Genomic DNA, 56294 nt, shown 5'->3' with positions numbered 1-56294 from the left:
ACACCCAGCAGGGCAACTGGCAGCAGCACCCGCGCGACGCCTGGCCCCCGCAGCATCAGCCGCACCGGCAGCAGCACCAGGGCCAGTACGACCAGGGGCAGTACGAGCAGCACCAGCAACAGCAGTACGAGCAGCAGTACGAGAGGCCACAGCCCTCCTACGACACGTACGAGGCGCAGCAGGGCCGTTCCCAGCAGCACGCCCCGCAGCAGCACCAGGCCCAGCACCAGCAGCCTCAGCACCAGCACCAGCACCAGCACCAGCAGCGCCAGGTGCCGCCGCAGGGCCAGCCGCCCGCGCCCCGCTACGACGGCCCCTCCCAGCTCCCCGCGCCCAGCGGAGCGCCCGGCCCCCTCGCCGCGCAGCCCGCGCCCGCGACGGGTCCCGGCGAGCCCACCGCGCGGCTGAACCCGAAGTACCTCTTCGACACCTTCGTCATCGGCGCCTCCAACCGCTTCGCGCACGCCGCGGCCGTCGCCGTCGCCGAGGCACCGGCCAAGGCGTACAACCCGCTGTTCATCTACGGCGAGTCGGGGCTCGGCAAGACGCACCTGCTGCACGCCATCGGGCACTACGCGCGCAGCCTCTACCCGGGGACGCGGGTGCGTTACGTCAGCTCGGAGGAGTTCACCAACGAGTTCATCAACTCCATCCGCGACGGCAAGGCGGACACCTTCCGCAAGCGCTACCGCGACATGGACATCCTGCTCGTCGACGACGTCCAGTTCCTGGCGGACAAGGAGTCGACGCAGGAGGAGTTCTTCCACACCTTCAACACGCTCCACAACGCGAACAAGCAGATCGTGCTCTCCAGCGACCGGCCGCCCAAGGCGCTCGTGACGCTGGAGGACCGGCTGCGGAACCGGTTCGAGTGGGGCCTCATCACCGACGTCCAGCCGCCGGAGCTGGAGACGCGCATCGCGATCCTCCGTAAGAAGGCGGTGCAGGAACAGCTCAACGCGCCGCCCGAGGTACTGGAGTTCATCGCCTCGCGCATCTCGCGCAACATCCGCGAGCTGGAGGGCGCGCTCATCCGCGTCACGGCCTTCGCGTCGCTGAACCGGCAGCCGGTCGATCTCGGTCTGACGGAGATCGTGCTCAAGGACCTGATCCCCGGCGGCGAGGACGCCACCCCGGAGATCACGGCCACCGACATCATGGCGGCCACGGCCGACTACTTCGGGCTGACGGTGGACGATCTGTGCGGCTCCTCGCGCAGCCGCGTCCTGGTGACCGCGCGGCAGATCGCCATGTATCTGTGCCGCGAGCTGACGGACCTCTCGCTGCCGAAGATCGGCGGCCAGTTCGGCGGCCGGGACCACACGACGGTGATGCACGCGGACCGCAAGATCCGCGCCCTCATGGCCGAGCGCCGCTCCATCTACAACCAGGTCACCGAGCTGACGAACCGCATCAAGAACGGCTGACCTGACCGGACATCACGTCGCTGCCCCCGGGCTGCCCCGCTCGGGCAGCCCGGGGGCAGCGGTCCCGGGGGCGCAGGTCAGTGGTGACGCTTCGCGGGCGCCGCCGGGTCCCTGTACCGGGGAGCGCCGACGCCGTACGCGGGCCGCTCGTGGCTGCCTTGCCCGTGACCTCCGGACCTCCCCTGGCCTCCGGCGCCGTGCCCGGGCCGCGGCAGGCCCGGCGGGGCGTAGGCGCCCGCCCCGCGCCCACGCTGCCCCGAACCCGTGGTGAGACTCGGCAGAGCCTCCCGCTGCCGCCTGAGCCTGTCCGACTCATGGGCTCCGGGCGCGTTCGGCAGCATCCGCGCGACGTCCCTCGGGTTCGCGGGCGGATGCTGGAGCCGGGGGTAGGGGGCGCGGGCCGATGGCGTGGCCTCCCGGTGCCCTCCGGGCATGAACGACATCGCCTGCGCGATATCGAACCTGTCGTCGCGCGCTCCCGGCCGCGAGCCGGAATCCTCTCGCTCTCGCCCTCGCCCGAGCAGCCCCTCGAACTGCCGCCGGACCGCCTCGTCCTGGTCCGCGATTTCCTGAGCGCGTCGCTCCTGTTCCCGGCGGCCGTACGGCACTTCGTGCGCGCGGGCACCGGCCCGCGAGTGCGCCACCAGTGCCACCGACGACGCCTGGGCCAGGGCCGCGCGCTGGTAGCTCTCCGCGTGCGCGGCGTGCTCGGCGGCGGTCACCCATCCCTCGGGCCGCTGTGCCCTGCGCCGGGCCCTTCGCTCTTCCCTGAGCCTTTCCCTTTCATGATCCATACCTGGGTGGGACGCGCTCACGCCGCCGGAAGTTCACGGCCAACGGCTCACGGTGCCTTCGCTGTTCGAATCCACAGGCTCTGGAGCCCGAGGTCCACAGATCCTCGCCGAAACGGGCGTCCACACCCTGGGGAACCCGTAAGTTGTCCCAGCGGCGTCCACAACCGGGCCACTCGGCGGGCTGTTTGCCGAGGTCAGGTGCCTGTGTATTTGTGCGCAACCGTTGTCCACAGGCTGTGGAGCGAAAACCGGGCCGCGAACCGGACTCCGACTTGTCCACCGCCCGCCCACAGGCTGGGGCCTCTTGTCCCCAGCTTCTCCACAGCGCTGTCCACTGTTCGGCAACACAACGCGCCCACTCACTGATCCGAGTGAAAGCGGTCACACTGAGGGCCTGGATTGGGCTGTGGGAAAGGTGGGTAAAACTGTGGGCGCCGCTGTGGGGAAGTCCGGTCCGCCTGTGCATCGGGTGTGGGTAACTTTCCGGCGTCCACAGGACCCCCCGTTCCCTCCACCGCTCCGCCCACAGGGCCGGTGGACAAAATTCCGGGTCTGACCTGCGGAAACGCGGTTATCCACGGTTTCCACAACCCCTACTACTACGACCACAGAGTTAGACAGGGAACTTCGCTTCGAAGTGGGGGCTGTGCACAACTCGGGCCGACGGCTTCCTACCCCGCAGGCAACGACTTGACCCACACCCGCACCGACTGTCAGCGACGTGCGTCAGACTGGTCCCCGGCAACGAGCCGACGACGACAGGCCAGCAGGGCGAGCAGCCAGCAACAGCAGGAGGCGGCTGAAGGTGAAGATCCGGGTAGAGCGCGATGTTCTCGCGGAGGCGGTGGCCTGGGCGGCGAAAAGCCTTCCCGCCCGTCCGCCGGTGCCCGTCCTCGCGGGCCTTCTGCTCAAGGCGGAGGACGGCTCACTGAGCCTCTCCGGCTTCGACTACGAGGTATCGGCCCGCGTCTCGGTGGACGCCGAGGTGGACGAGGAGGGCACGGTTCTCGTGTCCGGGCGGCTGCTGGCGGACATCTGCCGTGCGCTGCCCAACCGGCCGGTGGAGATCTCCACCGACGGTGTGCGGGTGACCGTGGTCTGCGGTTCCTCGCGATTCACACTCCACACACTCCCTGTGGAGGAGTACCCGGCGCTGCCGGAGATGCCCAACGCGACGGGCACGGTCCCCGGCGAGGTCTTCGCCTCGGCCGTCTCGCAGGTGGCCATCGCGGCAGGCCGTGACGACACGCTGCCGGTGCTCACCGGTGTGCGCATCGAGATCGAGGGCGACACGGTCACCCTGGCCTCCACCGACCGCTACCGCTTCGCGGTCCGCGAGTTCCTGTGGAAGCCGGAGACGCCGGACGCGTCCGCGGTCGCGCTGGTCCCGGCGAAGACGCTGCTGGACACGGCGAAGTCCCTCAGCGGCGGCGAGAGCGTCTCGCTGGCGCTGTCCGGGTCCGGCTCCGGCGAGGGCCTGATCGGCTTCGAGGGCGCGGGCCGGAGGACGACGACGCGGCTCCTGGAGGGCGACCTCCCGAAGTACCGCACGCTGTTCCCCACCGAGTTCAACTCGGTCGCGGTGATCGAGACCGCGCCGTTCGTCGAGGCCGTCAAGCGCGTGGCCCTGGTGGCGGAGCGCAACACCCCGGTCCGGCTGAGCTTCGAGCAGGGCGTGCTCACCCTGGAGGCCGGTTCCAGTGACGACGCACAGGCTGTGGAGCGCGTCGACGCCGATCTGGAGGGCGACGACATCTCGATCGCCTTCAACCCCGGCTTCCTCCTGGAGGGCCTCAGCGCGATCGACTCCCCTGTGGCGCAGCTCTCCTTCACGACGTCGACGAAGCCCGCGCTGCTGAGCGGCAAGCCCGCGAAGGACGCGGAGGCGGACGACGCGTACAAGTACCTGATCATGCCGGTGCGGCTGTCGGGCTGAGCCGGGCGTGAGAGGCGGACCACGGCGCTCCGGCTGGGAGCGCGAGGGTCGTCCCTCGCAAGGTCGCAGCATGCCGGTGCGGCTGTCGGGCTGAGCCGGGCGTGAGAGGCCGCTGAGCTGCACCGTAGACGGGCAGGGCCCGCCCCTCAGCAGGGTGGCTGGGCCTCGGATGAGCGGCGGGAGCCCACAGGTGTGCACGCATCTGTGGGCGTAGGCTCGGGCTCAGGTACGAATCGTGAAAGAAGGGGCACTGATGGAGCTCGGTCTCGTCGGTCTCGGCAAGATGGGCGGCAACATGCGCGAGCGCATCCGCCGCGGAGGCCACACGGTCATCGGCTATGACCGGAACCCGGACATTGCCGATGTCCACAGCCTCGGAGAGCTGGTGGACAAGCTCAAGGGGCCGCGTGTGGTCTGGGTCATGGTCCCGGCAGGTGACGCCACCCAGTCCACGGTCGACGAGCTGGCCGAGCTGCTCTCCCCCGGCGACATCGTCGTGGACGGCGGCAACTCGCGCTGGACGGACGACGAGAAGCACGCGAAGGAGCTGGCCGAGAAGGGCATCGGCTTCGTCGACTGCGGCGTCTCCGGCGGCGTCTGGGGCCTGGAGAACGGCTACGCGCTGATGTACGGCGGCGACGCCGAGCACGTCGCCAAGGTCCAGCCGGTCTTCGACGCGCTGAAGCCCGAGGGCGAGTTCGGCTCCGTCCACGCGGGCAAGGTCGGCGCCGGCCACTTCGCGAAGATGGTCCACAACGGCATCGAGTACGCGATGATGCAGGCGTACGCCGAGGGCTGGGAGCTGCTGGAGGCGGCGGACTCGGTCACCGACGTGCGGGAGGTGTTCCGCTCCTGGCAGGAGGGGACCGTCATCCGCTCCTGGCTGCTCGATCTCGCCGTCAACGCGCTCGACGGCGACGAGCACCTCACCCAGCTCCGCGGCTACGCGGCGGACTCCGGCGAGGGCCGCTGGACGGTGGAGGCGGCGATCGACAACGCGGTGCCGCTGCCCGCGATCACCGCGTCGCTCTTCGCGCGCTTCTCCTCGCGGCAGGACGACTCGCCGCAGATGAAGATGATCGCCGCACTGCGCAACCAGTTCGGCGGCCACGCGGTCGAGAACACGAAGTAAGCGCGCAGCACTGGCGCGCGGCACACGCGCACAACGGGGCAGGAGGCCGGAGCGGACCGTGCACGTAACGCATCTTTCGCTGGCCGACTTCCGCTCGTACGCCCGGGCCGAGGTTCCCCTCGACCCGGGCGTCACCGCGTTCGTCGGCCCGAACGGCCAGGGCAAGACCAACCTCGTCGAGGCCGTCGGCTATCTGGCGTCGCTCGGCAGCCACCGGGTGTCCTCGGACGCGCCGCTGGTGCGGATGGGCGCCGAGCGGGCCGTCGTACGGGCGCAGGTGCGGCAGGGCGAGCGGCAGCAGCTGGTCGAGCTGGAGCTGAACCCCGGGCGCGCGAACCGGGCCAGGATCAACCGGTCCTCGCAGGTCAAGCCGCGTGACGTGCTGGGCATCGTGCGCACCGTGCTGTTCGCGCCCGAGGACCTGGCGCTGGTGAAGGGCGATCCGGGGGAACGCCGCAAGTTCCTCGACGAGCTGATCACCGCGCGCTCGCCCCGGATGGCCGGGGTCCGCTCGGACTACGAGCGGGTGCTCAAGCAGCGCAACACCCTGCTGAAGTCGGCCGCGATGGCGCGCCGGCACGGCGGCAAGGGCATGGACCTCTCGACGCTCGACGTGTGGGACCAGCATCTGGCACGCGTCGGCGCCGAGCTGCTGGCGCGGCGCCTGGAGCTGATCGGCACGCTCCAGCCGCTCGCGGACAAGGCGTACGAGCAGCTCGCGCCCGGCGGCGGGCCCGTCGCGCTGGAGTACAAGGGCGCGGTCACGGGCAGCACGCCCGAGGAGCTGTACGGCGGGCTGCTGGAGGCGCTGGCCGAGGCCCGCAAGCAGGAGATCGAGCGCGGCGTGACCCTCGTGGGCCCGCACCGCGACGATCTGGTCCTCAAGCTGGGCCAGCTCCCCGCGAAGGGGTACGCGTCGCACGGCGAGTCCTGGTCGTACGCGCTCTCGCTGCGCCTGGCCTCGTACGACCTGCTCAAGAGCGAGGGCAACGAGCCGGTGCTGGTCCTGGACGACGTGTTCGCCGAGCTGGACGTGAAGCGCAGGGCGCGGCTGGCCGAGCTGGTGGCGCCGGGCGAGCAGGTGCTGGTGACGGCCGCTGTGGAGGAGGACGTGCCCGGCGTGCTGGAGGGGGCCAGGTTCGCGGTGTCGGAGGGCGAGGTCGCGCGCGTATGACGCCCAGGAGCGGAAGCGGCGACGGTGGCCCTGGTGGCGGACCCGGGGAGAATCCTTCCGCCACGGGATCCGGCCCCGGCACCGGGTCCGGGTCCGGCCCAGGCCCCGGTCAGGACGACGCCCCCGGCGGCCCCGAGCAGAAGCCCACCCCCGAGCCGACGGGCGTCGATCTGGCCCGCGTGGCCCTCCGCGCCGCCAAGGAGCAGGCCCGCGAGCGCGGGGCCGCCGCGCAGCAGAAGAAGCAGGTGCGCCGCGGTGCGGGACCGCGCTCCGGAGCCCGCAGGGACGGGCGCGACCCGATGTCGCTGGGCGCGGCCGTGCACCGGCTGATCACCGAGCGCGGCTGGGAGGCCCCGGCCGCGGTGGGCGGCGTGATGGGCCGCTGGCCGCAGCTCGTGGGCGCCGAGGTGGCGCAGCACTGCGAGCCGCAGCGGTACGACGAGGAGGAGCGCGCCCTCACCGTGCGCTGCGACTCGACGGCCTGGGCGACGCAGCTGCGGCTGCTGGCGCCGAGGCTCGTGGCCCGGCTGAACGAGGACCTCGGTCAGGGCACCGTAAAAGTGATCAAGGTACGGGGGCCCGAGGCGCCGCACACGCGCTACGGCCCGTTGCGCGCTCCCGGCAGCAAGGGCCCCGGCGATACGTACGGGTGACGTACGGGTGAGCTGTTGACCTGCGAGGCGAGGGCGGATTTCCGTGACCGCGCTCACCGTAATGGAACGTTGACAGGCCGAAGCTCTGAGCGCCCTTGTGAGCCTCTTAGCCCCCCGGTCCGCATATGGGGAGTCGGCGGACGCCAGTTCAGGGCGGCACATGCGGACTCAGGTACCGGCAAACCCCCATTCACGTTGCCGCCCCCGGTACACTGGAAGCTAACCCGCCTTGTTGCGGAACATGTCGAACGACGCAGCCGCTCCGTCCTGCCCAGGAGACGGCCTGTGCTGTGCCAGAAAGGGCGCTTCGTGGCCGATTCCGGCAACCTCAGCGAGAACGAGAAGAATCTCTCCGATATCGGCGACTCCCCGGCGCCCGTGCCCGTGGCCGAGCCCGAGGCGCCGTCGTACGACGCCAGCGCGATCACGGTCCTGGAGGGCCTTGAGGCGGTGCGCAAGCGGCCCGGCATGTACATCGGGTCGACCGGCGAGCGCGGTCTCCACCACTTGGTGTACGAGGTCGTGGACAACTCCGTCGACGAGGCGCTGGCGGGCCACGCCGACACCATCGACGTGACGCTGCTCGCCGACGGCGGCGTGCGCGTCGTCGACAACGGGCGTGGCATCCCCGTGGGCATCGTGCCCTCGGAGAACAAGCCGGCCGTCGAGGTCGTCATGACGGTGCTGCACGCGGGCGGCAAGTTCGGCGGCGGCGGGTACGCGGTCTCCGGCGGTCTGCACGGCGTGGGCGTCTCCGTCGTCAACGCGCTGTCGCAGAAGGTCGCCGTCGAGGTCAAGACCGACGGCTACCGCTGGACGCAGGACTACAAGCTGGGCGCGCCGACGGCTCCGCTCCAGAAGAACGAGGCCACGGACGAGACCGGGACCACGGTCACGTTCTGGGCCGACGGTGAGATCTTCGAGACCACCGACTACTCCTTCGAGACGCTGGCCCGCCGCTTCCAGGAGATGGCGTTCCTGAACAAGGGACTCACCATCACGCTGACGGACGAGCGTCCGGAGCACGTGGACGAGGAGGGCAAGCAGCTCTCGGTCCGGTACCACTACGAGGGCGGCATCTCCGACTTCGTGAAGTACCTCAACTCGCGCAAGGGCGAGCTGGTCCACCCCACGGTGATCGACTTCGAGGCCGAGGACAAGGAGAGGATGCTCTCCGTCGAGGTCGCGATGCAGTGGAACAGCCAGTACAGCGAGGGGGTGTACTCCTTCGCGAACACGATCCACACGCACGAGGGCGGCACCCACGAGGAAGGCTTCCGCGCGGCGCTGACGGGTCTGATCAACCGCTACGCGCGCGACAAGAAGCTGCTGCGCGAGAAGGACGACAACCTCACGGGCGAGGACATCCGCGAGGGTCTGACGGCGATCATCTCGGTCAAGCTCGGCGAGCCCCAGTTCGAGGGCCAGACGAAGACCAAGCTGGGCAACACCGAGGCGAAGACCTTCGTCCAGAAGATCACCCACGAGTACTTCACGGACTGGCTGGACCGGAACCCCAACGAGGCCGCGGACATCATCCGCAAGGGGATCCAGGCGGCCACGGCGCGGGTCGCCGCCCGTAAGGCGCGGGACCTGACCCGTCGCAAGGGACTGCTGGAGACGGCGTCGCTGCCGGGCAAGCTGAGCGACTGCCAGTCCAACGACCCCGCCAGGTGCGAGATCTTCATCGTCGAGGGTGACTCGGCGGGCGGCTCGGCCAAGTCAGGCCGTGACCCCGAGTACCAGGCGATCCTCCCGATCCGCGGCAAGATCCTGAACGTGGAGAAGGCGCGGATCGACAAGGTCCTCCAGAACACGGAGGTCCAGGCACTGATCTCGGCCTTCGGCACGGGCATCCACGAGGACTTCGACATCAGCAAGCTCCGCTACCAGAAGATCATTCTGATGGCGGACGCCGATGTCGACGGCCAGCACATCAACACCCTGCTGCTGACGCTCCTCTTCCGCTTCATGCGTCCCCTGGTCGAGGCGGGGCACGTGTTCCTGTCGCAGCCGCCGCTCTACAAGGTCAAGTGGGGCCGCGAGGAGCACCAGTACGCCTACTCGGACCGCGAGCGCGACAGCCTGATCGAGCTGGGGCGCGAGCAGGGCAAGCGGATCAGGGACGACTCGATCCAGCGTTTCAAGGGTCTCGGTGAGATGAACGCGGAGGAGCTGCGCATCACCACGATGGACCAGGAGCACCGGGTGCTGAAGCAGGTGACGCTGGACGACGCGGCGGCCGCCGACGACCTGTTCTCCATCCTCATGGGCGAGGACGTGGAGGCGCGGCGCTCGTTCATCCAGCGCAACGCCAAGGACGTCCGCTTCCTCGACATCTGAGCACGTCGGCCCACTCGGACAGGTGCCGCACACACAGAAGGACTTGAGCTAAGCAATGGCCGACGAGACCCCCCCCATTCCCGAGACCCCCGAAGCTCCCGAGGTGCCCGAGGTTCCGGAAGCGCCCGAGGGCGATCCCGCCCCCGTGGAGCTGGAAGGCGCCGCCGCCCGCGTGGAGCCGGTGAGCCTTGAGACCGAGATGCAGCGGTCGTACCTCGACTACGCGATGAGCGTGATCGTCTCGCGTGCGCTGCCCGACATCCGCGACGGCCTGAAGCCGGTGCACCGCCGGGTGCTGTACGCGATGTACGACGGCGGGTACCGCCCCGAGAAGGGCTTCTACAAGTGCGCCCGCGTCGTCGGCGACGTCATGGGCACGTACCACCCGCACGGCGACTCCTCGATCTACGACGCGCTGGTCCGCCTGGCGCAGCACTGGTCGATGCGGATGCCGCTGGTCGACTCCAACGGCAACTTCGGCTCGCCGGGCAACGACCCGGCCGCCGCCATGCGGTACACCGAGTGCAAGATGGCGCCGCTGGCCATGGAGATGCTCCGGGACATCGACGAGGACACCGTCGATTTCCAGGACAACTACGACGGCCGCAACCAGGAGCCGACGGTTCTCCCGGCGCGCTTCCCGAACCTGCTGATCAACGGCAGTGCGGGCATCGCGGTCGGCATGGCCACCAACATCCCCCCGCACAACCTGCGCGAGGTCGCCGCCGGCGCCCAGTGGTACCTGGAGCACCCCGACGCGAGCAGCGAGGAGCTGCTGGAAGCGCTCATCGAGCGCATCAAGGGCCCCGACTTCCCGACGGGCGCGCTGATCGTGGGCCGCCGGGGCATCGAGGAGGCGTACCGCACGGGTCGCGGTTCCATCACCATGCGCGCCGTGGTCGAGGTCGAGGAGATCCAGGGCCGCCAGTGCCTGGTCGTCACCGAGCTGCCGTACCAGGTCAATCCCGACAACCTCGCGCTGAAGATCGCCGAGTTGGTCAAGGACGGCCGGGTCGGCGGCATCGCTGACGTGCGGGACGAGACCTCGTCGCGTACGGGGCAGCGCCTGGTGGTCGTGCTGAAGCGGGACGCGGTCGCCAAGGTCGTCCTGAACAACCTCTACAAGCACACCGACCTCCAGACGAACTTCGGCGCCAACATGCTGGCCCTGGTGGAGGGTGTGCCGCGGACCCTGTCCCTGGACGCGTTCATCCGGCACTGGGTGAACCACCAGATCGACGTCATCGTCCGCCGTACGCAGTACCGGCTGCGCAAGGCCGAGGAGCGGGCGCACATCCTGCGCGGTCTGCTCAAGGCGCTCGACGCGATCGACGAGGTCATCGCGCTGATCCGGCGCAGCGACACGGTGGACGTCGCGCGCGAGGGCCTGATGGGGCTGCTCGCGATCGACGAGATCCAGGCGAACGCGATCCTGGAGATGCAGCTCCGCCGCCTGGCGGCACTGGAGCGGCAGAAGATCACCGCCGAGCACGACGAACTCCAGAAGAAGATCAACGAGTACAACGCGATCCTCGCCTCCCCCGCCCGTCAGCGGGAGATCATCGGCGAGGAGCTGACGGCGCTGGTCGACAAGTTCGGCGACGACCGCCGCACCCAGCTCATCCCCTTCGAAGGCGACATGTCCATCGAGGACCTGATCGCCGAGGAGGACATCGTCGTCACCATCTCGCGTGGCGGCTATGTGAAGCGGACGAAGACCGAGGACTACCGGGCGCAGAAGCGCGGCGGGAAGGGGGTGCGGGGCACGAAGCTGAAGGAGGACGACATCGTCGACCACTTCTTCGTCTCCACCACGCACCACTGGCTGCTGTTCTTCACCAACAAGGGCCGGGTCTACCGCGCGAAGGCGTACGAGCTGCCGGACGCGGGCAGGGACGCGCGCGGCCAGCACGTCGCGAACCTGCTGGCCTTCCAGCCGGACGAGCAGATCGCGCAGATCCTCGCCATCCGCGACTACGAGGCGGTGCCCTATCTGGTGCTCGCCACCAAGTCGGGCCTGGTGAAGAAGACCCCGCTCAAGGACTACGACTCGCCGCGCTCCGGCGGCGTCATCGCGATCAACCTCCGTCAGATGGACGACGGCCGCGACGACGAGCTGATCGGCGCCGAGCTGGTCTCCCCGGAGGACGATCTGCTGCTGGTCAGCAGGAAGGCGCAGTCGATCCGGTTCACCGCGACGGACGATTCGCTGCGCCCGATGGGCCGTGCCACCTCGGGTGTGAAGGGCATGAGCTTCCGCGAGGGGGACGAACTCCTCTCGATGAATGTCGTCCGGGCGGGTACTTTCGTCTTCACCGCCACCGATGGCGGTTATGCGAAGCGCACGAACGTGGACGAGTACCGCGTACAGGGTCGCGGCGGCCTCGGTATCAAGGCCGCCAAGATCGTCGAGGATCGCGGTTCACTGGTCGGCGCGCTGGTGGTGGAGGAGAGCGACGAGATCCTCGCCATCACGCTCAGCGGTGGGGTGATCCGTACGCGGGTCAGCGAGGTCCGGGAGACCGGTCGTGACACCATGGGCGTTCAACTGATCAACCTGGGCAAGAAGGACGCGGTCGTCGGCATCGCACGTAACGCCGAGGCCGGTCGTGAGGCCGAGGAAGTGGAAGCGGCTGTGGAGCCCGGCGAGGAGCCCCCGGCCCCGTCGAACGACGAGGAGTAAGGCGTGAGTGGTGCGCAGCCACAGCCGCGGACGCAGGCCGGTCAATCGTCCGGGAAACGGTCGACCGAGAGCAGGTCGCAGTCGTCGCGGACCAGGACGGAGGCGCAGCCTCAGCCACAGCCCCTGCCGCAACCCCAGCCAGAGTCTCAGCCGCACCATCCGCCGCAGGCGTACCCGGCCCCTCCCTCGGGCGGGTCGGGTGGCTCCGGCGGATCGGGCGGGTCGGGTGGCTCCGGCGGATCGGGCGGTTCGGGTGGGTCCGGCGGTGGCGGCGACACGAAGGGCGGGGTGCGCAGGCCGCGTACGGGCGCCCGTACGGTGCCGCGCACGCGCAAGGCGCGGCTGCGGGTGGCCAAGGCCGACCCGTGGTCGGTGATGAAGGTCAGCTTCCTGCTGTCGATCGCCCTCGGACTGTGCACGATCGTGGCCGTCTCGGTGCTGTGGATGGTGATGGACGCGATGGGCGTCTTCACCACCATCGGCGGCACGGTGAGCGAGGCGACGGGCTCGGGCGACGGAGGCGGCTTTGACCTCGAGTCGTTCCTCTCGCTGCCCCGGGTGCTCCTGTTCACCTCGGTCATCGCGGTGATCGACGTCATCCTGGCAACGGCCCTGGCCACGCTGGGCGCGTTCATCTACAACCTCTCCGCGGGCTTCGTGGGCGGGGTCGAGCTGACGCTGGCCGAGGACGAGTAGTTCGTCTCGGGCCCGCGAGGGGGCGCCCCTCGCGGGCCCTCACGGGGGCCTCCTGCCCCTCCGCTGTCCCCACGGTCGCGGTGCCTCCCGGGCGCCGCGACCGTTCGCGTGCGGGGCCTCGGGGGCGGCTCCGGAGCCGATCCGGGGGCGGTACGCGGCCGGGCCCGGGGCGGGGTCGGGAGGCGCCCAGGGGCGGTCGCGGAACCGATTTGGGAACGCGGGCTGAAGTGCGCTAATCTTTCGGTGCAGCGCGCGGCTATAGCTCAGATGGTTAGAGCGCATCCCTGATAAGGATGAGGCCCCTGGTTCAAGTCCAGGTAGCCGCACCAGCGCAAATAGGTGCTACTCGTTCGAGTAGCACCTATTTGACATCTACGGCTGACATCAGCCGAGCAATTCATCCCCTTCCAGGAGAGCCGCGAGACGGTTCGCGCCTGCACGCTGGTCGTCATCCACAACGTGTGTGTAGATCTCCAGCGTCATGCGGATCTGACTGTGCCGCAGGATGGCCTGGGCCACCTTGGGATGGACCTTGAGGAAGGCCAGCAGAGTCCCGCACGTGTGCCGTGCGAGGCGAACCGTGATCCGCCGGACTCCCACCCGCTTCCCCAGGCGCTCGAAGGTGCGCGAGAAGCCACGCGGCTCGATCAGGCCGCCGTTCCGCTCCGAGAAGATCACGTCTTCACCGGGCTTCTGATGCCACTCCGCGCCCGCGATCCCACGCTCCAGCGCTTGCAGCTCCTTCCGCTCCCAGAGTGCGTCGGCACAGAACTTCGGGAGCGGCAACGCCGCCTGCGACGAATCGGTCTTGAGCGCCTTGAGGATCAGCCCATCCTCTTCGCGTTGCACCTGCTTTGTCGGGGTGAACTGTTCGTTGTCGAAGTCCACGTCTTGCCAGCGCAGGCCCAGAATCTCGCTCCGGCGCAGCCCGAGCACCAGCAGCAGGACGAATGCCGCGTAGAGCCTGTGTGCGCGGGCCGCACGGAGGAACTGGATGGCCTCCCGTGCACTCCACGGCTTACGGTCCTGCTTGGTGACCTTGGGCATGTCCACCAGCTCAGCCACGTTCCGCACCACCAGCTCTTCCCGCCGGGAGCGGTTCAGCGCGTTACGGAGCACGCGCAGTGTCTCTTGCCGGGTCGCTGCCGGGACGCCTGCCCGTTCCATAGCGGCCATGGCTTGCCGGACGTGAGTCGGCGTAAGACGGGTGAGCGACTTCTTGCCCAGGTGGGGAATGAGGTAGAGCCGAACCTTCGACTCGTACTTGGCGTGAGTGTTGAACTCGTTGTTCGGCTTGACGATGTGCTGAATCCAATAGGTGAGGTAGTCACCCACCTTCCACGCCTTCGAGGGCACGGGAACGCCGTTCCGCTCCTGCTGCTGGAGCTTGCTCAACTTCTCGTCGGCTTCGTCCCAGGTCTTGCCGTACACGAACCTGCGGACCCGGTGCCCTTCGGTGTCCGTGACGTACGCGGCTCCCTGATACCGGCCGTCCGAGCGCTGCGTGATGGTGCCTCCACCGTTGGGGCGGCGCTTGGGCATCAGGCTGCTTCCTCCATCTTGTTGCGGATGTACGCGGCGAGGGCGTCGACGGGGACGCGCCGGGCGCGTCCCTCGGTGAAGCTCCGCAGGCGACCGCTGCGGATGAGGTCGTAGACCTTCGGGCGGCTGAGTCGCAGGGCCGCCATCACCTCGGGGACGGTCAGAACCTCGGTGCTCTGGGTGAGCTGCACGGTGGTGCTCCGTTCGATCCGAGGGCGGAGCGGTAAGGGCGGTAAGGGTGGTAAGCCGCGTGAGCTGGGGTTTGGTGGGGGTGATAAGGGGCGCGGTATGGGGTGCGGTAAGTCGTGGGTCCCTGGTGGGTGGGGCTTACCGCCCTGGTTTTCGCGCCCCTTATCGCTCCGTCGTTTCCGCTGGTCAGCGGGCTTATCGGCCTTTGCGCCCTTACCGCTCTCAGCCCGCGTAGCTGAGGACGGTGGTGGGGCGGCCCTTGGTGGGGCGCTGGGTGCGGAGGTAGCCGGGCTGGTCGAGGAGTTCGGCCGCCAGGCGGTCGCGTTCGGCGCGGGTGGTGTTCTTGAACAAGCGCCGGACCTGGTCGGCACTCAGTCCGTCGGGTCCGGCCGCGCGTACGGCGTCGGCGAGCTTGTTGACCTTGGGGTCGCCGGTGACGTTGCCGAGCAGGTGGACGGCGGAGGCGCGGGCGTAGTCCAGGAGCCGCCAGGCGGCGCGCATGTGGTCCTCGGCGATGGTGTCGGTGTGGTCGCACAGGGCGTAGACCATGGCGACCCGCTGGACGTACGGCGCCGCCCTGGCCGTGAACTGGGCGATCACGCCGCCCGCCGAGTCGTCGCTGAGCGCCGGATACACGTGCTCGCAGTACAGCTCCCAGGCGGCAGGGCTGAAGCGGACGTGCTCGACGCGGGCGGCGTCGTCCAGGACGGTGCGCCATCCGGCGGCAAGGTTGGAGACCAACTGGGCCGAGGCGCCACGTGATCCGGGCAGGATCAGATTCCGGTGGCAGAAGACCGGAAGGAACCGGTTGTACGTCCCGCCCGCCATCTCCGAGTCCTGCATCTTGGCCCGGAACTCCTCCGGGGTGATGTGGCCCAGGATCGCGATGTGCGGGTCCGTGGCCTTCAGGGAGTCGCGGACCATGGAGCCGAGCGAGTCCCCGTCCCACGCCTGCCGCAGCACACCCGGCAGGCTGGAACCCTCACGGCGGCCTCGGCTCATGGTGACCGCGTACTCGGACTCGACCACCCACAGCCGCTTGTCGATGCTCGCGGGGGTGGGGTCGTCGCTGTCGTCGTCCTTGACGTACTCGATCAGCCCTTCGCCGGAGTTCAGCCCGCGCGGGGTGTGCTCGGGGCCGAAGAAGTCCGGCAGCGCCTCAGCCAGCACGCGACGCGCGGTCGAGGTCGCCGAGCCCTTCCGCCCTGACGAGGTGGGACCGATCGTCAGGGCCCAGATCAGGGCGGGGTGGCGGTCGTTGCCCACCATGATGTGCGGGCGCCGGCCGATGACCGCCCCGGCCGCCGAGAGCAGGTTGACGAGCACGGCGACGGGGTCCGCCTCGCTGGTGCCGTCGAGCTGGTGCACGGTCTCGCCGAGCCAGCCGCAGAAGACATCCGGGTGCGGGGTGGGGCCCGGCCGGTGCGGGCGACGTACACCCGGGTGCGGGTCGTAGAGCGGGTTCGGCGGTCCCTGCGGCGCGTCGTCCGCCTGGTCCTCGTCCAGCACGTCGCGGGCGGTGAGCTGGGCCACCTGGGCGAGCACGTCAGCGCGGACCTGCTCGGCGTCGGTGTCCGGAGCGGAAGCGGCCTGGACGAGCCGCGTGCCCGCTTCGATCAGACGGCGCCGGTCGGCCTTCTCCCGCACGATCTCGGCGTAATACTCCGCGTGGGCCGCCGTGGGGACGGCGTCCACCAAGCCGTGGAGGTAGCCGGGGCCGCCCACCCGGTTCAGGTCGCCCGCCTGGTCGAGGTGGTGCGTCACGGTGATGGGGTCCACGGCCTGGCCCTGGTCGTGAAGCCGCTGAATGACGCGGTGGATCGTCTCGTGCGCGGGCCGGTAGTGGTCGCTCGCGTCCATCGTCGCGGCTACGTCGTCGATGGCGTCGGGCGAGAGCAGCATGCCGCCCAAGACGGACTGCTCGGCTTCGAGGTCGTGCGGCGGCCCCTCCCCACGGGGCGCCGCGCCCCCATGGAGCGGCAGTACGTTGCCGTACTGCTGCGGCTCTACGGGCTTAGCTGCCATGCTGGAAGCCTCCTGATTCCTGGTTGGGATGGGAGAGCCGGGGCGGCGGCCTGTCCTTGCACGGGTGTGCCGCCGCCCTGGCGCGATCAGTGGTGCTGCTGCTTCGGGCTCTGCTCGGTTCCGGGAAGCTCCGGGAGACCGGTCTCGGTGAGCGTGCGCGGGTCGAAGCCGGGAAGCGACGCCCGAGCCGTCAGGGCCTCGGCGAGCGCTGCGGCGTAGGCCGCGCCCTCCCGCGCCACCTCCACCTGGGCCCGGCCCCGTATCGCCTCCATGCGCTCGGCGTGGACGTGCTCCTCGCGCCGCTCGGCCGTCTGCCGCTCGTACGCGACGGCGGTGCGGCGGTCCGTACGCCAGTGGCGACCGGCCAGGACGTAGGCGAGCACGGTCGCGACGGCCCAGAGCAGCAGGGGCAGCGACAGGCCGTCGCTGTATCCGGCGACTCCGGCGACGGCGAGCGCGCCGGAGGTGGCGAACGCGGCAGCCGCGGTGGTGCTGTCGCCCCCGCGCAAGCCGTGTGAGGCGAACGCTCCGGCAGCGGCTGCCCCGAGGGCCAGCGCTCCCATCAGGACGGCGTTGCCGGTGGAGTGCTCGGCGCCGTTGGCGTTCCAGATCCGGGCGAGGATGAGCACGGTGCTCGTGGCGAGCGCGGGCGCGGCCTTGGGCGCGATGTGGGCGAGCCAGTGCGGGGCTGTGGTCTGTGCGTTCATGGGGTCGCCTCTCAGAGGTCGCGGACGGCGTCGGCGATGGCGGAGGTCAGTTCATTCACGGGCTGCGCGGCGCCGGACGAGGCGAGGTAGAAGCCGAACATCACGGCGACGAACGCGGCCCCGAAGCCGAGGGACTTGAACTTGAGGAGCGCCGCCAGGGCGACGCCGAAGAGCACGACGAGCGAGATCGTCACGGCCACGGCCGGTCTCCTTCGGTGAGGTGGGGCGAGATGAGGCGGGGTGGTCTGGTCTGGTCTGGTCAGCGGGTGCCGTCGCGGTGGAGGCGGGCGGCGAGGTGGTAGAGGTGGCGACCGGTCCGGATGCGGATGCCGTCGCCGTGGCAGCGGCGGCAGTGCTTGCCGCGTCGTGGCTTTCCGGTGCGGCTGTGCCGGAGCTGGAAGCCGAGTCCGGAGCACTTCCGGCAGCGTCCGAAGGGGCTCACGGCGCAGATGGCCGCGTAACAGAGAGTCGCCGCGACGAGTGCGCCGATAGCGAGGAGTGCGGGGGTCATGAAGGGCCTCCCTGGCCGGTTTCAGGGCGTGCTCGGGGAGGGCCGCTAACCGCTAGCGGCCTGATCAGGACGTATACGGGGCGCTAGCGGGGCCGCTAACGTTAGCGAGCTGGGCTGCTAGCGGCAGCGGCCCCGGAGCGTCATGCGGCGTCGCGGTTTCCGTCACGTTCCGCGACGGCGGCGGCTATCTCGGCGCGGACGATGCCGCGCCGGTTCACGACCTTGCCGTTGACGCGTCGGCCGATCTGGACGGTGTCGATGCCGAGCGGCTTCAGGGCCGCGCTGAGCTGTTCGGCCGCCCATCCCTCGTAGACCTCGGGCCGCAGCTCGGCCAGGCGCTCGGCGAGGAGTTCGTTCCACACCTTGGGCTCGGAGGCCGGGACGACGGCGAGCACGTCCCGGAGCAGATCGAACGACGCCGACGCTTCCGCCTCGGGCTCCTCACCGAGCGCGTGCCCGGACAGGGTCCCTTCCTTCTCCCGCAGCGCTCGGGCGCGCAGGGCGATCTTCTCGGCGGCCAGGGCGTCCGCGTACACGCCGCGCACGATGCGGGCGTCCGCACCCTCTCCCACGAAGTAGTGGATGCCCTTGTCGTCCCAGCCGAACATGGTCGCCCGCACGCCCCGCTTGTGGGCTCCGGTGCCGAGCACCATGTCGTTCTCGGTGTGGCCCATGACCTTGAGACAGAAGCGAGTGGAGGCGTTCGCGCTGATGCCGGTCGGCAGCGACTTCGCATCCGGGCGCTGAGTGGCCACCAGCAGCGTCATGCCCGTGGCCGGACCGCGCTTGACCAGGTCGGTACAGATCTCCTCGAACTCCGCCCCGTAGGTGGGGTGCTCGAACCAGACCTGGCACTCGTCCACGCCGATCACGATCGGGTGCAGCCCGAGCGACCGCTTCGACGCGAGAGCGCTGGTCACCTTCGACTCGGGGCACACATCGCGCGGCAGGGCCCGGATCGCCTTAGCGCGGCGTCGGAGTTCGGCGCGCAGCGCCCGCATGTCCTGGATGGCGTACTCGATGTCCTCCTCGTCCTCCCCGGCACGGTGCCGATGCGAGACCTTCTCACCGACGGGGTCGAGGTCGCCCGTGCCCTTCAGGTCGTACGTGTGCAGCTCGGCGCGCGAGTCGAGGGCGGCGATGAGCAGGAGCAGCCGGAGCAGGAAGGTTTTCCCCATGCGAGGGATCGCCCCGATGACGCCCGCGATGTACATCAGCGACAGCTCGACCCACCGCCCGCGCTGGTCGGTGCCGAACGGCACGGGCTTGAACAGGTCGACCGCCCCGGACTTGGCCAGCGGCCACGCGGGCTGCTTGGCCTTCGACATGTCCTGGTCCCCGACCCACAGCACCAGGCGGCCCGTGTGCTCGTCCGGCACGGCCTCGGGCCAGACGCAGCCCAGCGGACGGCGCAGACCGGAGGCGAGACGTTCGCGCCGGTCCATCACATCGGCGACGGTGACGCCGTACGGCAGGTCGCCTTCCGCGCGCCAGCCGGGGCCGTCGCGGGTGATGGGCGCGGTGAACGCGAACCCGTCGCGCCCCTTGGCGACGGCCTGGTTGATCTGCGAGATGGACAGGGCCGCCAGGGCCCGCAGCACGATGTCACTGGTGAGCTTCTGCACCTTGGGGATGTCGACGGCGCGCGACGCGACGGGCGCGTCGGCCTCGGTCCCGGCGACGCCGAGGGCCAGGAGCAGTCCGGTCACCGACACGGCTTGGAGCCAGCCGGGGGCGAGGACGTAGAGGGCGAGCGCCGTGCCAGTGCCGACGAGTGCGGCGAGCACGGTGACGAGGGTGCGCAGCCGTACGCGGCCGTCGCGCTGCCGGGACAGCTTCAGATAGTCGGCCGCGTCCTCGCGCTGGACGGCGGCCAGGCGGACGGGCTCGCCCTCCTTGTCTGCGACCCATCGCATGGTGCCGCCGACGAACCGGGCGGCGCCCCGCGGTGCCTGGAGGGCGAGCTTCGCCGCGTAGGCGGGGGTGCGAAGGGAGTGATAGCCGAGCAGATGGCCGTAGTGCCCGACGACCCACTTCGCGGCCGTCGCCAGCTCGGTACCGGAGCGGAGCCAGGCGGGCACGATCGCGTGCCGCTTCGCCCCGACGACGCGCGCCATGAAGCCGGGGCCGGTCGGGTCCGGGCCATCGACCAGGGGCGCGCCGGAGTCGGGCGACCGGTCGGCCGACTCGGTACGGGCCGACCGGGCCTTGCCGAGGTCGACCACGTTGGCCCCTGAGCCGGTGGCCGAGTCGGCGGTCATGTCCGCTTCCAGCCGGGCGAACAGATCCTTCTCGTTGCCGTTGTCGTCCGCGTGGTTCACTGACGTTCCTTCCGCATGGAGGGGTGAGCGGGGCCCGGCCGTGCTTTGGTCGGCCCAGGCCGGGCCCCGTGTCTCTGGTGGTCGGGTGGTCCGATGGGGGTCGGGGTCGGTCATCACGCCGCGACGGATTCGGCGTCGGCCTCGGCGTCGCTCCGGCTGAACCGCGCTGCCTCCGCACGCTCCGCCCTGAGCGCGTCCCGCAGCGTGCGGGCGTTTGCCTGAGAGGTCCGTACGGTCTTACGGATGGCCTCGGCGGTCAGGGCTTCGGCGCCCCAGTCGGCCGTGGTGGCGCGGGCTTCGCTCAGCAGCTCGTCCGCCGTACGGACGGGCTTCGCCTTGCCGGGCTTACGGGGACGGCGCGCGGGCTTCTCCGGCTTCGGCTCGGGCTCGGGCTTCGGGGGCTCGTCCTGCTCCTGCTCCTGGTCCGCCTCGGCGACGGGGGCGAGTTCGCCGAGCTTGAGCAGCACGCGGGTACGGCGCGGGGTGTGGCGGCGCCAGTGCTTGCCGTACCGCTCGCGCAGCTCGGCCCGGTCCAACTGGCGCTGCCGCTCGCGGGCCAGCGCGTCGCCGTAGGACGTGATCTCCCACAGCGTCATGCGACGCCACAGGGCGAACGTCGAAGGGAAGGCCAGCAGCCAGCGGGAACGGCGGATCTTCTCCATCCGGCGTCCGGTCACGGCCCCGATCCGGACCGCGTAGACGTGCGCGGCGATCTCGGAGAGGACCACCCACAGCAGCGGCATCGTGCCGTGCGCCAGCTTCGCCGAGAGGCTGTGTCCGGCCGCGACGTTCAGACAGCAGGTCACCAGCGTCAGCGCCCACGGCACGAAGCGGACCCAGGCGAGCGGCATGTTCACGCGGATCAGCAGCAGGTTGGCGGCGGTGAAGACCGGGATCGCCACGTCGATACCGATCGGCAGCATCCACGGCGCGCCAAAGCCCCATCGCTCGGCCGCCTCCGCGACGGCGTCGAAGGAAGAGGCGAGCCCGAGCACGCCGACCCCTCCGGCCGCGACAGCGACGGCGCCGAGGAGAACCTTTTCCGGCTTCGTCAGCGGCGGGACCGAGCCGTTGCCCGCGCCGTCCCTCGCGGGCGCTTCGGTGGTGGCCAGCTCGTTCATGCCGCCCCCGTCCGCGAGTCATGACGGTCACGGGTCGCGGACCGCAGCAGCGGCAGCGTGTGGGACAGAGCCTCGGCGTACAGCGCGTCCCACGCCGCGACCTCGTCGCTCTCGCCCTGCTCGCGCAGGTCCTCCAGTACGTCGCGCGCCGCGTCCAGCCGTGCGGCGCGCTCCTCGGCCGTCTCGTCGGCGAGTCCGACGAACAGCTCTCGGTCGATGCTCAGGGGGCGCTCGTCGAAGCCGAGTGCCAGTTCAACGAACTCTGAGGCGTCAGCCGCCTCTTGGCCACCTATGAAGGTGCGCATGCTCACTCCTGCGTCGCACTGGTCGGGATCACCAGGGCGACGGCCTGTCCTTTGCACGGGTGTGCCGCCGTCCTGGTGCGGGTGATCACGGCATGCGGGCAGGCCGCATCACCGTGCGCAATGGTTCAGCCGGTCCGACTGGATCGACTTGTTCGAACCAGTTGCGCAACGACAGTTGAGCAGCACGACGCGAAGATCGTCAAGAGCTTTGGTTCAAGATGTATGAACCAGTTGAGCAAGTGCGGCATGATGGGCGTATGACGAAGCCGCTGTATCGCCAGGTCGCGGACGCGATCCGCGCTGAAATCGCAGGCGGGACGTACCCGCCGGGCACCAAGCTGCCCTCGGAGCGAGCACTGTGCGAGCGGTTCGACGCCGCCCGCAACACGGTCCGCATGGGCCTGAACGTCCTGGTCACCGAGGGGCTGATCTCGCCAGGGCAGGGGCGGGGGTACGAGGTCCGGTCCGAAGAGGTGTTCGTCCTGAACGCCTCGCGGTCGGAGAACCTGACCCTGCCGCAGGAGGGCGACAGCTACACGACGGACGCGAAACGCGCGGGCCGCCACCCGCACCAAGAGTTCCGCGTCGAGATCGTCACCGTGCCGACGGAGGTGGCCGAACGGCTCCGCATCGAGCCCGGCTCGTCCAGCGTGCTGCGCTTCTGCCTGCGCTACCTGGACGGCGTGCCCTGGTCGATCCAGGCGACCTACTACCCGATGTGGCTCGCCGAGGGCACGCGCCTGGCCGAGCCCGGCGACATAGCGGAAGGCACGACCCGCTACCTCGCCGCCCAGGGCATCGAGCAGATCGGCTACTACGACGAGATGTCCACCCGCATGCCCACCCCGGACGAGGCCCGCAACCTCCAGACCGGCGCGGGCACCCCGGTCCTGCTGTGGATGCGCACCGGCTACGACACCGAACGTCCGATCCGCTGCACCATCACCACGCTGCGCGGTGACCTGAACCGGGTGACCTTCGAGAAGGGCGACCTCGTCGCGCGGGGCGAGGACCAGTGATCATCACGCCCGCGACTCCGGACGACCTGTCCAAGCTGCTCGCCTTCCGCCAGGAGGCGGCAGCGTGGCTGCGCGAGCTGGGCTCGGACCAGTGGAGCCGCCCGTACCCGGCCGACAAGCTGTTGGCCACCATCGAGGCCGGCACCGTCTTCATGCTCCGCGACGGCGACGTGACCGCCGGGACCATCACCCTCACGCCCGAGCCGGAAGAAGGGCTCTGGACGGACGACGAACTCACCGAGCCCTCGCTCTACATCAACAAACTGACGGTGGCCCGCACCCACGCGGGCCGCAACCTTGGCGGCCAACTCCTGGACTGGGCAGGCGACCGCGCCTACCGCGCCTCGGCGAAGTGGCTCCGCCTGGACGCCTGGACGACGAACGAAGCGCTCCAGCGGTACTACCTGCGGCAGGGCTTCACCCACGTGCGGACGGTACTGGGAGGAGACGCGGTGAACGGGGGGCCGCGCGTCTCGGGGTGGCTGGCACAGCGGGCGGCGGGGGCGGGTGAGGTGGCGTTCAGGGATGAGACGGGCGCGCCGGAGGCTGTTGCTTAGCGGTGGACATGAGCACCCGCCGACGCGAGGGGACCACTGCGCCTTCTGCCGTCGGACACGTTGCGGCGTTAGCGGTCTACGGGAGACACCTTCCCGAGCACCGGCTATTACATCGAAAGGGTTGAGTTACAGCCCTGTCCAACTTCAAGACCGGCTGCGCTCCGCTCCACCGGGCGGGCTCCCGGCTCCGCCGCCCTTCGCGCTCATGCCTTCGGCCCGCGCTACGGGCGCTACGCCTACACCCGCCAGATGTGGCTGGGCCGGGCAGTGAAGCGGGCGGATCGCACTTAGCAACTCGCCGCCAAAGAAGATGCCTCCGGCGAGGGATCGGCCAGCATCGGGAGCCGGGGACGAATGGTGGGTGGGTCGGTTAGCTGCGCTGCGGACTGCATTCTAAAGTAGACGAAACCGGTATGCACGTCCTCCGCTAGCCGAGACACTAAATAAGGTCCACGGCTAGGTCGCGCAGATTTGAATCATCCTTTGGGCCGCCCCATTTGAGCCACAACAAATGGGAACCCGATTCCGAAAATAGTTGCACTGCTGCCGCCGAAATATCCACATTGGTTACGAGTAGCAGGCGTCCCTTCGAGCGCCTCATGCTCTTCTCCCAGGAAATCACCGACTGTAGTCTCTTGACGGAAAGTGGGGTTTTCTTTGTTGAATACTTCAATACCCCATAGAGTAGAATCTCGTACTCTAGGCTTTTCTTGCGGCGCCGGGCGATATAGAAATCATATTCGCCGTCAAGATCCGCCCTATGGACGTAAGTGGAGCCCTTTGGGTCTAGGCTCTCCAAGATTGATTCGAGGTGAGAATAGAAGCCTCGTTCGTAGCTCATTGCGTGCACCCAATTTCCGACGGCGGGTGCAGGGCCACCAGCACCGGAAGGTGCCTTCAGGGCCCTAACTGGCAGCGTCACGGTAACTTCGTCGACACTCGAACCACTGACGCCAGGGACTTCGACGCGAACCACTGCTTGCGGGCCTCGGCCTGTGTCGTACGTACGTAGAACGGTTCCTCGCAGAACGTCAAGCCCCCATGGCACCTGAACTTCCTGCCCTGGCTCCGGCATACCCATGATCCTCCTCACCAAGGCCTTTGCCCGCCCAGAAAACCGGCTAGGTAATCACCAACTACATCATCCATCGTCGTCGCCAAGGCATCAAGCGAGCGACGCCAACTTTTGATGACTTGTAGTGTGATCGGATACTTGCCCAGACCTTGTAACTTTAGGAACTCATCTTGGTCATCGTGGGCGATTGCGTTTCTCGCTGTATTTAGGGAGTCTAGATCGCTATTCCAGGTTGTGGCCCTGGGGTTTGCTTTCTTGAGGGCTGGCCAAAGTGAGATGCCTAGATAGGAGAAATCGTTTCCTAGGGCTGCGGGTTGGGCGTTTCCCTTGTCTAGCTTTCTAGATCTAGAGAGCCCACTCCGCAATACTACCGAGAGTCCGGGGTCCGTGACTGGGCTGCATAGGATATCGGCAGCCTCATCGTGAAGGTCACGGGAGAAACCTTGAAATTCTCCAGCGAGCCGCAAGGTAATGGCCCAGTTCAGCTGAGTCGTTCGCCACCGCCTCCCCGGCCCCTTCCCGCCCACCGTGGAATGCGCTGCGAAGAGCTCATCTAGTTTCTTCTTCCTCGTTCCGGACCATTCTGCGTAGGCGGCTGATGGCACTGGATCGCCCCCGTGGTTCGATGACTTGCAGAAGAGTACAGCTGCTCGTTGAGGTCTGACGGCCCGTTTGAAGTGTTCCTACCGCGCATTCTGGTGGCGACTCGGTCAACGTGAGCGTCCGCAGAACCCGGCGTCATGCGACGTGGGGCGCAAGCGGTCCACCTGTACAGCAGCGAAGTACAGAACCCCAGCGGTCAGGCTCGGCCGATGACGCCCATTCCGAACCGTTAGGTGGCCTATATGATGCTTGGTGACCAATCTGCGTTGGCTACAGCTCAGAAGGTCTCTAGGCCCGTGTCCCAGCTACAGCAGACCATGCGCGGCCCCTGTTCCGGTGCGTCTCGGTGCTCTGATCCGTCCTCGGTCCTGGTGGCTATCCGAACGCCTCAGCGGGCAGGCGTCCGCCCCGGCCGAACGCGGCCCCCAGCGAGGCCGGGTCGGTGAGCTTGCCTGTGCCGTCTGGGCGTTCCAGCCAGCACATGCCCTGTGCCCCGTGCTCCGGGGAGGGGCAGAGCAGCGGCCAGCCCTTCTCGTGCACGGTCAACTGTGTGAGGTCGGCCAAGTGCTCGTGGGCGTCGGGTGGGACCAGCCACCAGGCGCGCTCCGTCTCCGGGTGGGCGAGGACCGGGCCGAGCAGGCCCGCGCGGGAGAGGGGTTCCATGGCGCGGACGCTGCGCAGCAGGTCTGCTTCGACAGCCGCCCAGTAGGGGCCGGTGGGGATACGGGCGAGTTCGTCCCGAGCCCAGGCGGCGAAGACCGTGTCCGGGGTGGGTGAGCAGTTGGCGAGCCAGTCCGCGCCGCGAATCGTGTCCGTCATGACGCATCCCCACGCCGCCGTACGGCCGCCACCGTGGCGGTCAGCCGTGCCGGGTCCGTCAGCGGCGGCGTCCCGCAGAACCGCGGGGGTACCTCCCAGCGCACCGGATGCGTGGTCGCAGTGGTGCTGCCGGGGAGGCCGATGCGGCTGCCGTCGCCGAGGGGCTGGGTGCCGGGCTCGGTCCAGGTCTCGGCGGTGCCGACCGGGACGAGGACGTACCAGCGGGGTGCGGCGGATCGTGTGGTGACCGCGATCGGCCCGCACGGGGAGGGCCCGGCCTTCAACCGTTCGGTGACGGCAGCGCCGAGGTCGCCGTCGATCGCTACCGCGTCCCACCACACCCCGGCGTCCACACCGGCGAACTCGTCCTCTAAGGGCAGCCAGGCGGGGCGGACCCGCAGCCCCGCTGCCGGGGGCATCTCCACGTCCATGACCAGGACCGTAGGGAGGATGGTTCTCCCCTGTCGCGTCTGGTTCGCGATGGTTCTCGCGTCACCTCGCGTGGTGCACGGTGGTGCTCACGGCAAGGCGAGCGAGGCTCGGGCGCGGGCGATCAGACGGCGGGCGTCGGCGCCGTAGACAGCCGCGTCGGTGAGCCTGTCCCACAGCCTGACGTACAGGGCGATGTCCTCGGCGGTGTCGAGCCACATCTCCGCGTTCCAGGTGTCGGCGACGATCAGCCCGTCATCGATGATCCAGAACCCGTGCTTCGGGGAGAGCTTCAGCCGCCTGCCCAGCGGGATGACGCCGAGCCGGACGGTGTCCAGGCCCACCAGGCCGAGGAGCCTGTCGAGCTGGGCGGCCATGTCGGCGGGCGCGCACCGCTCGACGTACAGGGCCGCTTCCCAGATGACGGCCTCGATGGTGTGGCCGGGCTCGTACAGCACGTCCTGGCGGCGCATCCGCGCCCGTACCCCCGCTTCGATGTCGCGGGGTGTGCCGTGCCGCTCGGACACGTCGGTGAGGACGCAGCGGGCGTATTCGGGGGTCTGGAAGATGCCGGGGATGATGGCGGGCTCGAACAGCCGGATGCGCTCGGCCTCGCGCTCCTGGACGACGTTCAGTTCCTGCACCACGCGGTGCCCTGCCGCGAGCTGCCGACGCCACGAACGGTAGGTCGTCTCCAGCCCCCGCAGACGGCCCTTCAGCTCTCCCAGCGCATCAGGCGCACCGGTCTGGCGCGCCCACGTCTCCAGGTCGGCGTTCGTCGCGGTCTGGCGTCCGTTCTCCAGCTTGGAGACCTTCGAGTGCGTCCAGCCGCAGCGCTCCGCCAACTGCCGCGTGGTCAGCCCGGCCTCGGTGCGCAGCTCGCGCAGACGCGCACCGAGGGACTGCCGGGCCTGCTGGAAGTCGGTGCTCACGCGCCCGCGTAGATCTGCGCCCGGAACTCCTCACGGGGTACGGCGAAGTGCCAGGCCGCATCGCGGATCTGGCAGTACCGCAACACCTGTGCCGCGTCTTCGACCAGTTCGGCGCCGAGGTAGGCGTCGTCCTCGTCGAAGTGCATGCGCAGTGCGATGCGGGAGTCGAAGAGCCAGAAGTCCTCGGCGGGCAGGCCGATGGGCTCGGCAGCCGCCCGCCACAGGTTGCGGATGTCTTCCCCGGCCGCGTTGTTGCTGGCCGAGCCCTCGAAGAGGAAGCGCTGTTCCTCGGTGGGCGGGTCATCGACCACCCGGACCCGTTCGAACCTCTTCCCCAGCGCGGTCTGCCGCCGCACGTTCACGCACCACGGGCGGCTGGTGTCCAGCGGCAGACGGCCCGCGAGGAAGAGTTGGTACCGCTCGCCGTCGCGGTCGGAGGCGTAGCCGCGACGGGTCTCCAGCCGCCAGGCGACGTGTGCGAACTCCTCGAAATAGCTGCCGAACGTCGCGTCGTCGATGAAGTCCGGCACGTGCTCTACTCCTTGGGCGCGAAGCGGATCAGCAGGTCTCGCGGGACGACGACGGCGGACTCTCCGTCGAGGACGTGACTGAGCTGGGCCAGCTCCTCGGGCTCGGTGACCGTGTAGCCCTGGATCACGATGTCACCCGTGGCCTCGTCCTCGTAGACGGTCGGACACTTCCCGTCCTCTGAGCTGGTACCGATCATGCGGAGCTTACGAGTCATGCTGGTCTCCGATCACGCAACAGGTTACCGGTCCGCTCCGCACAGTAGCGGGGAACGATCTGCATAAGTGGCGGGACGAGCAAAGTCGACTCCGACCGACCCGGTATCGCCGTCGACGCCAACTTGGAGAAGTTCACGTATGTCTTCCTCAAGTTCCGCAGCAAGTTCGGCGCTTCCGTGCCAGGTTCCCGCGCCTCTGTGGCCAGGTCATTGAGTCCACGGATCACGGTCTGATCAGCTACGTCCCCAGGAAGCCAGCAGTTCTCCACGCCCTTGTCCGCAGGTGTGGCTCTCAACTGCGCGCAATGCAGGCCATGTTGGCTAGAGGCGCCATTCCCCGCGTTGTCAGCGACGTGCCGTAACGTGACTGAGCAACAGCAAGGGCGCGCCTACCCCTTGGCGTAAGGAAATCAGGCGCGCCCCAACTTCGACCCTGGAGGACCTATGTCCGTCCCGGCTCTCGGTGGCAATCCACTGCTGGATAGCCACCTTCTTCGTACTCTCGCATGCGGCTCTGACAGTCGCAAGGAACACGTGATCATCGCCATTGCTCTTACGCTCGCATGCGTTATCAACGGCGACACGGTCACAGGTGCGCTGGAGCAGATGACCCGCCTAACCGTCGTGGTGACCATTCTGGTCATCGTGCGGGCTCTAGTTGGAGCTGTGGAGCGCGGGCGGTCAGGCGCAAGTGCTGCCTAAGAGCAGCTGACATCAGCACCTGACATCAACACCCACGAACGGCAATGATCCTCCCCGACCTTCAGCCAACGACCAGCCCCGGACCTCGGCCGATTCCCCGAGGCCGCTCACGCCCATGATCGACCTGATAAGGATGAGGCCCCTGGTTCAAGTCCAGGTAGCCGCACAGCAGTAGACCGGAAGGTCTCGACGCCCGGTCCCTCTTCGGAGGGGCCGGGCGTTCTGCGTTGCGGTGGAGCCGCGTGATGGGATGCCGGGATGGAAGACCGCGTGCTGTATCTGTTCGGCTCCGCCGCGCCGCCCGTGCTCGATATCGAGGATGTCGTCCGCGATGCGCAGGGGCGGGGGTGGACGGTGTGTGTCGGGCTGACGGGGACCGCCGCGCTGTGGCTGGAGGAGCGGGTGCCGGCGCTGGAGGAGCGGACCGGGTATCCGGTGCGGAGCGCCGTGCGGATGCCGCGGGAGGTGGAGGTGTGGCCGCGGGCCGATGTCGCCGTCGTGGCTCCGGCGACGCTGAACACGGTCAACACCTTCGCGCTCGGGCTCACCCCGGACTTCGTGTCCGGCTACGTCGCGGAGGGCATCGGGAAGCGGTGGCCGCTGGCGGTGATGCCGTGCGTGAACGCGGCGTACGCCACGCATCCGCAGTTCGGCCGCAGCGTCGAGACGCTGCGCGGGGCCGGGGTGCGGATGCTGTACGGGGACGGCGGCTTCGTGCCCCGGCCGCCAGGGGAGGGCAGGCCGGATGAGTACCCGTGGCACCTCGCGCTCGACGCGGCGCGGGAGCTTGTCGACGGTTAGCCCCGCTACGTACGCCTCGGCTCGCGTCATGTTTCACGTGAAACAGCGTCGTGCGGGGCTACGCGTCCGGGAACTGGCAATTGTTCGGGGAATTCGATGATGTCGGAGAGGGATAAAGGAATCCGCAGAATGCGGAGTCGGGCAGTCCGGGACGGGTGGGCCGACAGGGGTGTGCGGGTCGCGGGATAACCGGAAACATGGGTTGACCTGCGGTGATGCGGCGAAGGTGGGGGCAGTGGGGCGGAAATCGTGGGGCGTTTTTCTAAAGATCGCGCACCCGGTGTGAGGCCCGGCCGTCGGACGGTGACCTACGCACATGAGGAGATCATCTTCGGGCGGGCCGACTGCTTTGTACGGGAGGGTGGTTGGGTATCATCGGGCGCCAGAAGGTCCCAACGTCTCTCAGAAGGACGAGGTAGCGCGGTGAAGAAGCTTCTCCTGGTCGCACTGGCCGCCGTCGGCGGGCTCCTCGTGTACCGCCAGATCCAGGCGGATCGCGCCGAGCAGGATCTGTGGACGGAGGCGACCGACTCCGTGCCCGCAGGTTCGGGTGTGTGACCCACAGACACTCATCGAGCGAGGCCCCGACCGCGTGGAAGCGGTCGGGGCCTCGCTCGTGTACGGGGCTCCCCCGCGACCCGCTTCGGCGGACAGCTGTGGTGTGAGTGACGCGGATGACGCGGGTGACGTGGGGATACCGGCGGACGGCGGTGGGCACCGCGGTGCAGGATGGAGCCGCCGCTGAACGGCAGTCGAGGGAACGGCAGGGGTGGCGCGTGGCACTGACATCTTCCGGGGGACGCTCCCCGAACGCCCGTGAGCGGGCGGCCGTACGAGGGGCCGGTGGCGTGCCCGGCGGCACGGCGGCGGTGCTGGCGCTGTGCCTGGTCGCCGCGCTGCCCGGTTCAGCGCTGGCGGCGGACGAAGCGGGCGGGACCGACGTGCCCGGGTACGGGATCGCCGAGGACGCGCGGCAGATCAAGGGCGCGGCCAGCAGCGGGGACGGACCCGAGCTCAAGCCGGGCACCTACCGGGACACGATCGGGCGCGACGAGAAGCGGTACTACAGCGTCAACCTCGACGCGAAGAGCAGCGCCTTCCTGTCCGCCGTGGCGGCGCCCGAGCCGGGATCGAAGGTGGAGACCGTCGGCGAGGGGCTGGAGATCAGCCTGGAGACGGTCGACGGGGACGAGTGCGGCTCGGACGACCCCCAGTTCCGCGCGGGCGGACGGTCGTACCCGATAGCCGGTACCGCCTCGCGGCTCATGGGCGCCGACGACGACTGCCAGAAGGCGGGCCCGTACCTCCTCTCCGTCGAGCGCGTGGGCTCCGACACGTCGGGGCGCGGGCGCTGGCCGCTGGAACTGCGCTACATGTCCGAGCCGGGTCTCAAGGGCAGCGTGCCCACCGCGCCGGGCGACAACGGCGCCGACGACGAGCCGCCCGCGCCGGTCACCGGGAGCGCCAAGAAGCAGGCCAAGGGCGGCACCGGCTTCAACGACGCGGGTGCGCTCTCCACAGGGGTGTGGAAGGACGCCATCGAGCCGGGCGAGACCCGTTTCTACCGGGTGCCGGTCGACTGGGGGCAGCGGCTGAACACCAGCGTGGAGCTGAGCAGTTCCAGCGGGGGCGGCGAGTTCCCGCCCACCGTCTTCAACGCGCTGGGCCTCACCGCGTACAACCCGGCACGCGGACAGCTCGAGGACGACGACTTCACCGACTACCACGCGGAGTCGGCGTCCGTCGGCGCGTACACCCCCGTCGTGGACTTCGGGAACCGCTTCGCGAACTCGGGCGCCGAGGCGCCCTTCGCGGGCTGGTACTACCTGGAGGTGACGGCCTCCCCCGAGCTGGCGAAGTACTTCAAGAAGTCGGCGCCGCTGACCCTCCGCGTGGACGTGCGGGGCAAGGCGAAGGAGGCTCCCGCGTACGACGGGGACGCGGTGGCCGCCGGGTTCGGCGTCAGCGAGGACGACAGGGAGCAGGCGGAGGAGGGGCTCAGCGCGGCGGAGGCCGAGCGGAGCGGAACCCTCCGGGTGGTGGCCGTCACCGGCATCGGCGTGGGGGCCGGGCTGATCCTGGTGCTGGTCGCCTGGACGCTGATCGCGCGGCGGCGGGCGGGACGCGACGCGACCGTCGCCTCCGCGCCTCATCCCCAGCAGCACGCCCAGCGACCCCAGCCGTACGGGTATCCGCCGTCGGGAAACGGCTGGCAGTGAGAAGGGGGGCGCTGGAGCGGACTAGCGCAGCTCTTCCGGGGGCGTGCGCTTCTCGTCGACGTCCTCGGTCCGCTCCAGCTCGCCCCACACCACGTAGCGGTACTTGGAGGTGAAGACGGGCGTGCACGTGGTCAGCGTGATGTAGCGCCCGTCGTCCTTCTTGCCGGACTCCTCGGGGACCGGGTCCAGGACGTCCACGTTGTACTTGGAGGTCTGCGGGAGCGTCGCGTACACCTTGTAGACGAACCAGGTGTTCTTCGTCTCGAAGACGATCGCGTCGCCCTTCTCGATCTTGTCGATGTCGTGGAACTTCGCGCCGTGGCCGTCGCGGTGGGCCGCCAGCGAGAAGTTGCCCGACTGGTCCTGCGGCATCCCGGACTTGACGGGCTTCGTGTAGTAGCCCGCGATGCCCTGGTTCAGCTCCTTGGGGTCGGTGCCCTTCTTCACCAGCACGTCGCCCTCGGACATCGACGGCACGTGCAGGAAGCCGATGCCGTCCTTGGTGTCGAGGTTGCCGGGGCCGCGGTCGGCGGTCCAGCTCTCGCGGACCTTGTCGCCCTCGCGCTTGGCCTCGCGGTCAGCGAGGACGTTCGTCCACCACAGGGAGTAGACGACGAAGAGGGCCAGCACGAGGCCCGCGGTGATGAGCAGTTCGCCGAAGACCCCCACGGCCATGGCTATCCGGCCCCGCGCCGAACCCTTCCGGCGGGGTTGGGGCGCGGGGGCGGGCTCGGGCTCGGGCTTCGACTTGGCCTCGGCCTCGGTCCCGGCCTCCGATGCGGGCTCGGGCTCGGGCGCGGTGGCCTTCTCGTCGTGCTCGGTCTCTGCCACCGCGTACCGCCCCGCTCTTCCGACGCTTCCCGACCCGACCCGTCTACTCGACGAGGGCGTCCGGCTTCCCCTTGCTCCGCGGACGCTCGTCGACCATTTTGCCCCAGACGATCAGACGGTACTTGGAAGTGAACTCAGGGGTACATGTGGTCAGCGTGATGTAGCGCCCGGGCTCCTTGAAGCCCGACTGGGGCGGAACCGGCCCGATCACGCCCGTGTTGGACGGGGACGTGGAGGGGAGGCGGTTGGTCATCTCGTACGTGTAGAACTTGCTCGCCGTCTCCACGACGATCTCGTCCCCCGCGACCAGCTTGTTGATGTAGCGGAACGGCTCGCCGTGGGTGTTGCGGTGGCCCGCCAGCGCGAAGTTGCCCTTCTTGTCCCAGGGCATCGCGGTCTTGAGGGGCTCTTCGTCGTAGTGGCCGACCATGCCCTTGTCGAGGACCTGCTTCTTGGAGACGCCCTGCGCGATGGGGGAGTCGATGCCGATCTTCGGGATGTGGATGATGGCGAAGCCCTCGCCGGGCGCGAACTCGCCGGCGGCGCGCTCGGGATCGGGCTGCTTGTCGCCCTTGTCGTCCTTCCACTGCTCCTGGAGGTCGCTGGCCGCGCCGCCCGCCTGCTGGCCCGCGAGGACGTTCGTCCACCAGAGCTGGTACGCGACGAAGAGCAGCATCAGCACGCCGACCGTGATGAACGCTTCGCCGATGAAGCGGCTGGCGATGATCGCGGGCCCGTCCTTGGCGGCGCGGGCCGCGCGTCTCGCCTCCAGCCGGGTGCCGGCGGGGCGCGGTGCGGGCGGCGGGGTCTTGTCCGCGCGGCCACGGGCGGCGCGGTCGCGGTGTTCGGCCCGCCCCCGGCCCTGCGCGGCGCGACGGCGCGCGGCCCGGCCGCCGAGTTCCGCCTCGGTGGGCTTCCGGAGCCCGACGGTGCGACGGTCGTCCTCGGCGGAGGGCGCAGCGGGCGCGGCGGCGGGGGTCTCGCGTCCGACGACGGGCAGCGCGGCCGTCTCGGTGAGGTCGGCGGCCGGTGCGGACGCGGGTGCGGGCGCCGGTGCCGGGGTGGCGGAGTGGCCCCAGCCGACCGTGGGCCGGTCGGGCTGGGCAGGCTGGGTGGGCTGGGGCGCCGGTATCGGCCCGTCGACGGGTGACCACGCGCCCTCGGAGCCCTGTACGGGCTGCTGTCGGCCTGGCGGAGGCGCCTGCGCCGTCCCGGTGCTTCCGCCGCTCCCGGGGCCCTGGAGCGGCGCCTGTGCCTCCTGGGGCGCCTGTGTCTGCCCACGCGCCTGTGTGTGCGCCGGGGCGTGCCGGCCCTGCGCCTGTCCTGGGGCCTGCCCGGGGGCCGCCGTCCCGCCGTACGGGGAGGCCGGGGGCACATAGCCCTCCTGGCCGGGGAGGGGGTCGGTCAGCGGGTCGACGGGCTGCCATACGGGCTCCGCCTGCGCCTGCGACGGTGCGGGCGTGGGGGCGGGCGCAGGCGTGGGCGCCGACGGTGGTGCGGGGTCCGTCTCTGGAGCCCGGTGCGGCCTGAACCAGGGCGATACGGGCCCGTCCTGCCCCCGCGCCTGTCCCTGCCCTTGCCCCTGCCCGCCCGGCGAGGGCTCCCGCGCGGATCCCGTCGCGTCCTGCCCCGGACCCGTCGCACCGGACGGCCCCACAGGGCCCACAGGCCCCACCGGGCCAGCCGGACCCGGGTGCCCGGACGGCCCCGGAAGGGGATCGTTGAGCGGATCCGCCAGCGCGTCGACAGCGGCCTGGAACGCGTCCGGGGCCTCGTGCCCGTCGTACCGCTCCTGGCCGCGCCCACGCCGATCCCGCCCGTACGGCTCACTTTCAGAACCCCCGGACGAGGCGCCGTACGAGCCCCCGTAAGCACTCTCCTCGTGCTCCGGGCGCACCGCCGTCACGTGGCGATCAACCCCTTGCCCTCGGCATGGTGGACCACCGCCGCCAGTCCGGCGGAGCGCTCGACGGCGCCCGCGTCCCCGCATTCGCCCAGCCAGTTGGCGAGCATCAGGTGTCCCCACTCGGTGAGGACGGACTCGGGGTGGAACTGGACTCCCTCGACCGGCAGTTCACGGTGCCGAAGCCCCATCACCAGCCCGGTGTCCGTCCATGCCGTCACGCGCAGTTCGTCCGGCAGGGTGTCGCGTTCGACGCCCAGGGAGTGGTAGCGCGTGGCGGTGAAGGGCGAGGGCAGCCCGGCGAAGACGCCGGTGCCGTCATGGCTCACCCGTGAGGTCTTGCCGTGCAGCAGCTCGGGCGCCCGGTCCACGACCCCGCCGTGGGCGACGGCCATCGACTGCATCCCCAGGCAGACCCCGAAGACCGGGATGCCGGAGGCGGCGCAGTGACGCACCATCCCGACGCAGACGCCCGCCTGTTCGGGGGTGCCGGGGCCTGGCGAGAGCAGGACGCCGTCGAAGCCCTCTTCGGCGTGGCGCAGCTCGGTCTCGTCGTTCCTGACGACCTCGCACTCGGCGCCGAGCTGGTACAGGTACTGGACGAGGTTGAAGACGAAGCTGTCGTAGTTGTCCACGACGAGGATGCGCGCGGCCATCAGCCAGCCCCTGCCCCGCCACCGTTGTCCACGGTGACGTCGTTGAAGGGGAGCATCGGCTCCGCCCACGGGAAGACGTACTGGAACAGCAGAAAGACGACGCCGAGCACCAGCACGAGCGAGATCAGCGCGCGTACGTAGGTGTTGCCCGGCAGATGCCGCCAGATCCAGCCGTACATCCCGCGATGCCGTCCTTTCCGTCTCCGCGCCCGCCGTCCAGGCGCGCCCACCAGAGTACGGTGCGGTGCCCCGGGGCGTGGCCTCAGCCGGTCAATCCGTCAATCCGTCAGTGCCTCGGGTTTTCCCTCCACAACGGGCTGGGTGGCGTCCAGATGGGCCCAGGCGATCAGCCGGTGACTGCTTCCCCACTCTGGATCACAGGTCGTAAGAGTGAGGTAACGACCGGGCTCGCGGTAGGGGGTCGCGGCCGGGTCGACGGGCTTCGGCACGTCGGCGAGCACGCCGACGTCGCTGGGCAGTGTCAGATACGGGCGGTTGTCGATGCGGTAGGTGAACCAGGTCTTCCCGTCGGTCACGACGACCGCGTCGCCCGGACGCAGCCGGGGGAAGTCCTTGAAGGGGTCGCCGTACGTGCGGCGGTGCCCGGCGACGGCGAAGTTCCCCTTCTCGCCCAGCTTCGCGCTGTCCGTGTAGTGGCCGAGGCCCTTGCGCAGCGTCAGCTTGTCGGTGTTCTGGAGTACGGGCCTGGCCCAGTCGGAGCCGAAGCGCGGGACGTACATCACGGCGAAGGAGCGGCCGTCCTCGTAGGCGGCCTGCTTCCCGTACCCCGCCCCGTCGCTCCCCGCGTCCCCCGTGCCGCCGCCCGTGCGCCCGTCGGCGTCCGCGTCCGTACCGGCGCCGGAGTCCGCTCCGCCGCCCGCGACGGGTCCCGAGGACCAGCGGTCCTGGAGGCGGGCGATCTCGCCGTCACCCGCGTCGTCGGCCCGTACTCCCGTCCAGTAGAGGAAGTAGACGACGAAGAGCACGATGACGACGCCGACGGTGATGCACAGTTCGCTGAAGGTCCTGACAACGGCTCGTAACGCCACGGCTGTCACTCACTTCCGCTCGGCTCACTCCTTGGGCTGCGCGTAGTGGAGATCCACTGTGCCGGAGTAGCCGGGAAGAGTCACCGCCTTGGGCTCGTCGACTTTCCAGCCGAGCCCGTACGCGTCGACGTACTGCATGTAGTTCTGGATCGCGGGTGACGCGTCCAGGGCACGGCGCAGCTTCTCCTGGTCGCCCACCGCGGTGACCTTGTAGGGCGGAGAGTAGACGCGGCCCTGGAGGATGAGCGTATTGCCGACGCAGCGGACCGCGCTGGTGGAGATGAGCCGCTGGTCCATGATCTTGATGCCCTTGGCCCCGCCCTGCCACAGCGCGTTGACCACGGCCTGGAGGTCCTGCTGGTGGATGACGAGGTCGTTCGCCTGGGGCTCGGGGACGCCGGGGACCTGCGCGGTGGCGTCGGACGGCGCGTCGTCCAGGGTGACGCTCAGGCCCTCCCCGGTGACCTTTCTGGTGCCCGCGGCCTTCTCCAGGCCCGTGAGCTTCCTCTCTTCCGCCGCGCTGCTGCCGCTGTCCCGCTTCGCGAGCGAGTCGACCTGCGCGCGGACGGCGGCGGCCGAGGCGTCCAGCTCCGCGTTCTTCCTGCTCCGCTCCTGGATCAGGTCGGACAGGCGCAGCATGGAGTCGTCGGAGCGGATGTTGGTGCCCTGGGCCGTGTTGAAACTGACCCAGAAAATGAGCCCGGCGAGTGCGAAGACCCCGAGCGTGGCCAGCCGTACAGGACGGATGCGCAATCTGGTCACCGTACCCTTGTCTCCCTCCGCCGCGGGGAAGCACTACGCTAACGGACCACCACAGCGTCACTCCTCCCGGCCACGTCCAGGGACATGTCCACGGACGGGCCGAGGGGAAGAACCAGAGCGCGGTCACGAAGCGCATCGACAGGAGAGTCTCTCGTGCCGAAGTCACGGATCCGCAAGAAGGACGACTTCACACCTCCCCCGGAGAAGAAGAAGGCGACCGAGATCGACCTCAGCGGCGGTGGACGCCGCTGGGTGGCCCCGCTGATGCTGGCGATGTTCGGGCTCGGACTCGCGTGGATCGTCGTGTTCTACGTGACCGAGGGCTCGATGCCGGTCGACGCCCTGGGGAACTGGAACATCGTCGTCGGCTTCGGCTTCATCGCCGCGGGGTTCGTGGTCTCCACCCAGTGGAAGTGAGCGGGTTCCGGCGCCGGTGAGGTGCCGGTGAGGCTCTGCTGGGGGTGCCGCTGAGGCGCCGGTCAGGCCCCGGTCAGGTGCCGCAGAAGCGTTTCTCGGGCGGAGTTATCCACAGGCTGATCCACAGGGCTGGAAAACTTCACAAGATCTGTGGATAACTTCGCTGAGGTTGACGCCGATGTGATCGGGTACCCGTCTCGCCCTCCGGCCGCCACCCCTGTCTCGCTGGGAAAACGCACCTTTGAGCGAGCCTGGACAGCCGTTCCCCGCCCTATGCACAAGATCCGGCGCTTGCTGTGGACAACTCCCCCTTCCATGGCCCCTCCTGGCCCGCCGGAGGGGCTCACGGGCAGGGTTATCCCCCGCATGGGCTACGCGGTGGGGCCCGTGCGGACTACGGGGTGAGCTGGAGCGTGCGGACGACGCAGACCGCGACGATCACGAGGAGCATCGCGGCGCACGCCCCGTACTGCACCAGCGTCCGCTTCTCGCGCGGCGCGTGCACCATGGCGTAAGCGATCACGGCGCCCGTGACCAGGCCCCCTATGTGGGCCTCCCAGGCGATGCCGGACCAGGTGAAGGTGAAGACCAGGTTGATCGCCAGCAGGATGAGGATCGGCCGCATGTCGTACTGGAGCCGCCGCATCAGCACGGCCGTGGCCCCGAAGAGCCCGAAGATCGCGCCCGAGGCGCCGAGCGAGCCCTGTCCCGGTGACGCGAGATAGAACGTCAGCGCGCTGCCGCCGAGCGCCGCGAGGAGATAGAGCGCGGTGAAGCGCACCCGCCCGAGCGCCGCCTCCAGCGGCGGCCCGAGGAACCACAGGCCCAGCATGTTCATGATGATGTGCCAGGGCTCCTGGTGCAGGAAGGCCGACGTCAGCAGCCGGTACCACTGCCCCTCGGCGACGCCCTCCACAGGCCCGAACTGCTCCGTGGCCGCTCTGCCGAACAGCAGCAGATCCTCGACGATCCTGTCCCCGAGCGCGAGCACCGCGACGAAGACGGCGACATTGACGCCGAGCAGGATCTTGGTGACCAGGCGGGGATCGGACGCCAGGGAACCCCCGGCTAGCGTGCGCGGCTGATTCGCGGCGCGCGAGTGTCCGGTGCCCGAGCCGGTCCTGACGCACTCGGGGCACTGGAATCCGACGGAGGCCGGGATCATGCATTCGGGGCAGATGGGCCGCTCGCAGCGGGCACAGCGGATGCCCGTCTCGCGGTCCGGGTGCCGATAGCAGCTCGCCACCGACCGCTGCGGCTGGTGCTGCTGCTCCTCCATCGCTCAGTCCCCTCCGACTCCGGCGTCCGCGCGGCGGAAGACCCCGCCCCGCCTGTCCCTTCTACGGACGGGCGGGGCGGAACAGTTCCCGGGCCCCCGCGCGGCGGGGCCCGTGAGATGGGGCGTGGCGGGCGCCGCGTGGTGGCTCAGCGCCTCGGCGGCCCCGTGGTTCAGCGGCGCTCGATGACGACCGACTCGATCACGACGTCCTGGAGCGGACGGTCGGTGCGCGGGTTGGTGCCGACCGCGGCGATCTCGTCGATGACCTTCTGGCCCGCGGGGTCCGTGACCTGGCCGAAGATGGTGTGCTTGCCCGTCAGCCACGCGGTGGGCGAGACGGTGAGGAAGAACTGCGAACCGTTGGTGCCGGGGCCCGCGTTCGCCATGGCCAGCAGGTAGGGCTTGTCGAAGGCGAGGTCCGGGTGGAACTCGTCGCCGAACTCGTAACCGGGGCCGCCGGTGCCGTTGCCCAGGGGGTCGCCGCCCTGGATCATGAAGCCGCTGATCACCCGGTGGAAGACCGTGCCGTCGTACAGCTTGTCCGTCGACTTCGCGCCGGTCGCGGGGTGGGTCCACTCGCGGGAGCCCTCCGCCAGCTCGACGAAGTTCTTGACCGTCTTCGGCGCCTGGTTCGGGAAGAGCTGGACCACGATGTCGCCGTGGTTGGTCTTCAGGGTGGCGTAGAGCTGCTCAGCCACGATCTACCTTCCATCTGTCTGCATTGACTCCGACGATCCTCCCACGGACGCTGGGACCGGAACGGTGCCGAATGCCTCGGATGCGCTCACCTGACATGCCGGAACGGGCGTAGCCAGGCATGATCTTCGAATCGGGTGGAAAGCGACAGTGTGTCTCCTCGGAGGAAATCCCCCGAGCCCTGAACGACACGCCACCAATGAGGAGGAACCCGTGACCCGCAAGGACAGCGTGCGCGCCGCGACCGGCAACGCGAAGGAGAGTGTGCGGCACGCGGCGGAGGTGGTGGCGCCCTACGCGGGAACCGCCCGGGACACCGCCGCCCATTACGCCCACGAGGCGGGTGCGCGGCTGGGGCCCAAGGTTTCGGTTGCCGCGCGGCACGCCCGTACGACAGCGCGCGACGGTTACGACCGCTCCGTCAGCTACATGGCCCCCCGTGTCGCGCAGGCCCGTGAGGCGCTGCCTCCGGAGCTGGACAAGGCCGCCAGCCGGGCCGCCAAGCGGACGCGGCGCGCGGCTCGCAAGGCGGGGGAGTACGCGGCGCCGAGGATCGAGCACGCCGTGGCGGACGCGCGCGCCGCCGCCGGTCCGGCCCGCGACGAGGCCGCCTCGCGCGGCACCGCCGCGCTGGCCGCGCTGCGCGGTCAGGTCACGCCGAAGGACATCGAGAAGATCACCCGCCGTCAGGCCCGCCGCGCCCGTACGGGGCGGCTGGCCAAGCGGCTGGGGGTGCTCGGCCTGCTGGCGGGCGGTGCGTACGCCGCCTGGCGCTGGTGGGACAAGCAGGCGAACCCGGACTGGCTGGTCGAGCCCCCGGCCGCGACGGAGGTCGGGGACCGCTCGCCCCTCAGCTCGGTGGACAGCACGTCCGCCGGGACCGGGGCCGGGGCCGCAGCCGCGGCCGGGTCCCGCGAGGGCGAGCTGGACCCGGAGGTCCAGGCGAAGCAGGCGGAGGCCGACGAGCGGTGACGCGCTGAGGCGCTGCCGCGCTGACACAGCGCCGGCACATGGTGGGGACGGGCGGAATCGTCGTCCGTCCCCACCGTGCTGTCCGTCCCCACCGTGCTGCCGAGGTGACCGGGGCCGGGACCGGGGCCGGGACCGGGTCAGCGCTGTGGAGGGGCGTGCCCGTGCCCCCGGCCCAGCCAGGTCAGCGCCGCGACGGTCATGGCCCGTACGCCCGTGTCGACGGTGGGCTGGATGAGGGGCGCGAAGAACGGCGAGTGGTTGGAGGGGATGTCCCGGGGTGTGGTGCCGGACTGCTCGGCGGCGCGGTAGATCTCCGGGTCGCAGCCGCCCACGTACCAGTAGCAGACCGGAGCGCCCGACTCCGTCCCCAGTACGCCGCAGTCCTCGCTGGCCGTCGCCGGACCCGGATCGAGCACGGCCTGCTCGCCGAAGTGGCCGCGCAGCGCCGCGACCGTACGCGCCGCCGCCTCCGCGTCGTTGACCAGCACGGGGAAGGCGCTGACCGGGGTGATCTCGGGCTCCCTCTCCGCGCCCGCTGCCGACGCCTCCGCCTTCACGATCCGCTCGACGGCCGCCAGCACGGTCGCCCGTACGTCCTCCGTGTACGTACGGATGTTGATCAACAGCTCCGCCTCGTCCGGGATGACGTTGTCCTTCGTACCGGAGTGGAAGGCTCCCACCGTCAGTACGGCCGTGTCGGAGGCCGCGATCTCGCGGGAGACGACGGTCTGGAGCCGCAGCACCGTCGAGGCGCCCATGACGACGGGGTCCACGGCGGACTCGGGCCGCGAGCCGTGCGCGCCCTTACCGAACATCCGGACCCGCAGCCCGTCAGACGCGGCCAGTGCCGGGCCCGGATGGCAGGCGAGCAGCCCGGCGGGGAAGGGCGCCACGTGCTGGCCGAGCACGACGTCGGGGTCGCCGATCTCCTCGAAGAGCCCGTCGTCCACCATGGCCCGCGCGCCGCCCCCGACCTCCTCAGCGGGCTGGAAGACTCCCACCAGCGTCCCCGACCACTGGTCCGTGTCCCCCGCCAGCAGGTCGAGGGCGCCGAGCAGGCAGGTGATGTGCATGTCGTGCCCGCAGGCGTGCGCCACGGGCACCTGCTTGCCGTCCGGGTCGGTGCCGGTCGCGGTACTGGCGTACGGCAGGCCCGTCTGCTCCCGCACCGGCAGCGCGTCGATGTCGGCCCGCAGCAGCACCGTCGGGCCCTCGCCGTTGCGCAGGACGCCGACGACGCCCGTACGGCCCACGCCCGTGCGCACCTGGAAGCCGAGCCGCTCCAGCTCCCCGGCGACGACGCCCGCGGTGCGGGTCTCGGCGAAGGACAGCTCGGGGTGGCTGTGCAGGTCCTTGTACAGCTCCTCCAGCCCGGAGCGGATCTCCCCCAGCCGCCGCCGCACCACGGACGCGACGGTCCTGGCGCCCGGCTCTGCGGGGCTCGTCGGCCGGGTTCCTGACGGCGCGTCGTGCGAGGGCTCTGACGGTGCGTCGTGCGGGGGTCCTGAGGGTGTGCTGTCCATCTCCCCAGCCTCGGCGACGGGGGTGCGCGGCGCCCAGCGGACGAGGCATCGGGGGTACATCGGCGCACACCGTACGACCGCCGTCCAGCTCCGCACCGTGCTGCACAGCCGCGTCACCGTCGGACAGGCCAAGGGCGTCCTGGCCGTGCGCCTGGGCACCAGCGTGAACGCGGCCTTCGACACCACGCGCGCCCACGCCCGCCGCCACCACCGTCGGCTGACGCAGGTCGCCCAGGAGGTCATCGACAAGGAGCTGGTCCCGGACGAGGCGGTGTGACGGGGGCGCTGTGTGACGAGGGGGCGCTGTGCGACGGGAGCTGTGAACACGGGGTTTCACTCCGTTCAGCGTTTTTTCGTCCGCTCCTCGCGTTCCGCCGGAGACCCGGGTGGCATGCACGGAACAGAGGGCCCGTCGCGCTGACCCGGCCGACGGCGCCCCCTCCCGTGACACAGAACGACTGGCCGGGCTTCGCGGCCGGGCGACAGAGGAGCGTGACGATGACGCAGGACGCGTGCGACGGCATCGGCACGGGCCCGGCCCGCACGGCGGAGCCGGCCCCGGCCGGACTCCTGGCCGCCCGGGCCCGGCTTTCCGCCCACCTGAGTGCCGCCGTCGACGCCGACGGCGCTGTGCGACGGCCCTGCGGGAGCCGGGCACTGGAATCGGCACTCCTGCTCGTGCTGCTGCGCCGTCGCGGCAGCCACCCCCAGGAGGCGCGGGAACTCGCCGAGTACCTGGAGACTCCGGCGGCCCGGACCACCGGATACGACGCGGCTCTGGCGCAGGCGGCCCTGCACGCGAGGACGGCCACCACGGACGTGGTCTCAGAAGAACTGCTGGCAGGCTTCGACCACTTCACCCTCGCACGCAAGCGGCTGCTCTTCGACGTCTATCTGGCCGTGGCGGGCGCCGTCCCCTTCGAGCCGTCGATGTTGCGTCCGGTCCGAGGGGAGGCCCGGGGCGGGGACAACACCGTCGCCTGGATCGAGATGATCATGCTCAGCGTCCGGGTACTGGTCGCGCACGGACTGGGTTCGTCCTCGCAGGTCAGCGACCTGGAGCGGGACCGTCTGCTGGATCTGCTGGGCTCCAGCCGCGCGCCCGTGTGGGAGAACTACGTCGCCGCGCACCTGCTGGCCCTCCTGGCCGTGCAGCAGTTCGCCCCCGGACATCCGCTGGTGGCGGAGGGCGTCGCCGCGGTGGTGGCATCGCGCAACCCGGACGGCGGCGTGCCCAGCATGACGAACCTGGACGTGTTCAGCACCGGGCCCGCCGGGCTGGCGCTGGCGCGCGCGAAAGCGGAACCCGCGCTGCTGAACCGGCTGTGCGACTACCTCGTCGACCAGCAGATGCCGGACGGCGGCTGGACGTTCGGCGAGAACATGCGGCACAGCGACGTGGACGCCAGCTCGTACGCCGCGGCGTGCCTCGCCACCGTCGACCCGGTCCGCCACCAGTCGGCACTGGCACGCGCCGCCGGATACTTCCGGGGCATCGCCGGACAGGACGGCGGGTTCCCCACCTACATGCGGGGCGACCCCTCGGAGGTCGGCATGACCGGGGGCGGGGTCAGCGCGCTGGCCTGGGACGGAACCACACACGCCGACCTGCTGGACGGCGCGGCCCGCTGGCTGCTCGACGCCCAGCACGAGGACGGCACGTTCGAGCGGAGCTGGAGCCTGAGCGAGGCCAACACGGTCTGGCGGGCGATGTGGGCGCTGCACTCGATGCCCGAAGTGACCCGCGCCGCGCTCGGGGAGCGCATCGACCGCGCGAGCGCCGCCTCTCACGCGTTCCTCGTCCGGGCGCAGAACAGCGACGGCGGCTGGGGACACAGGCCCGGCAGCCCCAGCGACGTCACCAGCACCTGCTACTCCCTGCTCGCCCTGTCCGCCATGGGCCGACGCGTGGACCAGGATCCGACGGTGCGCACGGGTGTGGCACACCTGCTGCGCCGCCAGCGCTCCGACGGCTCCTTCACCGCGCCGCCCGACCAGGTGGCTCCCCGCCCGCTGCTGTTCGACGCGCCGGTCTTCACGGACATCTGGGCCCTGCTGGCGCTGGCCAGCAGCGACGACGACTGGAACTGGCAGCGGAACCGGTGGAGGAACCGGTGGAGCCCGACAGGAAAGTGAGCGAGGTGCGGATGAGCACCGTCCCCACGCCGGAGAACACCGGCACCGGACCTGGCACCGGACCTGGCACCGGACCTGGCACCGGACCCGGCCACGCGCCGATCACACTGCCCGTCGACAGGCCCGGTCCAGCGGACCTGCCCCCGGGCTTCCAGCGGCTGCGTACCGAACTTCCGGTGGCGCCGCTCGCGTTCCCCGACGGACCGCCGGGCTGGCTGGTCACCCGGTACGACGACGTACGCGCCGGCCTGGCCGACCCCCGGCTCAGCTCCCGGCGCCCGCACCTGAACTCCCACGTCAGAGCACACCTCATCTCCTCCGAGGAGATGGCCGCGCTGCGCCCGTCCGACCTGCTCACCAGCGATCCGCCGCACCACACCCGGCTGCGCCGGCTGGTGACCCGCCAGTTCACCGCACGCCGCATGAACCTGCTCGCCGCGCACATCCAGGACATCGTCGACGCACACCTCGACGCGCTGGCCGACGCGGCCCAGCCGGCCGACCTGATGGAAACCGTCGCGCTGCCCGTACCGTCCCTGGTGATCAGCGAACTTCTCGGCGTCCCGTACGCGGACCGCGATCTCTACTACCGGCTCACCGCGGAACTGCTCTCGCTCGACCGCACCCGAGAACAGCTCTTGACCAGCAAGGCGGACATGAAGGCGTATCTGCTGAGCCTCGTCCACGCCAAGCGCGCCGCACCGGCCGACGACCTGCTGGGCGGGCTCGTCCAGGCCCAGGCCCAGGCCGACGGCACACCGCTGACCGACGACGAGATCGTCGCCCTGGGCCAGCTCATCCTCATCGCCGGACACGAGACCACCGCCAACGTCATCGGCCTGGCCGTCCTCCTCCTGCTCCGGCCGCCCCGGCTGTGGGACACCCTGCGCCGACAGCCCGAGCTGGTCGACGGCGTCATCGAGGAGACACTGCGGTTCGCGACCGTGTTGCAGTTCGGGCTGCTCCGTGTCGCCCGCGAACCGCTGGACATCGCCGGTCAGCCCGTCCAGACCGGTGACCGCGTCGTCCTCCACCTGCCGGCGGCCAACCGCGACACCGCCCGGTTCACCGACCCCGACCGCTTCGACCCCCACCGCCCCAACGCCGCCAAGCACCTCAGCTTCGGACACGGACCGCACCACTGCCTGGGTGAACAGCTGGCCCGCATCGAGCTGCGCACCCTTCTCACCACGATGCTGCGCCGCTTCCCCGGTCTGCGGCTGGCCGCCGACCCGCACCGCATCCGTACCCACGAGCACAAGGTCGTCTACGGCATCGCCGAACTGCCCGTGGTCTGCGCGCCCTGAGCCGGAACACCCGAGGTGGTGAGAATGACGCACGACCGCGACGGCGCGTACGCCTACGCCTCCTACGCCGCCTATGCATTCGACTTCGACGGCACCCTGGCCGACACGGCCGACGTCAACCACGGCGCGGTCCTGGCCTCACTGGCGGACCACGGGATCACCGTCTCCCGCGACTGGCTCACGGCCAGGCCCGCGTTCACCGCCCCCCAACTCCGCCGTCGGCTCGGCATCTCCCCTGCCGCCCTGCCCGACGACACCTTCGTCAAAGCGGCCAGGGCCTACTGGTTCGCGCACACCGACCAGATCCGGCCGATCGCCGCGGCAGCGTCCGCCGTGCGCACGGCCGCGGCCCACGCGGCGGTCGCGGTGGTCACCGCCAACTACGCCGCCATCGTGCGCCACGGGCTGTCGATCGTGGGGCTGGACGACATCCCCTGGACCATCGTCGGCCGCGACGACGTAGCCCGGACCAAACCGGCCCCTGACCCCTATCTGCGCGCCGCCCGGTTGCTGGACGTCAGCCCTCGCGAATGCCTCGCCCACGAGGACACCGACGACGGCGTCACCGCGGCCACGGCCGCGGGCATGCACGTGATCGACATCCGGCACCGGCCCTGGCGGTGAGCTGTTGCGGCAGCGAAGGGGCGCGTGCCGGTGCGGCCCAGCGGAGCGGGGAGCCGTGCGGACCGGCCGCCGAGCGGCGGCGTCGACTACGCTGACGCGCCAAGTGCGTGACCCGCGTACGCGATCTGGATCAGGGCCCATGACCGCTTCTTGCGGAGCGCTTGGAGGAAGCCGTGACCGCCGACCTCCCCGACTGGATGATCCCGCCCAGGCCCGGCGGCTGGGAGGCCGACGACCTCGACCACCTTCCCCAGGCACCACGGCACACCGAACTGATCGACGGAGCCCTGGTCTTCAGGACGTCGCCGCAGCGGTCCTGGCACTCCCGGCTCGTGGAGAACATGACGTTCGCTCTGCGCCAGGCGGCTCCCGCGAGGTTCGAGGTCGAGCGGGAGATGACCGTCCGACTCGACAACAAGAGCCGTCCCGAGCCCGACATCCTGGTCACCACGGCCGCGTACGATCCCGACCGCACCTGGTACGCACCCGAGGACGTCGCTCTCGTCATCGAGGTCGTCTCGGAGGAATCAGCCGACCGCGACCGTTCCCTCAAGCCCTTCAAGTACGCCCAGGCCAAGATCGCCCACTTCTGGCGCGTCGAGGACGAGGCCGGGGCCCCCGCCGTCCACACCTACGAACTCGACGTCCTGACCAGCACCTATGTGCCCACCGGCATCCACCGGGACCGCCTGAAGGTCTCCGTACCGTTCGACCTCGACACCGGCCTCACCACTCTCGTGCCCTGACGCTGACGGGAGCGCCGGAACAGGCGTCTGAGGTGGTGCCCCCTGTTCACGCGTCCTGGGAGTGGCGTGAACAGGGGGCACGGCAGGCGGAGGGGCTATGCCTGGTCGTGCAGTGTGGTGCGGGTGGTTTCGGCCTGCTCGGTGATGGTGGCCAGGACCGGCCGCGGGACATTCTTGTCGCGGAAGGCGTCCACGAGCTGGTCGAGCACGACGTCGGCCTGTTTCAGGTCGCCGCCGCGTGCGTGGGCGCGGGCCAGCCGTCGCATGGTGAGGTTCAGGGTGAGGTTGTCCACGCCGGCCGGGGTGCTGTTGTCCAGGGTGGTGTCGACGACCGCCCCGAGCTCCTGGACGGCGGTGGGCGTGTCGGCGGTGCGTACCCCGATGCCCTCCTCGCCGAAGGTGAGGAAGTGCCGTCCGGCGTTGGTGCCCTTGGCCATCCGGGCGTAGAGGGCCAGCGGGTGGTCGCCGTAGCGGGCCAGCAGCTCCTCCAGCGCGTCGTTGCCCGCCTGGAGGTAGGGGCTGTCGGAGCCCAGCAGGGCCAGCAGGGCGCCCTGCTGGTCGCCCATGAGCAGCTCACCGGCCCGCTCGTCGTCGGCGCTCAGCGGGTAGCGGACCTTGAGGGTCTTGAGCGGGGAGACGACGCGGGAGCCGTCGGGCGAGCGGTACACGGCCCGCAGCAGGTACGCGCCGGGCTGGCCGAAGGTGAGCCCCGTCGCGCCGTAGCCGAGGTAGGCGCTGTCGTAGAGCGCGGGCGTGTTCGCGTCGAGGGTGACGCGGGCGTCGTGGTCGCCGCAGGTGCGGGCCATCGGGCGGAAGGGGCGGGTGGTGCCGTCCGGGCCGGTGATGAGGAACGTCAGGTTCTCGCTCTTGGGGCTGAGCCCGGGGGCGACCTCGGCCTCCGGCCTGCTGCCGTCCAGGGAGAGCCTCACCTCGGCGACGACGGGCTCGCCGTAGGCGAAGGTGTCCCGTCCGGTGAGTTCGAGCCGCAGCCCGGTCTCGTCGGACAGCGGAACGGCGAGCTGCGGGGGCGCGGCCTGGTCGGCGGCGCCGAACATGAAGTCGTTGCCCCCGGGGACGATTCTGTAGTAGAAGCCGTGCCGCAGGTGCCGCAGCTCGCTCGGCGTGAACTGGTAGCAGAACTCCGCCCAGTAGGCGTCCTCTCCGCTGTTGACCGGGCCCTGGTACTTGTGGTCGTAGTTCATCCAGGACAGGTCGCCGTAGCCGCCGCGCGGGCCGAGGGGCTGCGGCGGAGTGGCGTCGGCCTTGTCCCAGGAGTGCAGCAGGTTCAGGGCGTGGCCCATCTCGTGGACGTAGGTGCGCAGCTCCCTGCGGGTTCCGGCGCGTCCTCCGCTGACCTGTTCGGTGTGGAAGACCGCCATGCCCTGCCGCTGGAGGCCGACGTCGTCGAACATGGTGCCCAGGACGCCCTCGACGTCGGCGTACTGCGTGGCGATGAAGGTCCACAGCTTCCACTGCTGGGTCTCGCTGTAGCCGCTGAAGTGCTGGAGCATCGCCGCGTGCAGCTCGGCGTCCGACCACTTCAGGTCGGCGCCCGCGTCGCTGACGGGCACCTGTCCGGCCGCCAGTTGACGTAGTTCGATACCGGCGTCCGCGTAGGCGGCGGGGACGGTCAGCAGGCGTTTGCCCAGCCCTGGCGGGCGCGGATAGTCGGTGGTCGAGACCTGGCCGAAGGCCGCTGTGGTGGCCATGGTGTCGACTTCCCAGTCGATGGTCCGCAGGAACCGCGAGACGTAGGAGCAGGTGAAGCTCTGTGTCCTGGTGCCGTCGTCGCTGCTGAGGGTGACGGTGGCGGTGCCGCCCGGAGCCAGTTTGCTCACCGCCACCGACACCTTCGGCATGGCGGCGGCGTAGGCGAACGTCGCGGTACCGGCGACGACCGCGGGAAGCGCGGGTACGGCCTGGGTGCCGTCCAGGACGAAAGAGTTGTTGTACGAGGTGGTGGAGCCGGAGACGGTGAACAGGTCACCGCTCACCACCGGCAGCGGGCCCTGGAAGTCGACGCGTAAGTCCAGTTGCGTCCCGCCCGAGGTCCCCGCGAAGCGTCCCGCGGCCGGGAGCCGCGGCCGCTGGTAGGCGGCGGGCAGCGCGGCCAGACGGGGCAGCGCCTGCGCGTAGGTGCCCCGCGTCCGCCAGCCGCGCTGCCAGTTGAAGACCAGCGCCTGCTCGCCCTTGACGAGGCAGATCTCGTAGCCCGCGCCGCTGTTCTCCAGGGGGAACGCGTGGTCGAGGTCGCTGGTCCACTCGGCGGGCAGCTCGTTCCACCTCGCGCCCACGGTCAGCCCGGTGATGGGGCCCTCGTAGCGGACCTTGTCACCCCAGGCGATCAGCGCACACCGGGAGCCCTTGAACAGCAGCGTCAGCCGACGCCCGTCCTGGTCGTCCGGGAGCTGGATGATCGCGTCGACCTCACCGAGGTACCCGGCCGGGATCATCTGGCCCAGGCCGGGCAGGGCCGTGACGGGCCCCCGGAACAGCTCCCCGCTGGTCCAGCCCCACTTCAGGGCCTGGCCCCCGGCGAAGAAGACCGTGGCCTCCTCGCTCTCACGGGGCAGCATCAGCGCGCCGTCGCTGTTGCTCGCGAACGGCTCCGGCAGCGCCGCGAACTCCCCGCTGTACACACTCGTGAGCGGGCCCTCCCACGCCAGCCCGGTCGTGTTGATCACCGCGACCCTGTCATCCCGCACGAACAGCGTCTCCCACGGTTCCCCCGGCGTCGGCACGGTCGCCTGGAAACCGGTCGTCTTGAGCCTCATGAAACCCACGACTACCCCCTGCTCTACGGGCCCCGGAAAGGCCCTGGGCCAGGGATGCTAGAGCGGGCACATGCCCCCGGCTACGCTGTCGGCCGCCCGACAAATTCGGCTATGCCGTCTACGCGACGTCACTCCATCCGTCGGAGCCCCACCCGCACCCCTCACCGCACGTCGCCCCCCGCCCGCCCACCAGCACGCACCGGACCCGACCGCTCCGGCTACCGCGCGGAGGGGCGAACCCGTTATGGCCGGTACAGTCCAGAACCCATACGATGAGGACATGGCCCGGCCTCGCAAGTTCGACGAAGAGCGTGTGATTCTCGCTGTCCGCGACGAGTTCTGGGACAAGGGCTACGCGGCGACATCTCTGGAGGATCTGCTGCGCGTCAGCGGGCTGGGCAAGGGCAGTCTGTACGGCGCGTTCGGAGACAAGCGAAACCTGTTCCTGCGGGTGCTGCGCGATTACGACAACGCGAACCTGCGGGTGCTGCGCGAGCGCCTGAAGTCCGCGACGCGAGGGATCGACCTGGTGCGCGAGTTCGTGCTGAGCCCGGCCGCCGACCCCACTGGGGCAGATGCGCGTCGAGGGTGCCTGCTGGCCAACAGCAACGCCGAACTCGCCACCAGCACTCCGGAAGTGGCCGCCGAGGCCCGCCGCAGCTACGACGCGATCACCGCCATCCTCGCCGAGGCGCTGGAGCGGGCCCGGCGCGAAGGAGACCTCGCCCCCGATGCGGACCCCGCCGAGACCGCCCGCACCGTTCTCGTCGCCCAGCTCGGCCTCATCGCCCTCGGACGCACCGGCACGGACATCGACACCCTCACCGCGGCAGCGCAGTCCGCTCTGGCGCGGCTCCTGCCCGCCCCCGCGCCGCGGTAGCGGCCACCCGCCACCCGCCGGCCGGCCTGGAACCGCCATCAGCCCTACGGGCCTGAGTCCTGTCAGGTGCGCCTTCACGCCGCGCGCCACCCACCCACCCACCCACCACGAGCCCGCCGACCGCGCCCCCGTATGCGCTGCGCCGAAGTGCTCAAGCAGGCCGAAGAGGGCGTCCCCCTGGGCCGCCTCGCCGAGCCCGAGGAGATCGCCGCGGTGACGACGTTCCTCGCCTCGGACGCGTCCGGTTCTGACCGTCGGGGAAGGGGACGAAGCCGGCGTATACCTCGACGCGCTCGATCGCTCCGGCGTCGTCGAAGCCGAAGCAGACGGCAGCGTGGGCCTCGTCGCGTATGCCGCTGTTCACACAGGCTCTTAGTCGAGGTGTTGGTTGTCGAGGACGTGCTGGGCGGTGTGGAGGAGGGGCTGGTCGTGGCGGAAGGCGTGGGCGCGGAGGCGGGCGAGGGCGTCGTCGGGGGTGAGTCCGTACTTTTCGGCGAGGACACCGGCGGCCATGTGGACGGCGGGCGGGTAGCCCTGTGGTCCGCGTCGGACGGGGCGGGGCTGGTGGGTGAGGAGGTGGGGGTGCTCGGCCAGGGAGAGGAGGGCGAGGATGCGGGCGTAGGCGTCGGCCCGGTGTTTCTGTGCCGGGGTGAAGGGGGCGGGCTCCCGGCGGTAGAGGTCCATGGCGCCGACGGCCAGGGCGCCGATGATCAGAGGCAGGGCCAGCACGCTGCGGGCGCCGTGTTCGCAGGCGATGGGGGTGTAGGCGGGCCAGCGGGTGGCCGTGTGGTGCAGGTCCGTCACTTCGACAGGTGCACAGTGGGCGAAGGCGTCGGTGCACGGGCCTTCCCCGGTCGTCAGTTGGGCGTCTTCCACGAGCCGGGCGCGTTCGTCGGTGGCCGCGGCCAGCAGGCGCAGTTCACCGGCGGTGATCAGGGTGGCACCGGCGAAGTCGGATTCCAGGTCGTCCGCGCAGGCTTTGCAGGCGGTCGTGAGGGTGAAGCCCTCGGTGAGGGCGGCGGTGCCGATACGGTTCCACGCCGCGGCGTAGTGGTCGTTGTCCATGAGGTGTCCCGGCAGGGGTTGCGCCGTATGGCGGGAGGGACACGTCCTTCCGCCGGGGTCCGGGGCGGCAGAAGGAGCGGATCGATACGGCAGCGGTGTGTGGGGGGAGGGGTCAGGGGCGCTGAATGGTGCTGGTGTCGAGGGTTCCGTCGACGACCTGTCGGCATAGTCTGCTGAGGGGCAGTTGGTGGTTGCGAGCGTGCCGGCGCAGGGCGTCGAAGGCGGCGTCGATGTCGGTATTCCAGCGCTGGGCGAGGATGCCCTTGGCCTGTTCGATGATGATCCGGCTGGAGAGGGCTGCCTGTAGCTGGGCTCGTTCGATGTTGCCGTGCATGATGGTGCGCTGCTGAAGGATGGCGATGGTCGCCACGTCCGCGAGCGCCTGCGCCACGCGGGCGTCGGCCGCGCTGAGGTCCTGCTGGCGGGTGTCGAAGAGGTTCATGGCGCCCACGGCCTGCTGGCGCAGGCGCATGGGCAGGGCGTGGGTGGTGACGAAACCGGCCTGGCGGGCGCGTTCGGCGAACCGTCGGAACTCCGCGGTCTGCTCGTCGGAGTCGAGGCGGATGTTGAACCGCGCGGCACCGCTGCGGTGACACTGCACGCACGGCCCCTGTTCGATCTGGAGGGCGAACAGTTCCAGGAGCCTGGTGTGCTCGTCCGAGGCGGCGATGACCTGGAGTTCGCCGCCCGGGTCGGCGAGCATGACCCCCACGGCGGAGACGTCGAGCAGCTCGTTGCAGCGTTCGCACAACTGGTGCAGGAAGTCGATCAGGTCGAAGTCGTCGACGAGCGTGTCGACGGCGTCGACCATGGCCGCCAGCAGATGTTCCTCACGTGTCATGCCCCGTCAGTCCCTTCACCGGCGGTGGTGTCCGGCTCGTTTTCATCGTCTCGGAAGCTCAGTCGCCTGGCCACCACGTCCCCGGCGACCTCGGTCACCGAGCGTTTGTGGCGGAAGGCGTGGGCGCGCAGCCGCAGGAGTGCCTGGGCCAGGGACACTCCGGCCTGCGCGCTGACCATGCCGCTGGCCTGGTGGACAACGGCCCGGTAGAACTCCGAACCCCCTTCCGCGGCGGCGAAGGCGTCCTGCTGCGGGCCGCCCTTCAGCAGCACGGCGGCCATTGCGGTGGCCACCAGCCACACATCTGTCGTCGTGGCGTCCGGCAGCGGGCCCGGCGCCGCGCGTTGCAGGGTCAGGGTGCCCAGGCACGCGGAGCCGACGGACAGCGGGAAGCAGAAGATCGCGCCGATCCCCAGCGCGGTGGCCTCGGGCAGCAGCGCGGGCCACCGGCTGTCCGGCACCTGGGCCAGGTCCGGCACCATGACCGGCGCGCAGGAAGCGCTCGTTTCCGGCCCCGGCCCCTGGCCCAGGGTGAACTGGAGGTCCTCCAGGCGCGCGCTCACGCCGTCGGAGCACCACACCACTTCGCTCAGGGGGCTGTCCGTCGCCACCGAGGCGGCGATGCCGTCCACGCGCAGAACCTGGGCACACAGCCTCGGATCGGCCCCGATCAGGCCGGTAGCGCCGGGAGGGGGTTGCAGGCTCCCCAGCACGGCGGCCAAGCCGCTGCTCACCATCCGTCCTCACTCCCCAGCCCGGCGACCTCGCATCAGCGGCCCCCGCAGGGCAAGGGGCGGACTCCCGACCGTCTCAGTCTAGGCGCGCCCGGCGCCCTGAGCGCCGAGCAGCGGAAGGCGCAGGGCAAAAAGGTCCGGGTCAGAGACGTGCATAAAACAAGTGTCGGGATGTCTGTGCTTCCTGTGGCATGCCACGGCGGGGCGTACGGTGGAGACAAAGCTGCCCGCAGGCGACACCCTCCCCCTGACATTGGCTTCCGGTCGGGGCAGCATCGGCGGTGAATGCCGGAGATCGGAACGCCCCGATGCACGCCCCGACGCACCCCTGCCCCACGCCCACAGGCGTGCCTCTGCCCGCACCGGTTTCCCCATGACGGCGCCCCGGCCGGAGGCCGTCGTCCTGGCCGCCCGTTTCGTGGGCGATCCCCGCCCGGCCCAGCGCGTCGGCGAGGCGTGCCACGCCGCGTTGCACGGCGCGTACGCGGTGGGACTCACCCTGGCCGCGGACGCGGCCCTCGCGCAGCGGGTCTCGCTGTGCGCCACCGGCCCCCTGGCCGAGCACGGTGAAAGATTGCAGGTCAGTCTCGGGGAAGGTCCCTGCGTCCAGGCCCTGAGCCGGCGCACGCGGGTCCACGCCGACGACATCGACAACCCCGACACCACGCGAGCGTGGCCCCTGTACGCCCGGCAGGCCAGGGCCCTCGGCATCCGCGCCGTCTTCGCCCTGCCCGTCCTCAACGGCGCCGACCCGGCACGGCAGGCCGGGCTCGTCCTCACGCTCTACCGCAACTGGCCCGGCCCCCTCTCCGAGGCCGACCTGCAAACCGCCCAATACCACGCGCACGCCGCCGACCTCCTGCTCCTGACCACCGCCGCTCCCACCGGGGACGACCTCGTCCACGCCTGGCTCCTGCCCGTCGACGCCGTCGTCCACCAGGCCATCGGCAAGATCAGCTACCGCCACGCCCTCACCACGGGGCAGGCCCTGGCCCTGCTGCGCGCTCACGCCCACACCCAGGACACCGATCTGACCACCCTCGCCCACGCCGTCGTCGACGACCACTTGCGCCTCCCCGACCTGCCCCCGGCCGACCCCCCGCAGAACTGAGAACCACCGGCCCGAGCGGACAGGGAGCACGGCGTGGTCGTGCCGACCCGCGGGCGGCCCAGCGGGCGGTGCCCGCACTGTGGGCGCTGAGTGCTCGTAGGCAGCCTCTGCGGCTCGGGGCTCATCGAGCACGAAGACGGCCCGCTCCTCCGTACGACAGAGGCGTGTTGACACGGTATTGACGTGACGAACACGGAGAGGCCGTCCGACCTGTGTTTTCCAGGTCGGACGGCCTCTCGGAGCGTGGAGCCTAGGGGAGTCGAACCCCTGACATCTGCCATGCAAAGACAGCGCTCTACCAACTGAGCTAAGGCCCCGCTGCGCACTAGAGTACCGGCTCCGGTCGTTGAATTCCGACCGGGTATCGCCCCGTGCCCATCACCCTCCGTAGGATGCACCGCAAGTTCGCGTCAGCGAAGCGACATGGGGAGTCCAGGGGAGACGTGATGGACGCAGCACAACAGGAAGCGACGGCCAAGGCGCGAGAGCTACAGAGTCAGTGGTACGGGGAGCCGCTGGGGACGCTCTTTCGGAAGCTTATCGACGATCTGGGGCTGAACCAGGCCAGGCTCGCGACGGTGCTCGGCCTCTCCGCGCCGATGCTTTCCCAGCTCATGAGCGGTCAGCGCGCCAAGATCGGCAACCCTGCCGTGGTACAGCGGGTGCAGGCGCTCCAGGAGCTGGCCGCCGAGGTCGCGCGGGGGGACGTGAGCGCGGCGGACGCCACACAGCGCATGGACGAGATCCGTCGTACCGCGGGCGGGAGTGTGCTCAACAACACGGGCCAGGCGGCCTCTTCGGGCGCCTCGCAGACCCCGGTGAAGCGGGTGGTGCGGGAGATCCAGGCGCTGCTGCGCTCGGTCTCGGACGCCGCCGACATCATCGAGGCGTCCACCACGCTCGCCCCCACGCACCCGGAGCTGGCAGAGTTCCTCCGGGTCTACGGGGCCGGGCGCACCTCGGACGCCGTCAAGCACTACGAGTCGCACCAGAGCTGAGCCGGGCGGCCCGCCCGTCAGCACGGCACGGGCACGGGTACGAGGTTTCAGGGGCACGCGCGCTCAAAGCGGACAGGGACAGCGGACAGGGGGATGGCGCAGCAGCCATGGGTGAGGTCTTCGCCGGCAGGTACGAGCTGATCGATCCGATCGGCCGCGGGGGTGTCGGCGCCGTATGGCGGGCCTGGGACCACCGCCGCAAGCGCTACGTAGCGGCCAAGGTGCTCCAGCAGAGCGACGCCCACACCCTGCTGCGCTTCGTGCGCGAGCAGGCGCTGCGCATCGATCACCCCCACGTGCTCGCCCCGGCGAGCTGGGCCGCCGACGACGACAAGGTCCTGTTCACGATGGACCTGGTCAGCGGGGGGTCGTTGGCCCATCTCATCGGGGACTACGGTCCGCTGCCGCCCACCTTCGTCTGCACGCTGCTGGACCAGCTCCTCGCGGGGCTGACCGCCGTGCACGCGGAGGACGTGGTGCACCGCGACATCAAGCCCGCCAACATCCTCCTGGAGGCCACCGGGAAGGGCAGGCCCCATCTGCGCCTCTCGGACTTCGGCATCTCCATGCGCAAGGGCGAGCCGCGGCTGACGGAGACCGACTACGTGCTGGGCACGCCCGGTTACTTCGCGCCCGAGCAGATGATGGGCGCCGAGCCGGACTTCACCGCCGACCTGTACGCGGTCGGCCTCGTGGGGCTCTATCTGCTGACGGGCAGGAAGCCCGACTCGATGGCGCTGCTGGCCGAATACGAGCACGGCGTGCCGCCCGCGCCCGCCGGGGTCCCCGAGCCGCTGTGGCAGGTGCTGGGCCAGCTCCTCCAGCCGGACCCGGAGGCCCGCTTCCGTACGGCCACGGGCGCCCGCAAGGCGCTGGCCGCCACGCTGGAGCTGCTGACGGCGGACTCGACGGGCACGACGGGCACGACCGGCCCGGCAGGCTCGACGGGCACGACCGGCTCGACGCCGGGGCGGGAGGCCGTCGAGGTCTTCGACCACATCGGGCCGCTTCCCGAGGGCTTCGGGCCCGAGGGCCCCACGGGCCCGGCCCCCCGCGGCTTCGCCGGGCAGGCACCCGTGCCCGCGCCCGTCGCGCCGCCCGTGCCCGCCACGCCCCCCTCGCCCACCGGAAGCTACCCCCTCCAGCCGCCGCAGCCGGTCGCCCCCGCACACACGCCGCCTCCCCCCACGGCTCCCCCGGTGGCCCCGCACGCGTACGCCATGGCCGGAGCCCCCACCGCCGCGGCCCCCGTCACGGGAGCACCCGTGACCGGCGCACCCGTCACCGGCACCCCCACCGCCGCATCCGCGCCCACCGCCGCATCCGCGCCCGCCTCCGCCTCCGCACCGCGCCCCGCCCACAGGCCCGGCCCGCCCGTGAAGGTCGCGGTGCCGGTGCTCGTCGTCGCGGTCGTCTGTCTGGCCGTCGGCATCTGGGCAGCCCTCAGCGTCTGACGCCCCCACGCCCCACGCCCCCGCCCGCCAGCCGCCCCCACAGCGCCCCGTACACGGAGAACGGGCGGTGCGGGTG

53 protein-coding genes, 2 tRNA genes and 1 pseudogene (1 of these 56 running past the window's edge) are annotated in these 56294 nt (G+C 70.3%); 26 read left to right on the top strand and 30 right to left on the bottom strand.

What is annotated here, in order from left to right:
- Window positions 1-1427: the 3' portion of a chromosomal replication initiator protein DnaA gene (gene dnaA / locus ACWGJ2_RS03480; protein ID WP_453344258.1), read on the top strand. It extends 478 nt beyond the left edge of the window; 1427 of the gene's 1905 nt are visible here — the last part of the coding sequence; the start codon falls outside the window, past its left edge; its stop codon occupies window positions 1425-1427.
- 77 nt (window positions 1428-1504) lie between these two features.
- Here dnaA and ACWGJ2_RS03475 read toward each other — a convergent pair whose 3' ends face one another.
- The gene (locus tag ACWGJ2_RS03475; protein WP_453344257.1) at window positions 1505-2149 is read right to left on the bottom strand and encodes a hypothetical protein; all 645 of its coding nucleotides are present in this window, start codon (window positions 2147-2149) and stop codon (window positions 1505-1507) included.
- Between the two features lie 877 nt (window positions 2150-3026).
- On the opposite strand from ACWGJ2_RS03475, the gene dnaN reads away from it, so the two are divergent.
- From dnaN to ACWGJ2_RS03435, 8 genes are all read left to right on the top strand, one after another.
- Entirely contained in the window at window positions 3027-4157 is a 1131-nt protein-coding gene (dnaN, locus tag ACWGJ2_RS03470) for a DNA polymerase III subunit beta (protein ID WP_453344256.1), read from the top strand.
- A gap of 253 nt (window positions 4158-4410) precedes the next feature.
- Window positions 4411-5289 (top strand): phosphogluconate dehydrogenase (NAD(+)-dependent, decarboxylating), encoded by an 879-nt coding sequence (gene gnd, locus ACWGJ2_RS03465; protein WP_453344255.1) that lies wholly within the window; start codon window positions 4411-4413, stop codon window positions 5287-5289.
- 58 nt (window positions 5290-5347) lie between these two features.
- The gene (recF, locus tag ACWGJ2_RS03460; protein WP_453344254.1) at window positions 5348-6463 is read left to right on the top strand and encodes a DNA replication/repair protein RecF; all 1116 of its coding nucleotides are present in this window, start codon (window positions 5348-5350) and stop codon (window positions 6461-6463) included.
- Entirely contained in the window at window positions 6460-7116 is a 657-nt protein-coding gene (locus ACWGJ2_RS03455) for a DUF721 domain-containing protein (RefSeq protein WP_453344253.1), read from the top strand. The genes recF and ACWGJ2_RS03455 overlap by 4 nt, the downstream gene beginning before the upstream one ends.
- Before the next feature lie 285 nt (window positions 7117-7401).
- Window positions 7402-9459: a DNA topoisomerase (ATP-hydrolyzing) subunit B gene (gene gyrB, locus ACWGJ2_RS03450; RefSeq protein ID WP_453344252.1), complete on the top strand. Its 2058-nt coding sequence runs from the start codon at window positions 7402-7404 to the stop codon at window positions 9457-9459.
- A gap of 55 nt (window positions 9460-9514) precedes the next feature.
- Window positions 9515-12142, top strand: coding sequence for a DNA gyrase subunit A (gyrA, locus tag ACWGJ2_RS03445; RefSeq protein ID WP_453344251.1), 2628 nt, complete (start codon window positions 9515-9517; stop codon window positions 12140-12142).
- Between the two features lie 123 nt (window positions 12143-12265).
- On the top strand, window positions 12266-12838 hold the full coding sequence (locus ACWGJ2_RS03440; RefSeq protein ID WP_453344469.1) for a DUF3566 domain-containing protein: 573 nt from the start codon (window positions 12266-12268) through the stop codon (window positions 12836-12838).
- 252 nt (window positions 12839-13090) lie between these two features.
- Window positions 13091-13167 (top strand) — tRNA-Ile (locus ACWGJ2_RS03435).
- Window positions 13168-13222: 55 nt separating this feature from the next.
- Here the strand turns inward: ACWGJ2_RS03435 and ACWGJ2_RS03430 are convergent.
- The 9 genes from ACWGJ2_RS03430 to ACWGJ2_RS03390 all read right to left on the bottom strand — a co-directional run bounded on the left by ACWGJ2_RS03430 (window position 13223) and on the right by ACWGJ2_RS03390 (window position 21559).
- Window positions 13223-14380, bottom strand: coding sequence for a site-specific integrase (locus ACWGJ2_RS03430; protein ID WP_453344250.1), 1158 nt, complete (start codon window positions 14378-14380; stop codon window positions 13223-13225).
- Complete coding sequence (locus ACWGJ2_RS03425) at window positions 14380-14571, bottom strand: helix-turn-helix domain-containing protein (protein ID WP_453344249.1); 192 nt, start codon at window positions 14569-14571, stop codon at window positions 14380-14382. The genes ACWGJ2_RS03430 and ACWGJ2_RS03425 overlap by 1 nt, the downstream gene beginning before the upstream one ends.
- 220 nt (window positions 14572-14791) lie before the next feature.
- Window positions 14792-16594, bottom strand: coding sequence for a DnaB-like helicase N-terminal domain-containing protein (locus ACWGJ2_RS03420; RefSeq protein WP_453344248.1), 1803 nt, complete (start codon window positions 16592-16594; stop codon window positions 14792-14794).
- Window positions 16595-16680: 86 nt separating this feature from the next.
- Window positions 16681-17301, bottom strand: a complete 621-nt coding sequence (locus ACWGJ2_RS03415) for a hypothetical protein (protein WP_453344247.1) — start codon at window positions 17299-17301, stop codon at window positions 16681-16683.
- Between the two features lie 11 nt (window positions 17302-17312).
- A complete protein-coding gene (locus ACWGJ2_RS03410) occupies window positions 17313-17501 on the bottom strand; it encodes a hypothetical protein (RefSeq protein WP_453344246.1) in 189 nt (62 codons plus the stop codon).
- Window positions 17502-17560: 59 nt separating this feature from the next.
- On the bottom strand, window positions 17561-17812 hold the full coding sequence (locus ACWGJ2_RS03405; RefSeq protein WP_453344245.1) for a hypothetical protein: 252 nt from the start codon (window positions 17810-17812) through the stop codon (window positions 17561-17563).
- A 140-nt stretch (window positions 17813-17952) separates the two neighbouring features.
- Window positions 17953-20133, bottom strand: a complete 2181-nt coding sequence (locus tag ACWGJ2_RS03400; RefSeq protein WP_453344244.1) for a cell division protein FtsK — start codon at window positions 20131-20133, stop codon at window positions 17953-17955.
- Between the two features lie 113 nt (window positions 20134-20246).
- A complete protein-coding gene (locus ACWGJ2_RS03395; protein ID WP_453344243.1) occupies window positions 20247-21254 on the bottom strand; it encodes a DUF2637 domain-containing protein in 1008 nt (335 codons plus the stop codon).
- Entirely contained in the window at window positions 21251-21559 is a 309-nt protein-coding gene (locus ACWGJ2_RS03390; protein WP_453344242.1) for a hypothetical protein, read from the bottom strand. Before ACWGJ2_RS03390 ends, ACWGJ2_RS03395 begins: the two co-directional genes overlap by 4 nt.
- Before the next feature lie 257 nt (window positions 21560-21816).
- Between ACWGJ2_RS03390 and ACWGJ2_RS03385 the strand changes: the two genes are divergently transcribed.
- Window positions 21817-22578 carry a GntR family transcriptional regulator gene (locus tag ACWGJ2_RS03385; RefSeq protein ID WP_453344241.1) on the top strand — a complete coding sequence of 254 codons (762 nt, stop codon included), beginning with the start codon at window positions 21817-21819 and terminating at the stop codon, window positions 22576-22578.
- Window positions 22575-23135: a GNAT family N-acetyltransferase gene (locus tag ACWGJ2_RS03380; protein WP_453344240.1), complete on the top strand. Its 561-nt coding sequence runs from the start codon at window positions 22575-22577 to the stop codon at window positions 23133-23135. Before ACWGJ2_RS03385 ends, ACWGJ2_RS03380 begins: the two co-directional genes overlap by 4 nt.
- Before the next feature lie 439 nt (window positions 23136-23574).
- On the opposite strand, the gene ACWGJ2_RS03375 is transcribed toward ACWGJ2_RS03380, so the two are convergent.
- The 6 genes from ACWGJ2_RS03375 to ACWGJ2_RS03350 all read right to left on the bottom strand — a co-directional run bounded on the left by ACWGJ2_RS03375 (window position 23575) and on the right by ACWGJ2_RS03350 (window position 27738).
- Entirely contained in the window at window positions 23575-24216 is a 642-nt protein-coding gene (locus tag ACWGJ2_RS03375; protein ID WP_453344239.1) for a hypothetical protein, read from the bottom strand.
- A gap of 972 nt (window positions 24217-25188) precedes the next feature.
- Window positions 25189-25632 (bottom strand): hypothetical protein, encoded by a 444-nt coding sequence (locus tag ACWGJ2_RS03370; RefSeq protein WP_453344238.1) that lies wholly within the window; start codon window positions 25630-25632, stop codon window positions 25189-25191.
- The gene (locus ACWGJ2_RS03365; protein ID WP_453344237.1) at window positions 25629-26063 is read right to left on the bottom strand and encodes a hypothetical protein; all 435 of its coding nucleotides are present in this window, start codon (window positions 26061-26063) and stop codon (window positions 25629-25631) included. Before ACWGJ2_RS03365 ends, ACWGJ2_RS03370 begins: the two co-directional genes overlap by 4 nt.
- Before the next feature lie 87 nt (window positions 26064-26150).
- Window positions 26151-26993: a helix-turn-helix domain-containing protein gene (locus tag ACWGJ2_RS03360; protein ID WP_453344236.1), complete on the bottom strand. Its 843-nt coding sequence runs from the start codon at window positions 26991-26993 to the stop codon at window positions 26151-26153.
- Window positions 26990-27523 carry a DUF6879 family protein gene (locus ACWGJ2_RS03355; protein WP_453344235.1) on the bottom strand — a complete coding sequence of 178 codons (534 nt, stop codon included), beginning with the start codon at window positions 27521-27523 and terminating at the stop codon, window positions 26990-26992. The genes ACWGJ2_RS03360 and ACWGJ2_RS03355 overlap by 4 nt, the downstream gene beginning before the upstream one ends.
- A gap of 5 nt (window positions 27524-27528) precedes the next feature.
- The gene (locus ACWGJ2_RS03350) at window positions 27529-27738 is read right to left on the bottom strand and encodes a hypothetical protein (protein WP_453344234.1); all 210 of its coding nucleotides are present in this window, start codon (window positions 27736-27738) and stop codon (window positions 27529-27531) included.
- Window positions 27739-28698: 960 nt separating this feature from the next.
- On the opposite strand from ACWGJ2_RS03350, the gene ACWGJ2_RS03345 reads away from it, so the two are divergent.
- The 3 genes from ACWGJ2_RS03345 to ACWGJ2_RS03335 all read left to right on the top strand — a co-directional run bounded on the left by ACWGJ2_RS03345 (window position 28699) and on the right by ACWGJ2_RS03335 (window position 31460).
- A complete protein-coding gene (locus ACWGJ2_RS03345) occupies window positions 28699-29241 on the top strand; it encodes a flavoprotein (protein ID WP_453344233.1) in 543 nt (180 codons plus the stop codon).
- 423 nt (window positions 29242-29664) lie between these two features.
- Window positions 29665-29799, top strand: coding sequence for a DLW-39 family protein (locus ACWGJ2_RS03340; RefSeq protein WP_212732741.1), 135 nt, complete (start codon window positions 29665-29667; stop codon window positions 29797-29799).
- A 218-nt stretch (window positions 29800-30017) separates the two neighbouring features.
- Window positions 30018-31460, top strand: coding sequence for a hypothetical protein (locus tag ACWGJ2_RS03335; protein ID WP_453344232.1), 1443 nt, complete (start codon window positions 30018-30020; stop codon window positions 31458-31460).
- Between the two features lie 21 nt (window positions 31461-31481).
- Here ACWGJ2_RS03335 and ACWGJ2_RS03330 read toward each other — a convergent pair whose 3' ends face one another.
- The 6 genes from ACWGJ2_RS03330 to ACWGJ2_RS03305 form a co-directional block, all read right to left on the bottom strand.
- Window positions 31482-32291 (bottom strand): class E sortase, encoded by an 810-nt coding sequence (locus tag ACWGJ2_RS03330; RefSeq protein WP_453344231.1) that lies wholly within the window; start codon window positions 32289-32291, stop codon window positions 31482-31484.
- A gap of 43 nt (window positions 32292-32334) precedes the next feature.
- The gene (locus ACWGJ2_RS03325; protein ID WP_453344468.1) at window positions 32335-33666 is read right to left on the bottom strand and encodes a class E sortase; all 1332 of its coding nucleotides are present in this window, start codon (window positions 33664-33666) and stop codon (window positions 32335-32337) included.
- Window positions 33667-34193: 527 nt separating this feature from the next.
- Window positions 34194-34850 carry an aminodeoxychorismate/anthranilate synthase component II gene (locus ACWGJ2_RS03320; RefSeq protein ID WP_453344230.1) on the bottom strand — a complete coding sequence of 219 codons (657 nt, stop codon included), beginning with the start codon at window positions 34848-34850 and terminating at the stop codon, window positions 34194-34196.
- Entirely contained in the window at window positions 34850-35029 is a 180-nt protein-coding gene (locus ACWGJ2_RS03315; RefSeq protein ID WP_453344229.1) for a hypothetical protein, read from the bottom strand. Before ACWGJ2_RS03315 ends, ACWGJ2_RS03320 begins: the two co-directional genes overlap by 1 nt.
- A gap of 99 nt (window positions 35030-35128) precedes the next feature.
- On the bottom strand, window positions 35129-35899 hold the full coding sequence (locus ACWGJ2_RS03310) for a class E sortase (RefSeq protein WP_453344228.1): 771 nt from the start codon (window positions 35897-35899) through the stop codon (window positions 35129-35131).
- A 24-nt stretch (window positions 35900-35923) separates the two neighbouring features.
- Window positions 35924-36661: a DUF881 domain-containing protein gene (locus ACWGJ2_RS03305; RefSeq protein ID WP_453344227.1), complete on the bottom strand. Its 738-nt coding sequence runs from the start codon at window positions 36659-36661 to the stop codon at window positions 35924-35926.
- A 153-nt stretch (window positions 36662-36814) separates the two neighbouring features.
- On the opposite strand from ACWGJ2_RS03305, the gene crgA reads away from it, so the two are divergent.
- Window positions 36815-37078 (top strand): cell division protein CrgA, encoded by a 264-nt coding sequence (gene crgA, locus ACWGJ2_RS03300; RefSeq protein ID WP_453344226.1) that lies wholly within the window; start codon window positions 36815-36817, stop codon window positions 37076-37078.
- A gap of 394 nt (window positions 37079-37472) precedes the next feature.
- On the opposite strand, the gene ACWGJ2_RS03295 is transcribed toward crgA, so the two are convergent.
- Together ACWGJ2_RS03295 and ACWGJ2_RS03290 are read right to left on the bottom strand one after the other, a co-directional pair.
- The gene (locus tag ACWGJ2_RS03295; RefSeq protein WP_453344225.1) at window positions 37473-38357 is read right to left on the bottom strand and encodes a rhomboid family intramembrane serine protease; all 885 of its coding nucleotides are present in this window, start codon (window positions 38355-38357) and stop codon (window positions 37473-37475) included.
- A 170-nt stretch (window positions 38358-38527) separates the two neighbouring features.
- Window positions 38528-39055 (bottom strand): peptidylprolyl isomerase, encoded by a 528-nt coding sequence (locus ACWGJ2_RS03290; RefSeq protein WP_453344224.1) that lies wholly within the window; start codon window positions 39053-39055, stop codon window positions 38528-38530.
- A 211-nt stretch (window positions 39056-39266) separates the two neighbouring features.
- Between ACWGJ2_RS03290 and ACWGJ2_RS03285 the strand changes: the two genes are divergently transcribed.
- Entirely contained in the window at window positions 39267-40025 is a 759-nt protein-coding gene (locus ACWGJ2_RS03285; RefSeq protein WP_453344223.1) for a DUF5324 family protein, read from the top strand.
- A 137-nt stretch (window positions 40026-40162) separates the two neighbouring features.
- On the opposite strand, the gene ACWGJ2_RS03280 is transcribed toward ACWGJ2_RS03285, so the two are convergent.
- Window positions 40163-41548 (bottom strand): amidohydrolase, encoded by a 1386-nt coding sequence (locus tag ACWGJ2_RS03280; RefSeq protein WP_453344222.1) that lies wholly within the window; start codon window positions 41546-41548, stop codon window positions 40163-40165.
- Here ACWGJ2_RS03280 and ACWGJ2_RS03275 point away from each other — a divergent pair.
- From ACWGJ2_RS03275 to ACWGJ2_RS03255, 5 genes are all read left to right on the top strand, one after another.
- Window positions 41538-41825 (top strand): ANTAR domain-containing protein, encoded by a 288-nt coding sequence (locus ACWGJ2_RS03275; protein ID WP_453344221.1) that lies wholly within the window; start codon window positions 41538-41540, stop codon window positions 41823-41825. The two genes, ACWGJ2_RS03280 and ACWGJ2_RS03275, sit on opposite strands and share 11 nt — an antisense overlap.
- Before the next feature lie 221 nt (window positions 41826-42046).
- A complete protein-coding gene (locus tag ACWGJ2_RS03270; RefSeq protein WP_453344220.1) occupies window positions 42047-43684 on the top strand; it encodes a prenyltransferase/squalene oxidase repeat-containing protein in 1638 nt (545 codons plus the stop codon).
- Window positions 43663-44991, top strand: a complete 1329-nt coding sequence (locus ACWGJ2_RS03265; protein WP_453344219.1) for a cytochrome P450 — start codon at window positions 43663-43665, stop codon at window positions 44989-44991. The genes ACWGJ2_RS03270 and ACWGJ2_RS03265 overlap by 22 nt, the downstream gene beginning before the upstream one ends.
- Window positions 44992-45015: 24 nt before the next feature.
- Window positions 45016-45615, top strand: a complete 600-nt coding sequence (locus ACWGJ2_RS03260; RefSeq protein ID WP_453344218.1) for an HAD family hydrolase — start codon at window positions 45016-45018, stop codon at window positions 45613-45615.
- A gap of 197 nt (window positions 45616-45812) precedes the next feature.
- Window positions 45813-46361, top strand: coding sequence for a Uma2 family endonuclease (locus ACWGJ2_RS03255; RefSeq protein ID WP_453344467.1), 549 nt, complete (start codon window positions 45813-45815; stop codon window positions 46359-46361).
- A gap of 95 nt (window positions 46362-46456) precedes the next feature.
- On the opposite strand, the gene ACWGJ2_RS03250 is transcribed toward ACWGJ2_RS03255, so the two are convergent.
- Window positions 46457-49135, bottom strand: a complete 2679-nt coding sequence (locus tag ACWGJ2_RS03250; protein ID WP_453344217.1) for a hypothetical protein — start codon at window positions 49133-49135, stop codon at window positions 46457-46459.
- A 280-nt stretch (window positions 49136-49415) separates the two neighbouring features.
- Between ACWGJ2_RS03250 and ACWGJ2_RS03245 the strand changes: the two genes are divergently transcribed.
- Together ACWGJ2_RS03245 and ACWGJ2_RS03240 are read left to right on the top strand one after the other, a co-directional pair.
- Entirely contained in the window at window positions 49416-50015 is a 600-nt protein-coding gene (locus ACWGJ2_RS03245; RefSeq protein ID WP_453344216.1) for a TetR/AcrR family transcriptional regulator, read from the top strand.
- Window positions 50016-50159: 144 nt separating this feature from the next.
- Window positions 50160-50258: pseudogene (locus ACWGJ2_RS03240) on the top strand (SDR family oxidoreductase); the annotation flags it as partial.
- Window positions 50259-50387: 129 nt separating this feature from the next.
- Here the strand turns inward: ACWGJ2_RS03240 and ACWGJ2_RS03235 are convergent.
- From ACWGJ2_RS03235 to ACWGJ2_RS03225, 3 genes are all read right to left on the bottom strand, one after another.
- A complete protein-coding gene (locus ACWGJ2_RS03235; RefSeq protein ID WP_453344215.1) occupies window positions 50388-51080 on the bottom strand; it encodes a GAF and ANTAR domain-containing protein in 693 nt (230 codons plus the stop codon).
- Window positions 51081-51192: 112 nt separating this feature from the next.
- Window positions 51193-51921, bottom strand: a complete 729-nt coding sequence (locus ACWGJ2_RS03230) for a GAF and ANTAR domain-containing protein (protein ID WP_453344214.1) — start codon at window positions 51919-51921, stop codon at window positions 51193-51195.
- Complete coding sequence (locus ACWGJ2_RS03225; protein WP_453344213.1) at window positions 51918-52658, bottom strand: ANTAR domain-containing protein; 741 nt, start codon at window positions 52656-52658, stop codon at window positions 51918-51920. The genes ACWGJ2_RS03230 and ACWGJ2_RS03225 overlap by 4 nt, the downstream gene beginning before the upstream one ends.
- Before the next feature lie 370 nt (window positions 52659-53028).
- Between ACWGJ2_RS03225 and ACWGJ2_RS03220 the strand changes: the two genes are divergently transcribed.
- Window positions 53029-53766, top strand: coding sequence for a GAF domain-containing protein (locus tag ACWGJ2_RS03220; RefSeq protein ID WP_453344212.1), 738 nt, complete (start codon window positions 53029-53031; stop codon window positions 53764-53766).
- A 244-nt stretch (window positions 53767-54010) separates the two neighbouring features.
- Here the strand turns inward: ACWGJ2_RS03220 and ACWGJ2_RS03215 are convergent.
- Window positions 54011-54083, bottom strand: a tRNA-Ala gene (locus ACWGJ2_RS03215).
- 129 nt (window positions 54084-54212) lie between these two features.
- Between ACWGJ2_RS03215 and ACWGJ2_RS03210 the strand changes: the two genes are divergently transcribed.
- Together ACWGJ2_RS03210 and ACWGJ2_RS03205 are read left to right on the top strand one after the other, a co-directional pair.
- Complete coding sequence (locus ACWGJ2_RS03210; RefSeq protein ID WP_453344211.1) at window positions 54213-54764, top strand: helix-turn-helix domain-containing protein; 552 nt, start codon at window positions 54213-54215, stop codon at window positions 54762-54764.
- Window positions 54765-54871: 107 nt separating this feature from the next.
- The gene (locus tag ACWGJ2_RS03205; protein WP_453344210.1) at window positions 54872-56218 is read left to right on the top strand and encodes a serine/threonine-protein kinase; all 1347 of its coding nucleotides are present in this window, start codon (window positions 54872-54874) and stop codon (window positions 56216-56218) included.
- Window positions 56219-56294: the final 76 nt, after the last annotated feature.

Source organism: Streptomyces sp. NPDC054796 (assembly GCF_053611545.1).
Note: the sequence above shows the minus strand (reverse complement) of the source record. Positions and strands in the feature narration are given on the sequence as shown.

Coding starts and splice junctions, on each gene's coding strand:
- gnd (WP_453344255.1), top strand. CDS start 4,411: ATGGAGCTCGGTCTCGTCGGTCTCGGCAAGATGGGCGGCAACATGCGC.
- ACWGJ2_RS03455 (WP_453344253.1), top strand. CDS start 6,460: ATGACGCCCAGGAGCGGAAGCGGCGACGGTGGCCCTGGTGGCGGACCC.
- gyrA (WP_453344251.1), top strand. CDS start 9,515: ATGGCCGACGAGACCCCCCCCATTCCCGAGACCCCCGAAGCTCCCGAG.
- ACWGJ2_RS03430 (WP_453344250.1), bottom strand. CDS start 14,380: ATGCCCAAGCGCCGCCCCAACGGTGGAGGCACCATCACGCAGCGCTCG.
- ACWGJ2_RS03420 (WP_453344248.1), bottom strand. CDS start 16,594: ATGGCAGCTAAGCCCGTAGAGCCGCAGCAGTACGGCAACGTACTGCCG.
- ACWGJ2_RS03415 (WP_453344247.1), bottom strand. CDS start 17,301: ATGAACGCACAGACCACAGCCCCGCACTGGCTCGCCCACATCGCGCCC.
- ACWGJ2_RS03405 (WP_453344245.1), bottom strand. CDS start 17,812: ATGACCCCCGCACTCCTCGCTATCGGCGCACTCGTCGCGGCGACTCTC.
- ACWGJ2_RS03395 (WP_453344243.1), bottom strand. CDS start 21,254: ATGAACGAGCTGGCCACCACCGAAGCGCCCGCGAGGGACGGCGCGGGC.
- ACWGJ2_RS03390 (WP_453344242.1), bottom strand. CDS start 21,559: ATGCGCACCTTCATAGGTGGCCAAGAGGCGGCTGACGCCTCAGAGTTC.
- ACWGJ2_RS03385 (WP_453344241.1), top strand. CDS start 21,817: ATGACGAAGCCGCTGTATCGCCAGGTCGCGGACGCGATCCGCGCTGAA.
- ACWGJ2_RS03375 (WP_453344239.1), bottom strand. CDS start 24,216: ATGGGTATGCCGGAGCCAGGGCAGGAAGTTCAGGTGCCATGGGGGCTT.
- ACWGJ2_RS03370 (WP_453344238.1), bottom strand. CDS start 25,632: ATGACGGACACGATTCGCGGCGCGGACTGGCTCGCCAACTGCTCACCC.
- ACWGJ2_RS03365 (WP_453344237.1), bottom strand. CDS start 26,063: ATGGACGTGGAGATGCCCCCGGCAGCGGGGCTGCGGGTCCGCCCCGCC.
- ACWGJ2_RS03350 (WP_453344234.1), bottom strand. CDS start 27,738: ATGACTCGTAAGCTCCGCATGATCGGTACCAGCTCAGAGGACGGGAAG.
- ACWGJ2_RS03345 (WP_453344233.1), top strand. CDS start 28,699: ATGGAAGACCGCGTGCTGTATCTGTTCGGCTCCGCCGCGCCGCCCGTG.
- ACWGJ2_RS03320 (WP_453344230.1), bottom strand. CDS start 34,850: ATGGCCGCGCGCATCCTCGTCGTGGACAACTACGACAGCTTCGTCTTC.
- ACWGJ2_RS03315 (WP_453344229.1), bottom strand. CDS start 35,029: ATGTACGGCTGGATCTGGCGGCATCTGCCGGGCAACACCTACGTACGC.
- ACWGJ2_RS03295 (WP_453344225.1), bottom strand. CDS start 38,357: ATGGAGGAGCAGCAGCACCAGCCGCAGCGGTCGGTGGCGAGCTGCTAT.
- ACWGJ2_RS03280 (WP_453344222.1), bottom strand. CDS start 41,548: ATGGACAGCACACCCTCAGGACCCCCGCACGACGCACCGTCAGAGCCC.
- ACWGJ2_RS03270 (WP_453344220.1), top strand. CDS start 42,047: ATGACGCAGGACGCGTGCGACGGCATCGGCACGGGCCCGGCCCGCACG.
- ACWGJ2_RS03260 (WP_453344218.1), top strand. CDS start 45,016: ATGACGCACGACCGCGACGGCGCGTACGCCTACGCCTCCTACGCCGCC.
- ACWGJ2_RS03255 (WP_453344467.1), top strand. CDS start 45,813: ATGATCCCGCCCAGGCCCGGCGGCTGGGAGGCCGACGACCTCGACCAC.
- ACWGJ2_RS03250 (WP_453344217.1), bottom strand. CDS start 49,135: ATGAGGCTCAAGACGACCGGTTTCCAGGCGACCGTGCCGACGCCGGGG.
- ACWGJ2_RS03245 (WP_453344216.1), top strand. CDS start 49,416: ATGGCCCGGCCTCGCAAGTTCGACGAAGAGCGTGTGATTCTCGCTGTC.
- ACWGJ2_RS03235 (WP_453344215.1), bottom strand. CDS start 51,080: ATGGACAACGACCACTACGCCGCGGCGTGGAACCGTATCGGCACCGCC.
- ACWGJ2_RS03230 (WP_453344214.1), bottom strand. CDS start 51,921: ATGACACGTGAGGAACATCTGCTGGCGGCCATGGTCGACGCCGTCGAC.
- ACWGJ2_RS03225 (WP_453344213.1), bottom strand. CDS start 52,658: ATGGTGAGCAGCGGCTTGGCCGCCGTGCTGGGGAGCCTGCAACCCCCT.
- ACWGJ2_RS03220 (WP_453344212.1), top strand. CDS start 53,029: ATGACGGCGCCCCGGCCGGAGGCCGTCGTCCTGGCCGCCCGTTTCGTG.
- ACWGJ2_RS03210 (WP_453344211.1), top strand. CDS start 54,213: ATGGACGCAGCACAACAGGAAGCGACGGCCAAGGCGCGAGAGCTACAG.
- ACWGJ2_RS03205 (WP_453344210.1), top strand. CDS start 54,872: ATGGGTGAGGTCTTCGCCGGCAGGTACGAGCTGATCGATCCGATCGGC.